The following is a 57,671-nucleotide window of genomic DNA, read 5'->3' on the forward strand; positions in this document are numbered from 1 at the left end:
AGTGAGTGGCTTCTGGCATATCTGCAAGCTCTTCTGGCGTCACTTCTTTTTCTGTCACGTCAGCAAGCTCAATAAGATAATCAACAACTTTGTTTTCCAGAATAGGTCCACGAAGGCTTTCAACAGCCTGCGGATTCTTCGTAAAGAACTCGAAGACCATCTGCTCTTGCCCAGGATAACGACGTGCTTCCTGCTGCATAGCATTCATCAGCTCTTCACGAGAGACCTGGATCTCCTGCTTACGGCCGATTTCCGCCAAAAGCAGTCCCAGCTTAACACGACGCTCAGCGATTTGGCGATAGTCAGCACGCAGCGTTTCTTCGTCCTTAGCAGCATCGCTTTCATCAAGACGACCAGCTTTACGCTCTTCTTCAATACGCGCCCAAATCTGCTCAAACTCAGCATCAACCATGCTAGCTGGAGCGTCAAAGTCCACTTTTTCAGAAAGAGCGTCCAGAAGCTCGCGCTTAATACGCATACGGGACATCTGGTTATATTCGCCTTCAGCCTGCTCCGTAATGATCTTACGAACCTGATCAATGCTCTCTAAACCAAGGGTTTTAGCAAGCTCATCATCGACGGCGGGATCTTCAGCTTTTTTCAGTGCCTTCGCCTTCACGTCGAAGGTGGCTTCCTTACCAGCTAGCTCAGCAGCCTGATAATCTTCTGGGAAGGTCACTGTAATCGTGCGCTCTTCGCCAGCTTTCATGCCATCCATCTGCTCAGAGAATCCTGGGATAAAGCCTTCCCCAGCAATCTCCACATTGACATCGTCAGCAGCGCCACCTTCAAATGGCGTTCCATCAATTTTACCGACGAAATCAACACATAGGACATCGCCCTTACCTGCTGGACGGTCTTCTTCGATCGTCGTGAAGGTGCGGTTACGACGTACAACGTCACCGAGAGCTTTTTCAACAACATCATCACCGACCTTGCTAACCAAACGTGTTAGCTTCAAGCCAGACATGTCAGGAACGGCGATCTCTGGAAGGATTTCCATCTCAAGGGTGAACTCAAGATCTTTCCCTGAATCAGGGCCGTTCACGAGATCAACCTTAGGCTGTCCTGCTGGGCGGATATTCTGCTCTTCAAGAAGCTTAGTAACGCTTTCTTGAACCAGCTTCTCCATCACCTCACCCTGAACGGCCTGGCCATGACGCTGCTTCACAACACTTGCTGGAACCTTACCAGGACGGAAGCCTGGAAGGCGGATATCGCGTGCAACTTCTTTTAGACGAGCGTCACAACGAGCCTGCAGGTCAGAAGACGGGACAACAACAGTGAAGGAGCGCTTAAGACCTTCGTTAAGCGTGGGCGTAACCTGCATGAGCCAGGCGATCCTCTCGGTCGGATAGTTAGTGATTCATATCTTACAGGAGATCGCCTTGGTACGGGCGGAGGGACTTGAACCCCCACGGCTTGCGCCACTAGAACCTAAATCTAGCGTGTCTACCAGTTCCACCACGCCCGCATAAACCCAGACGACTTTATATCTCCTTCGGGATGACCTCTGTGCCGGTCATGCCTCGGTGAAAGGGGATTTAGCGCATGACGGCTCACTCGGCAAGAGGGTTTGGAGCGACAAAAGCGGGATTTTTACTTTTAATGTGATTTCATCACCTATTTATCGACAATTTTTGGGATTTTTCTGCCGCGTGACGTGCTTTTCCAAGAAATGTGATGAGATCTTCTGCAACAATCCATCCTCCCTTTGCCTGAGCCGCTTGCCGCCCCGCTTCACCGTGAATCCAAACAGCAGCGCAACTGGCCTCCCATGCAGGCATTCCCGACGCACATAAAGCAGCGATAATTCCACTCAACACATCACCCGATCCTGCCGTTGCTAATGCCGGGGTCGCGTGCCGATTGATCGCTGTCCGTCCATCTGGTGCGGCAATCACGGTATCCGCCCCTTTCAAGACAATCACACTCCCCGTTTCCTTAGATGCCTGCTGTGCTGCCTCCAGTCGGGAGGTTCTCACCGGGCCAAACACCCGCACGAACTCTCCTAGATGAGGGGTCATCACCTTCACGCCACGCAGCTTTTCAGGCAGCCCATCTGCCCATGCCAACGCGCCGGCATCTGCGATGACATGACATTGCGCTTCCAATAGAGTTGGAAGAACGCTTTCCACCTCCTTAAACGTTAAGCCCGGGCCACACACCCAAACGCGCCGCCGCTGGTCTTTCACACTGTCATACGGTGTTTTCTGATCCACAACGCAACCAGGCAATACCGTACGATATAACGCAGCCCCTTCCTCCGATGAGGACACACAAACCAAGCCAGCTCCGGTATGACGTGCGCTATCACTCGCAAAGCGAGCAGCCCCCGGCATGTGCGCGCCGCCATAGAGACTCACAACCCCTCGTGTATATTTATGATCCTGCTCATATTGCAGTGGAAGCGGCCATAATGAGGGGGTATTTTCCCAATAGCGCGCTTTAAGCCCTGAAAATGCCTCCTCTGGCATCCCAATATCCACACACACAACCTGGCCGCATCTTCCCGTAGCAGGCTCCAGCAGATGTCCAGGTCGTTTCCTCACCAAGGCAACGGTTAATAGCGCCTGCGGAACCTCCCCCCAGCATGCTCCAGTCACCCCATCAACGCCTGAAGGCACATCAATCGCCACACACCGAGGCACATGCTGGAAAAAATGCACAACATCTTCCGGCAATGGACGCGATAGCCCTGCTCCAAACACCGCATCTACTACCAACTCTGCCCGCATAGCCTCTGCGGCCTCAAAAGCAACGATCGGCCCCGTCCACTCTTGCGCAGCACGAGCGGCTAAACTGCCATGCTGCGGCTTTTTCCAAGGCGCTACTGAAACGGGCCAGCCCCATCCCTGCAGATACCGCGCGACCACATAGCCGTCACCGCCGTTATTTCCTGGGCCACACGCCACCAACACACGGCATGACTTAAAATGCTGACGAATAAGACGCGCAACCATAGCGCCCGCATTTTCCATCAAAAACTCCAAAGATGACGACATATGCGCATCCATTTGCAGCGTCTCATGTGGGGTTAATAACGCGTTCGTTTCAAAAGACATGCGTTCAGAGTGAGACATAAAGCGATCTTCCCTCTATAATTGCTTGCAACAATAACATAACTCATTGAGGAGCCCATGCTCATTTCTATTGTCTGGAGCCTTGTTCTGGCCCTGCACCTTCTCTGCATGGCCTATTGGGTTGGTGGCGCTTTTTACTGCCTCCAACTACGCCGTGCGACACGTTTGTTAGAACCAGCCCAGGCCACCACGGTTCTGCTACAATCCTATAGCCGCTATTTGCGTGCGTTATGGCACGTTGTGCCTCTTGCCTTCATTACGGGAATCGCCCTCTTTGTACGTGCAGGCGGTCACCTCCCATGGCCTTATCACCTGATGTCCTTCTGTGGCGTTATGATGGCTATCGCCTTCCTCACCATGTTCTTTGGCCCATTAAAGACAGCGCGTCGTGCGATCCGCCCTCAGCCACAAACCTTCGTTTCGTTGCACCGCCGCACAGCCATTATGCTGTTTTGGGGCATTATCGCCGTACTTTCAGGCTCTTTCGGGCATGGATTCTAAATAAAAAACACAACCTTCTGCGTTATTATGCCAATCCTTTAGAAGACATCTCTTGCCTTCTGGGGGAATTGGCGATAACGGAGACAGTATGGCTAGTAGGGTACCCTGAGAGTATCCTGATTAAATATGGCCATGATCCCAGTCTGTCTGGATTTTTCTAGATTGATAGAACCTTTACATTAGTGTTTCGAGAGTCATTTGAGCACCAAGACACCTTCCAGTTCGTCAGCCTCCTCTACCGGCACCCCTTCCCGTACGCGCAAGACTCCTTCCCGCGCAAAGACTGTGCGTAAGCGCACAAACAAGACCGAGGAAGCGGTCACTGACGACTCGGCACTGGAGGCAGGCACGGCCAAAGCTCCCCGCAAGACACCGACACGTCGTCGTAATGTCAAAGCGGAAACACCCTCTGAGGCTGTAAGCACAGAGGCAGAGGGCGAATCTGCGCCTAAGAAGAAAACAACAACACGCAAAAAAAGCACAACAAAAGCGGCAGAGAGCGCTGCCTCAAAGAAGACGACACGCACGCGGCGTACCAAAAACACAGAGGCGGATGCTCAGGCCAATGATGCCGATTCTCCTCAAACATCTAAACAAATGGACAAAGCACCGCCTAAGCCAAGAGGCCGTCCTAGAAAAACGGCCGCTAAAGACATAACGAATGTTGAGACCGTAGAAGCGTCAGCTGAGGAAGCTCCTAAGCCACGCCGTCGCACAACGACACGTAAGAAAGCTGCTGAAAAAGCGGAAGACACACGGCCTCTTACGACACCGACAGCTGACGAAGCGCACACGGACGCCCCGCAAGACGATGAACCTCCTCAAAAACCGGCTCGACGGAAGCGGACGACACGTGCCTCTTCTAGGAAAAAGGCCAATCAGCCAGAACAAGCCGTAGAGGATACTTCCTCCGACGCTGAAGAGGCTGCTCCTGTAGCCCAAGCCCCTTCGCCAAAAGACGAAAAGACCCCTCTCTTTTCAGACCTTGCTCTTTCAGCCCCGTTGCTGCGCGCTGTAGAGGAAATGGGCTATACGCACCCTACGCCTATTCAAGCGCAAGCAATTCCGGACATTCTTGCAGGCCATGATGTTCTGGGCGTTGCTCAGACAGGGACAGGAAAGACGGCCTCGTTTACCCTTCCCCTTCTGGAAAAGCTCTCAAAATCGCGCGCCCGCGCCCGCATGCCACGTTCGCTCATTTTAGAGCCTACACGTGAGCTGGCTCTTCAAGTTGCTGAAAACTTCGAGCGCTACGGCAAACATTTGCGCCTTACCCATGCCCTCCTCATTGGCGGAGGGAACATGAATGAGCAGCGTGAGCTTCTTAACCGTGGGGTTGATGTGCTCATCGCGACGCCAGGACGTTTGCTTGATCTGTTTAACCGTGGCGGCTTACTGCTTACAAAAACAGATATGCTTGTTATTGATGAAGCCGACCGTATGCTTGATATGGGTTTTATTCCCGACATTGAGCGTATTGTTAGCTTACTGCCACAACGCCGCCAGACACTCTTTTTCTCTGCAACTATGGCACCAGAAATTCGTCGTCTGACGGAAGCCTTCTTGTCATCGCCGCGTGAAATTACCATCGCACGTCAATCATCTGTCGCCAGCACCATTATTGAACGCGTCTTCTTGGTTGAGAAGAGCGACAAACAAAAAGCACTACGTACGTTAATACGCACAGAAGATGTGCAAAATGCGATCATTTTCTGTAACCGCAAGCGCGACGTTGATACCCTAAACGCCTATCTCTCACGGAAGGGCTTTGCTGTTGGTCATTTGCATGGTGACCTCACACAATCTCTACGCTTTGAAACGCTGGAACGTTTCCGTTCCGGCGAACTGAAGCTTCTTGTATGCTCTGATATTGCAGCGCGCGGCATTGATATCGGCGGGCTATCGCATGTCTTTAACTATGACCTTCCGTTTAATGCAGAAGATTATGTGCACCGAATTGGTCGCACGGGTCGCGCAGGCAAGGAAGGGCATGCTTTTACGCTCGTAACCCCATCCGAGGATGAAAACCTGCTTGATGCGGTCGAGGCCCTCACCAAGAAGAAGATCAAACATGGGATGATTGAAGGTTTCCCTGTCCTTGATTGGTCTCAAAATTTCAAGGATTTCGCGTCAGACACCGCTTCAGCGAAAAAGAAATCCTCTCACGAATCACACCCCAAGCAGCGCAAAAACAAAGCGCCTCGCGATGATGTGCGCCCTTCCCGGGCTCGTGGGAAAGGTGCTTCTCCTAAAGGGCTTCTGCCACCTGTCCCAGAAAAAGGCGGTGTCCAAGAAGGGTTTGGCGAGTATGTGCCGGCCTTTATGCATATCGCTTGCCGCCCTACACCGCGTAACAACGATTAATGATCGCTACCTCTTCTCAGCAGCATCTCCAGATTGAACAGCTTGGTCATTCTGGGGACGGTCTTCTCCGTCACGAAGGGCAGGTTTTCTATATTCCAGGCACCCTTCCTGGAGAGACGGTGCATGTCCGCTTTAACGGCTCGCAATGTGATCTTTTGGCACGTGAGAGCGATTCGTCCGACCGCGTTACGCCCGTATGCGCCCTTGCGGAACCATGCGGAGGCTGCACACTACAGCACATGGCGCTTCCGGCCTTATTAGACTGGAAGATGTCACGCGTACGAAACGCGCTTCAAGCGGCAGGATACGACTCCTTACCCACACCAACATCTTTCCAGACACCGTCCCATTCCCGTCAACGCCTTGATGCCGCGTTGCAACGGGTCGATGGCGGTGTAGTGCTCGGGCTACATCAGCGCGGGGGCGATCCGGTCGATATGACGGAATGCGCCCTTATTCATCCACGTTTAATGGCTCTTCTGACACCATTGCGAGAGGTTTTATCAGGTCTAGGCGCCCTAACAGGGCGCGGAGGGATCGCGATCAACCTTCTTGAGAGCGGCCCAGATATAACGCTTGAAACACCGTCTCCCCTCTCGAGTTCAGACCGCCGTAAGTTAGCGGACTTTGCCCGTGCTCACGCCATCCCGCGCATTACGTGGCGTGCCGCTCCCGGTAAAGAGATGGAAACGGTTGTGCAATGGGGGCCTGTTTTCCACTCCTTTGCTGGCGTTAAGGTCGCCCCTCCTCCCGCAACCTTTTTACAGGCCACACGTGAAGCCGAACAAAGCATTGTGGATGCTGTGCTTCGTGCCCTTCCCTCTCTCAACCGTAAAGATCGCCTTGTCGAGCTTTACGCCGGTTGTGGGACACTTACCTTCCCGTTAGCCCAAAAAGGGCACGTTAAAGCCTACGAAGGCAGTGCTGAGGCGATAGCGGCTTTACGCAAAGCCACTCACGGGACGCGTGCAGAGGGAGACGTGCGTGACCTCAACCGTCAACCGCTACTCCCCCATGATTTGAAAAACGCACGTGTTGTCATCCTTGACCCACCTTATAGTGGAGCAGGAAAACAGCTTGCGCCTTTAGCGCGTTCTGACGTGAAAGATATTGTATATATCAGCTGCAACCCAGCAGCACTCACCAAAGATCTTGCACCGTTACACGAGGCTGGTTTTCAGCTTATCGACTGGCACGTTGTCGATCAGTTCTTATGGTCGAGCGATGTTGAAACGGTTATTACGCTCTCGCGTGATGCAAAGCGTCTTAAAAAGATCGAAAAAAAGCGGAGAGGCTAACCCCCTCCGCTTTTTAGCTCCCAATGCGATTTAGATGTGGAAGCTTTCTCCACAGCCACACCGGCCTTTTTCATTCGGATTAGTAAAAGTAAAGCCCGATTCGAGGTCTTTCACCTCGTAATCCATAACCGTTCCTATCAAAAAGAGAGTGGCCTTCTGGTCAACCAACAGAGTGAGATCATGATCCTGCACATGCTCATCTCCTTTTTGCGGCTGATCGACAAAATCCATCTCGTAAGAAAGCCCCGAACAGCCTCGCCTACCCACGCTGATACGGAGAGTTTTTCCCTGTTGCGCTCCAGCATACAGAGCACGCAGACGCTCTGCCGCCCGCTCTGTCATACTCAGCAAAGGTGGCAACGCTTTCTTTGGGGATGTTTCAGTCATCTCTGTTTCCCCTTTCTCCGTTAGAACATATTGAGCGCTAAACGCGCATTATCACTCATACGGCTCATATCCCACGGTGGATCCCATACAACATCCACCTTCACCTTCTTAACCGTTGCGACCGACAGCACCGCATAACGAATCATCTGAGGAAGCTCTTGGGCACTGGGGCAATTCGGCGCCGTAAGCGACATTTCAATATGCACGCGACCATCATCATGAAGGTCAATCGCGTAGATCAAACCCAGCTCGTACACATTGACGGGAATTTCCGGATCATACACCGTCTCAATCGCCGCGATGACCTCTTCCTGTGTTGGCGGAGCGTCAACGGGCGGGGGTACAAGCTGCTCATACCCATCAGGAAAAGGCTCGGGCACACCGGTTTTTTGGGTATCACGCTCATCTTCTAAAGATGAGCCATTACCATTGTCATGAACATTGGAATTCGTCATCTTTCCCTCACGTGAGTAGTCCGTGTGCACGTTCAAGCCCTTCTACGAGTGCATCAATCTCGCTCAGACTTGTATATAAACCAAAACTCGCACGCGTTGTGGCATGCAATCCTAAACGCGTTAATAGCGGTTCTGCGCAATGTTGCCCAGCCCGTACAGCAATTCCTTGCTTGTCCAACAGCACAGCTAGGTCATGTGGATGAGCACCCTCCATCACAAATGAGAGCACTCCCCCTCTTTTAGCTGGGTTACCCAGAATACGCATGCCTTTAAGAGAAGACAGACGCTCCGTCCCATAAGCCAGCAGCTCTTTTTCATGAGCCTCTATCTGAGAATGGCCAATTTCTTCCACGAAGCGAAGTGCCGCTCCCAAACCGATCACTTCCAAAATAGGCGGCGTTCCTGCTTCAAAACGGTGCGGTACATCAGCCCAACTCACCGCATCAAATGAAACAGAACGGATCATCTCGCCTCCCCCCATAAAAGGTGGAAGCTCTTCAAGCAGAGCGGCACGTCCCCATACAGCACCAACACCGGTTGGCCCGTAAAGCTTGTGCCCCGTAAAGACGATAAAGTCTGCACCAATCTCCTGCACATCAAGCTTTTGATGCACAATGGACTGTGAGGCATCAAAGATGATCTTTGCCCCGTAATGATGCGCGCGCTCCGCTAGATGCTTCGCCGGTGTGATCGTCCCCAACACATTGGACATGTGAGTGATAGACACCAACGCCACTTTTCCATCAGACAAAAGCGCTTCATAAGCATCTAGGTCGAGATCACCGTCATCTTTAATTGGAACAATCCGCAGCTCAACCCCTGTTCTCTCACGCAACATCAGCCAAGGCACAATATTAGCGTGATGCTCCAGCTCTGAAAGAATAATCGCTTGCCCCGGTTTAACGCGCTCACCCAATGTATGGGCTAAAAAGTTAAAGCCTTCAGTGCTGTTTTTCGTGAAAAAAACTTCCTGTGCATTGGGGGCATTAATAAAACGCGCAACGTCCTGACGCACCGCTTCATAGGCTACTGTTGTCCGTTCACTCATCGCATGAAGGCCACGATGAATGTTCGCATAACAATGGCGTGCCGCTTCACTCATCGCATCTATAACAGCGTTGGGCTTCTGTGCAGAAGCCGCACTATCAAGATACACAAGCGGACGCCCATGCACCTTTTCAGATAAAATAGGGAAGCAAGCACGCACATTATTATTCATGACCAGGGAAGCTCCTTAACAGATAGGTTTGCAGGCCCTCATCATCCAGCATTTCTACAGCTTCTCGTAAGAAGGCATTAATCAGCAAGATGCGTGCTTGCTCTTCTGGAATACCGCGAGAACGCAAGTAGAACAGCTGCTCTTCATCAAGCGCACCAACCGTAGCACCGTGGCTGCATTTGACATCATCAGCATAAATCTCAAGCTCAGGCTTGCTGTTAATCTGCGCTTTTTCAGAAAGAAGAAGCGCCTGATTCATCTGATAACCGTCCGTCTTCTGCGCGATTTGGTCGACCAGAATCTTCCCCTGGAAGACACCCTGTGCCGCATCAGACAGAACGCTCCGCACCGTTTGGCGTGACGTACAGTCAGGAGCTGCATGATGAATAAGAGACGTCAAATCATTCAGCCGCGCTCCATCGACGAGCTGAACAGCATTCACTGTACTGTTAGCATGCGGGCCTTGTAAGGTGCTGACCACCTCATGACGGGCTAATGCTCCCCCCTGATTGAGGGTAAAGCTGTTATAATTCCCGTGCTCTTCACTATGAGCAGACACGATACCAAGATGGAACGCTTCCTTGCTTTCCGCCTGCCGCTTCACATGCCGGAAATGGGCTCCCTTGGCACAGCGTACGTCAAAGAGCGGATTCGCAAGGTAACGTCCCTCACCTCCCTGCACATCAAGCAATGTCAGAGAAGCCCCCTCTTCCAGCACAATGCTGTGATGAAGATGCACGGAGACATCTTGTCCATCACAAACACTCGCCAGCACAACCAAACCGCCATCAACACCAGCCGGCACACGCAGATGCAGCCCATCTTGACGAAGCGCACCATTGAGCTGTGCGGAGAAGCGGCCTTTCAGCGCTGCATCCTCAGAAGGTACATGTCCATCAAGCTTCTCCCGCATCACCGACGCAGGAAGTTTGGTATAATCGGTATCTTCATACCCATTACCAAAAACCACGCAACCATCTGCTTCAGGCAAGGCTAAAGGCTTGAGCAAGGCCGTCAATCGCGCTGAAGAAAGCCGTTCTGGCGTGCGCCAAGCCACCCCATTTAAGGGCTGAAGAGACGTATAATGCCAAGCTTCTACACGGCGTGTGGGTAGCTCTTGCGTACCCAACAACGCCGCCCGTGTTCCGGCCCGTTCTGTAAAGGCCGTCCACGCTTTCTGTGTCGTTTCACTCACGCTGCTGCCTCAAGAAACTGCTTATAGCCGTCTTTTTCCAGCTGTTTAGCCACTTCCGGCCCACCGCTATGGATGATCCGCCCATTTGCCATCACGTGCACACGGTCAGGCACGATATAGTCCAGCAAACGCTGATGATGGGTAATCACCAAGGAAGAGAAGTCTGGACTGCGCAGAGAATTGACCCCATCTGCGACAATGCGCAGTGCGTCAATATCAAGCCCGCTATCTGTCTCATCCAAGATCGCTAAGGATGGCTTCAACAGACGCATCTGCAAGACCTCATTGCGTTTCTTTTCACCGCCTGAGAACCCGACATTGACCGCACGCTTCAGCATCTCTGAAGACATGGACAAGCGTGCTGTCTCTTCACGCGTTAGCTTTAAGAAAGCAACGGCGTCCAGCTCCTCTTCCCCACGAGCCCGGCGAACGGCATTCACCGCTGTGCGCAAAAAGTTCGCGTTATTGACACCAGGAAGCTCAACCGGCGCCTGAAAGGCTAGAAAAATACCCAGCGCTGCACGCTCTTCTGGCTCCAGCTCAAGGAGGTTCTGTCCCTTAAAGGAGACATCACCAGCGGTCACCTCATAGTCCTCACGCCCAGCGAGGGTGTAAGAAAGTGTCGATTTCCCAGAGCCATTCGGCCCCATAATGGCGTGAACTTCCCCTTTCGGAACGGAGAGATCAACACCTTTGAGAATTTCCTTTTCTGTGCCATCCGCATCAATCTGCGCTTTTAGGCCCTTGATCGTTAGAAAATCGCTCATTGTTTTAACCCACACTTCCTTCAAGGCTAATCTGAAGTAATTTTTGCGCTTCGACGGCAAACTCCATCGGGAGCTCTTTCAACACTTCTCGGCAGAAGCCATTCACAATTAAACCGACCGCTTCCTCTTCCGAAAATCCACGTGATCGGCAATAAAAGAGCTGGTCTTCAGAGATTTTCGAGGTTGTCGCTTCATGCTCAACCCGCGCTGTCATATTCCGGCTTTCAATATAGGGCACTGTATGCGCGCCACATTGATCCCCAATGAGCAAACTATCGCACTGCGTAAAGTTTCGCCCATTACGTGCCTTTGGTTGCATCCGCACAAGGCCGCGATACGTGCTATCAGACTTTCCAGCTGAAATCGTCTTCGCTATAATCGTTGACCGCGTATCAGGCGCCAGATGGATCATCTTCGTCCCAGTATCAGCCTGCTGATGACGGTTCGTCACGGCAACGGAGTAGAACTCCCCAACAGAGCCTTTTCCAGCCAAAATGCAGGATGGGTATTTCCACGTAATCGCAGACCCAGTTTCAACCTGCGTCCAAGAAATACGAGCTCGGTCACCTTTGCAGATGCCACGCTTGGTCACGAAGTTATAGATACCGCCCTTCCCCTCATCATCACCGGGGTACCAGTTCTGGACGGTTGAATATTTGATGGACGCATCCTCCATCGCCACAAGCTCCACCACGGCAGCATGAAGCTGATTTTCATCGCGTTGAGGTGCTGTGCATCCTTCAAGATAGGACACAGTAGCGCGGTCTTCAGCAATAATCAGCGTACGTTCAAACTGCCCCGTATTACGCGCATTAATGCGGAAATAGGTGGAAAGCTCCATCGGGCACCGCACGCCCTTAGGAACATAGACAAAGGAACCATCGGTAAAGACAGCTGAGTTCAATGCCGTGAAGAAATTATCATTCTGCGGAACCACTGTTCCGAGATAACGCTGCACGAGTTCGGGATGCTCGCGGATTGCTTCCGAAATCGGGCAGAAAATCACGCCTGCTTCAGCGAGTTTTTCACGGAATGTCGTCGCGACAGACACGCTATCAAACACCGCATCCACGGCAACAGGAGCGCGCGCTTCATCCGCACCTTCTACGCCTGCAAGCAATTCCTGCTCATGCAAAGGGATACCAAGCTTTTCGTAAGTCCTTAAAAGCTCAGGATCAACCTCATCAAGGCTTTTGGGGCCGGGCTTCTTCTTCGGCTGTGCGAAATAATGTGCGTCCTGATAGTCAATGTCAGGATAGTTGACCTTAGACCAACGCGGCTCTTCCATTTTCTCCCACGAGCGAAACGCCTTTAAACGCCATTGCAGCATCCATTCAGGCTCTTCCTTGCGAGCAGAAATGAGACGAACGATATCTTCGTTCAGCCCTTTCGGCGCGATGTCCATCTCAACATCTGTCTCAAAGCCCCACTCATAGCCTGAGTTTGCAAGCTTTTCGACAGTTTCACGGGTTTCCGATACAGCCGGCATAGTTTCCCCCTCTTAGCCAGAAACCACGATCTCTTCGGGTCTGGTTTGTTCTTTGTCTGCCGAACAGGTTGCCATTTTCTTACACGGCCCTGGCGCTGCCATATCCGCTAAGGTGATACTCTCTAACGCTTGGCAGATGGCTTGATTGACCATGTCCCACTGTCCAGATAATCCGCACGTGTCTCCGTGTCCGCATTCGCGTCCATCACAGCATGCTGTCACGGCGATTGGGCCATCAACACTTCGGATGACACGCGCAACGGAAATATCAGCAAGCGTTTCCGCTAAACGATACCCTCCCCGAGCCCCACGGTAGGACACGACAAGTTTCCCTGCAGCAAGTCCTTTGAGAATTTTTGCTACGGTTGGCTCAGGCACGCCTGTTTCTTGGGCAAGCGTTGTTGCTGTTGCAAGCTCCCCTCTTTGCCCTAAACGGACGAGGATAACCGTTGCGTAATCCGCTAACTTGGACAGTCTTAACACGATAGAAAACCCAGAACCTGTGAAAACGTATTTCAGACCTATACAGTCCACATTAATTCGAGATGGCCCATATGGTTGCTTAGGTCAAGGTATTTGTAAAAATTTATCCGCTAAAAAGCTCTATCGTCATAAAATATAACAGAATGTTAATGGGCTGTCTTCTTCATTCTTATAGTCTCGCCACCAGACCAAGAACAGCCTCTAATAGTCCTCCTACTAGAAACCCTACAACGGTTCCATTGATACGAATATAAGCAAGGTCTTTGCCTACTCCACGCTCCAAACGTGCTGCTAAACTGGGGCCATCCCATTTTTCCATCACGCGCGCGATCAAAGCTGCGACCTCTTGGCGAATGCCCGCAATCATATGCACAGCACTTCTGCTCACAATATGATTTATTTTCGCTGAAAACTCTTTATCCTCGCTCAGCATATCAACCACATGGTCAAGCAAAGCCTGAGAGACTTGGGCACTCCATCCATCAGATCGTTGGCTATCGTCCTCTGTCACTATACGTAAACGCCGCCAAAGACTTCCCCACCATTCCTTAACAGCATCATGCCCAAGGAAGTCTGAAATATGTTCCATGATTCGTGTAAGCTGAGCTGGATCCTTCTCTAGCTGATCAATTTTCTCATTAACCCATGTGGTAAAACCATGTCGGACGTCAGAATCCATCGGATCGACACGCTCTAATTCCACCTTCAGCGCATTAAGCGCTTGAGACGCTACACGCCCCCCGATCGCCCAACCAACAAAACGTCCGCCCTGCTCTCTCACCCGCTCTTCTACAAAACGATGGAACTCAGGCTCATGTTGAACGACCAACTCTTTAAACTGAGAAAGGAAAAAAGAAAAAACCTCTTGATGAACATCAACATTCACCATCGCCCGCAAAACCCGTGCGACAAGCGGTGCAACGTCACGCCCATGAAGCAAGACAGGCAAAAGACGCCCTGCCAAGGCCGATCCACGTCCATCTTCCAAACGCTCCAAAAGGCCGGGAGCAATCCGCCGCATATTATCAACAACAGCATCGCGTGTTGTTGGGTTTTGGAGCGTTTTAACAAGAGCTTTTGAACAATCAAAACGTTCCAGCAACGCTGTTAAATCATGCTCTGTAAAAAAATGCTCCGCTACAAAGCGCCCCATAGCTTGGCCGAGCTGCTTCTTCCGACGCGGTAAAATCGCCGTATGAGGGATCGGCAATCCCATAGGGTGCCGAAAAAGTGCCGTAACAGCGAACCAATCAGCTAACCCTCCAACAACACCCGCACGCGCTCCTGCCTGTATCATATCCAATACGACACTATGAGCATAAAGACGCTCCCAAATAGGCAAGCTACTTCCAACAGCAAGCCCTCCCATCCCGACTAAAAGCACCGTCGCTACTGTGCCTGGTCGTGACAACTTACTTTGTTCCGCGGCGTGTGCTTCCGACATCCTTTGTCCTTTTATGCTCTTTTTCTTTTATAACATGCTCTTGAATGCACAGGAATGGTTGCTTTCAATGGGGGATCGTGGAACATTCTACTCCTATTTCCTGTCTTGAAAAACAACGAGATCAATCCCCATGACTGACCGCGCCGCCCTCTCTGATGGTGCTCCCTCTGAGCTGATTGATGCGTTAAGTGCTGGTTTGGCCGATACGCATCATGATCTGCCTGACATGATTACGTCGCTTGCTGACCAAAGCAGCTCGGATAAGGGTATTGATACTCTTGAAAAAATAGTCCGTCAGCTGCGTGATCGTAACTTTGGAACCCGCGCGGATGCGTTGCGCCGTTATATCGGGCTGGACAGCCACCCTGCCCCGCACGAACGGCTTACCCAAGTGGCTCAAACCTTGGTTGCTCGGGCGGACTCTCCTGAAAGCCTTAATACGGCAGGAATCGCAGCCGTTTTTACGGCCCACCCGACCTTTGCACTCGCTAATGAGGTCTACACACTTCTTGCTGAACGTGCGGAAAACCCCGAGCGCCATATTCCCGAGCTCGCCACCCATCGTCGTGCAGCACCCCCCACATTGGATGAAGAGCAAAGCCTCGCCCTCGCGGCGATCCAACGTGGTCGCGATGCGCTAGACGACCTCGCTTTAGAAATTTTCCGTGCAGCCCGTAAACGCTGGCCTGACGCTAAAAGTTTCACACCATCCCCGCTGCTGCTCGCAAGCTGGGTTGGTTTTGACACCGATGGCCGTAACGATATTGGCTGGTGGGATACCATCCGTATTCGTATAGGCCTTAAGCTCGCCCAGCTACAGCGCCTTTCAGATGGGCTAGCACGGCTTGGTCTCTCATCATCTACCCTGGGGCAGCGCGTCTCAGATGCGATCATCGCTACGAGCGAACAACGCGATGCCTGCCCGCGTTCACAGCCTGGCAGGCAGCCTGACCCTGAAGCGATCGCTACTTTCGCCCGTCAACTTATTGCACGCGAAGAGGCTGCGCTCCTCACGGCTAACGCATTACAGCCCCTCTTTGACGAGACCGCAGCTGAGTTAAGCCCGGAAAAAGCCGAACAGCTTGATGTCATCCGCACAGGTTTTATGACCCATGGGCTTGGTCTGTCCCATATCCACACACGCCTTAATGCGGCACAAATCTACAATGTGGCTCGCACACGTTTAGGCCTAACAGACGACCCGACCCTACCGTTCCACCGCCAAGCGCTTCTGTCGCATATTGATGCCGCGATGGATAACCTGACACCGCTCGCGGTTGATTTTGGTGCTCTTTTAGTCGAGCCCAGCGCAGCTGCACGTCTGATGATGACGATGGCGCAAATTCTGAAACATATTGATTCAGATACGCCAATCCGCTTCCTTATTGCCGAGACTGAAAGCGGCTATACCCTCCTCGCTACGCTGTGGTTGGCGCGCCTCTTTGGTATTAAAGACCATCAAATTGAGATTTCTCCCCTTTTTGAGACTGAAACGGCGCTCGAAAATGGAGAAATGATCCTTGAGGAAGCCTTCCGTTCCCCTCATTGGCGTCAGTATCTTCGTGCGAATGGCCGTTTATCCCTTCAGTTCGGCTATTCTGACTCCGGTCGTTATGTGGGACAAATTGCGGCGGCAAACTTGGTTGAGCGCTTGCGGATGCGCACCCTCGCGCAAATGAAAGAACACGGGCTGGACGATGTCGCTCTCACCATGTTCGATACACATGGGGAAAGCATTGGCCGTGGCGCCCATCCTTTCAGTCTCAAAGAGCGGCTGGACTATTTCTCCCCTCCTCATACGCGCCAAGCGCTGCGCGATGCGGGAATTCAGTATCGTGTTGAAGCGGCTTTCCAGGGTGGTGATGGCTATACGCTCTTTGGCACGGCAGCTCTAGCGACTTCAACCATCGCCTCTCTTGCAGAATGCTCCGCTTCTCAGCACGAGCCGATCAGCCCAGCAGAGCGTGATGACCCTCTCTATGACCGGCCTGACTTTGCGATGGACTTTTTCTCCACTCTCGCAATGAAAATGGGCGATCTGGTCAATGACCCGGGTTACACAGCATTACTCAGTGCTTTTGGCCCGGCCCTTATTGATAAGACAGGCTCTCGTCCATCGGCCCGTCAGTCTGACACCGCAACGGTTAATCGAATCACCCATCCAAGCCAAATCCGCGCTATTCCTAATAACGCGATTTTGCAACAACTTGGTTGGTGGGCCAATATTCTGCATGGCTTAGGAGGAGCTGCCCAACGTCATCCAAAGACCTTTGCACAATTCCGCGAAAAGTCACCGCGCTTCCGTCAGTTGATGGACTTCGCGCATCAAGCTCTTGCCCATTCAGACATTGATGTGCTGCGCGCAACGATCCATCAGCTTGATCCTGGAACATGGCTCAATCGTGCTGCGGATTGTCAGGATGCTGACCAACGGGCACATCTCCTCGCCATTGCAGAGGACTTAGAAGAACTTGAGTTCTGGAAGAGTGTTCCCGCTATGTTCCGTCGCATTCAACGTGAGCATATCGCTCTGCGTAGTGCATGGCCGGATGCGCCGACAATGGAAGGCGATGAAAAACTCCTTCACGTCATTCGTTTTGCCCTGATGGAACGTATCTGGCGCCTTGCCACCTATATTCCTTACTTCGGCCCTCGTGGGACCGTCACACGCGAAGCCATCACGACGTTGATCCTCTGCCTCGACGTGCCGCGCGCTCTTCGTCTCCTTGATGATTTATTCCCTATTAATGCACCAAGTATCGCTAATCTCGACTTCGGAGAACCGGGCGGTGCTGGGGTTGCTCAGGGCTTTGCTCGTGAGCATGAACAGATTTTCCGTCCACTCCAACGCAACTTTGATCTCCTCCGCGAAGTCGGTATTGCCATTATGCACGCCAACCGCGTTTTTGGGTGAAAACAACATTTTCCTTCCCATTGTTTCGAATGGGAAGGAAAATACCATAGCTCTTAAAAAGGCCGCCTCCACCATAGGAGCGCGGCCTTTTTGAAGAATATTTATAGTTCCTATGAACGTATTAGTCTGTCCATTTACCTAAACGTGCCTGACGGATCGTCACACCAGGCTTGAACATTTTCCGCCAAATCTTCGGCACGGCAATCCGTTGCGACACGTAAATTCCCGTATGACCGGAGGCAAGATACGCAATGATACAGCCTACTGCGTAGTAGATCACATTCGCACCACCAAACATCTCCACGGCCATAAAAGTACAAGCAATTGGCGTATTCGCAGCTCCAGCGAACACAGCAACGAAGCCAACCCCCGCCAACAAATCAACCGGAACACCTAAAAGAGGTGCAAGAGCATTCCCCAGACCTGACCCGATAAAAAAGAGCGGCGTGACCTCACCGCCTTTAAACCCGCATGACAAAGCAATGACCGTAAAAATAAGCTTTAAGAGCCAGCTCCACGCATAATGATGAGCACCAAAGAAATTTAGGATCGATGCACCGCCTGCTTCTGGGGCAACCATACCTAAACCAAGATAATCACGCGTACCCAAAGCCCAGACCAACATAATCGTGACAACACCACCAATTGCTGGACGCAACCAGCTTTGTGGGCAAAACTTCTTCACAATTGGGGAAAGGTACTGAACCCCTTCTGAAAAAGCCCGGCTCGCAAACCCAAAAGCAATAGCAGCGACACCCACTTTCACCAATAACAGAGCATTAACATGGAAAATGCGCCCATCAGCCCCTGTCAAACCATGAAAACCCATAGAATAGGCGGGATGATGAATACCCCATTGGTAACACACCCAGTCTGCCACAACAGAACAAATCGTTGCAGGCAATAAGGCGCTACAATCAAGACGCCCCAAAGTCAAAACTTCCAGTCCAAAGACAGCGCCAGCAATGGGCGTTCCAAAAACAGACCCAAACCCAGCAGCAATCCCCGCTGTGAGCAAAATGCGCGTATCGCGCTTATCCAAGCTGAACCAACGTGCGACCGCGCTCGCTAGGCTTCCCCCCATTTGAACGGCGGTTCCCTCTCGCCCAACCGAGGCTCCGAAGAGATGACTAATGATCGTTCCCAAAAAGACCAGCGGCGCCATACGCAAAGGCACACCGGCATCCGGCTCATGAATCTCATCAATAATGAGATTATTCCCCCCATCAGAGCGACCGCCCCAAAGGTAATAGGCCAACCCAACCGCGACCCCAGCGACGGGCAAAGCATAGAGAATAGCTGGATGGGTAAAGCGATACTGGGTCACAACCTCCAAAAGCCATAGGAACAGAGCACAAAAACTCCCTATCACCACAGCAAGCGGCAAGACCAAAAAACTCCAACGCACCAGTTGAAGAAACAACGAAAACATCTCTTTAAATGTTATTGATGGCATCAACAGACTCCCTTACCGATCACACCACGCATAATCTTACGTGCGTATGTCATATTGGCAGGAATCATCAGCCTTTCCCGGTTTCCCCGAGTGGCAGTTCGACCTTCATAAAAGTCAGGTGGCAATCCATCACCTATCTGCCATAGGAAAGACACGAAAAGGATATTTCTGTCAAGTATCTATCCCACCAACAAAAAACCCCCGCCTAAAAGCGAGGGTTTCTTGATCACATACGCTGTGAAAAGATTAGCGGCGGTCTGCCATAATCTCTTCCGCCACATTACGTGGCACTGGGTCGTAGTGATGGAACTGCATGGTGAAGGATGCACGCCCCTTCGTCGCAGAACGCAGATGAGAAATGTAACCGAACATTTCCTTCAGCGGCACCTGAGAACGAATAAGAACGGTAGATCCCATCACTTCCTGATTCTGGATGATACCGCGGCGACGGTTAAGGTCACCCACCACATCACCAACGTGATCGTTCGGTGTGGTAATTTCCACATCCATGATCGGTTCCAGAATAACTGGAGCAGCTTTCTTCATCCCTTCGCGGAAGCATGCCTTAGCAGCAATTTCGAAGGCGAGAGCAGAAGAGTCAACATCATGGTATTTACCGTCTTCCAGCGTGAACTTGAAGTCCACTGTCTCGAAGCCAGCCATCACACCGGTAGATGCCTGATTACGGATGCCCTTCTCAACAGCTGGGATGTATTCTTTAGGAACAGCACCACCAACAATCTTGTTTTCAAAAATGATCTGATCTTTTTCCTCTGAAGGTTCGAACTTAATCTTCACCTCAGCGAACTGACCGGAACCACCAGACTGCTTCTTATGAGTGTATGTCTCGGTATGAGCCTGCGTGATGGTCTCACGATAGGCCACCTGTGGAGCACCAATGTTTGCATCCACGTTATATTCACGACGCAGACGGTCAACAATAATGTCCAGATGTAGCTCACCCATCCCAGAAAGAATGGTCTGACCTGTCTCATGATCCGTGCGCAGCTGCAGAGAAGGATCTTCCGCCGTCAGCTTTTGCAGAGCCAGTGTCATCTTCTCAACAGCAGCCTTGGTGCGTGGCTCCACTGAGATGTCGATCACAGGCACTGGGAACTGCATACGCTCCAAGATCACCGGATCAGCCGGATCAGCCAGTGTATCACCTGTTGCCGTGTCTTTCAGACCCACGAAAGCAGCAATATCACCAGCACCGACAGACTTCACTTCTTGGCGCTTGTCAGCGTGCATCTGGAACATACGTCCAACACGCTCTTTCTTACCATTCGTCGTGTTCAGCACGGTATCACCCGTGTTCAACACACCACGATAGACGCGGACGAAGGTCAGTGTGCCGTATTTGTCAGAGATGATCTTAAAGGCAAGACCTGCAAACTTCCCTTCTGGCTCAACCGGAATGATTGGCAGGAAGTCTTCATCCACCTCTTCATCTTCAGGCGGTGCAATACGAATACCTTCAACTTCATCAGGAGCTGGTAGGTAGTCAATCACGGCGTCAAGAAGTGGCTGCACACCCTTGTTCTTAAAGGCCGTACCACACATGACAGGACGGAACTCACCAGAAATCGTGCCCTTCTTAATCGCACGCTTCAGGGTTGAGAGAGGCACTTCACCCTTCTCGAAATACTCTTCCATCGCTTCATTATCAGCAGCAAGAGCCGTATCAAGAAGATTTTGGTGTGCTTCCTCAGCTTTTTCCTTCAGGTCAGCTGGGATTTCTTCGTAATGGAAGTTCGCCCCGAGCTCGTCACCTTCCCAGACAATGGCGCGCATCTCAACGAGATCAACCACACCAACCATCTTATCTTCAGCACCAATTGGCAGCTGAAGCGGAATAGCGACGATATCCAGCTTCTCTTTCAACGTGCTGAACGCATAGTAGAAGTCAGCGCCTACACGGTCGAGCTTGTTGATGAAGATGATGCGCGGAACATTATAACGATCCGCCAAACGCCAGTTCGTTTCGGACTGAGGCTGAACACCTGCCACACCTTCAATCACGAAGATAGCACCATCAAGCACGCGCAGGGAGCGATTAACTTCAATGTTAAAGTCAATATGGCCTGGGGTGTCGATGATGTTGATGCGGTTGTCGTTCCACTCACAGGTCACGGCAGCGGAGGTAATCGTAATACCGCGCTCACGCTCCTGAGCCATATAGTCGGTCGTGGTGTTACCGTCATGCACTTCACCAATGCGGTGAGACATACCGGTATAATACAACATACGCTCAGTCGTCGTGGTTTTACCCGCATCAATATGCGCTGTAATACCAATGTTGCGAATCTTTGAGAGAGCGGACTTCGCGCTCTGGACGCTATCGTCGGTCACGGAAAACCTCCAAAATGCAAGGAAAGGTGTTCCAGTCTAACTGAAACACCTCATCAAACCCTGTTTTTCCTTAGGGTTCTATCTCTTTCTGGCAGGGTTCCCCCAGAAGAAGACGGCCCTGTGTTACGAGGGCCTCACCCGGCCTCAACCTTGTTGAGCAGCCTTACGTTCCTGCACCCGAAGAATGCGACGCTTGATCACCAAAGCTTCCGGAGGAAGCTTACGGTTTGGTGTCCCTAACAGGAACGAATCAAGCCCACCATTATGCTCAACCGTGCGAATGCCATTGGTCGTCAAACGCATACGAATTGGTGCTCCGAGAATATCGGAAAGCAGAGTGGTTTCCTGCAAATTAGGCAGAAAACGACGACGGGTTTTGTTGTGGGCGTGGCTGACGTTGTTGCCCGTCAGCACCCCTTTGCCCGTGACATGGCAACGGCGAGACATAGAACTTCCTCGATGCTGTGATACGTAGGGCTGCAAGACCCCGACGTGTTCCGTAAATAAGGTGGGCTTATGGCTGACGCGAATGGAAACGTCAAGCCTTTCTGCCCTTTTCATCTGGCAGAACAACAGCCCGCCCCCCCTCTAAACCGGAAACACCTAGGATGGAACCCCTCTCCCGCCTTATGACCAACAATTCCTGCTTCTTTTCGTAATATTTTCCATGTACAGCGCTATGAGGAAGAAAATAATGTGAAACACACCATGATAAGCCCCTCCTATGGAAACATCTGCTGTCTCAAACGTCATCTACTCAAAGATACCTTACAGGAGACGTTCTTTCCTAAAAAAAGGCCTCTTAGGTGCTGCGTTAGTCTCTTCTTCACGTCATCACGCTTGCGCAGCACTCCTTCCTTCACAGCTAGCCCCACTCTGGCCGCCAGTTGCTTTCAGCAATGAGAACAGCCTTCACCCATGGCATCTCTCAAAAAATGGCGCCCTCTCTGCCATAAGAGCACCAGCCTTGAACGTATTCCACCCAGCACAGGCAAATGGAACTGTCATATTGATTGCCGCTGGGGGAGGGTACCAGCGTATCGGTATCGCCCATGAAGCCCTTCCTGCTGTCCGTTGGCTCACATCACTGGGCATCACCGCCTGTGTCCTCATTTACCGCCTACCACGTGAGAGCTGCCCTCACGCCCCCTCAGTCCCTTTTGAGGACGCACAGCGTGCTGTTCATCTCATTCGCACCAATCAGATAGGCTGCAACTTTACACCTTCCATAGTCGGCGCTCTTGGCTTCTCCGCAGGAGGGCACCTTCTCGGCATACAAGGACTTCACCCCGACCTAAACGGCTCACCCACCCCTTCTACTCACCAGATTCTTAAAGACCAGCTTGATATAATGATGCTTCTATATCCTGTAGTCAGTTTTGAGCCGCCTTTCCGCACAACAAGAGCCAGCCTTAATCTCATCGGCCCTCATCCAACAGAAACGGAGCGCCGGCGTTGGTCACTCCCCTCTTATTGCCATCCCAATGCGCCACCTCTCTTCATCGCCCACGCATACGATGACCCTATTGTAGAACCACAACAAGCTGCACTTTTAGAAAGGCATTATATCGCAAACCAATGTCCCGTAGAGCGACATCTCTTCTCCATCGGCGGGCATGGTTTTGCTCTTGGCTTGCCTCAGACCCCACCCCACGCATGGCCTCACTTAGCGGAACAATGGATGAAGAAAAACAATGCTCTTTAGCCTCTCACAAATGAGTGAGAGCAGCCTTTTACACAATGCTCTGCTCAGAAACAGGGTGGATTTACGCAGAGCAGCACGCCACTATACACAGCATTAGAAATTATGTTGTCGCTATTAACATCATGCGAGAGATTAAAAGTGCCCACCAACCTTTCTTCACCGATCCTTCCCTTTTTGCGCTGCATTGAACGTTGCCATAACGCCTCTCTCCCCCAAGGGCGCCTTCCTTTTTATTATGGAGAGACCATTATTGGCTGGCTCGACCCCCGCCTTCTTTCTGCTCTCAAAACCTCCCTTTCTCCTGACACAATCACCATTACTCCCGATCACATTTCTCTCAACAAAGGGGAATTTCTACGCGACATCAGTCGCTCTTTGGCTGAGCAACAATGCTATCGACCTTTTAATGAATGGTTTGACGTTACGATGCCGGAAGGTAAAACCATTGGGCAAGTTGACCGTGGCCTTATCCCGCTTTGTGGATTTGAGGCAGCAGGCGTCCACCTCAACGGCATTGTCAAAAAAGGTGAGCAACTTTTCTTATGGGTTGCCAAGCGCAGCAAGCATAAACGCCTTGACCCTGGAAAGCTTGATCACCTCGTAGCGGGAGGTATGAGTAGCGGCCTTACTCCCGCAGAAACTGTTGTTAAAGAGGCTGGTGAAGAAGCTGCCATCCCCTCTGAACTCGCTCGTACAGCCCACCATGTCAGCACGCTACGCTATGCGATGATCCGCCCTGAGGGACTCCGTCGTGACCGCCTTTATTGTTACGACCTATTTCTCTCAGAAGAGTTCCAACCACGTGCGGCCGATGGCGAGGTCGAAAGTTTTCACTTAATGCCTCTTCAGGAGGTCTTTCATCTTGTTCAAAAAGAAGATCAGTTTAAATTTAATGTTAACCTTGTCCTTATAGATCTCTTTATCCGCTACCATCTTTTCGCTTCTTCAGATGAAGCGATCCTCTCAGAAGCCCTTTATCATCCACATTTAAAGCCCCGTCCGTCCAAATAAGTAACATGACATCTTTATTATTTCCTTTTTCTGGTTTTATTGTCTTTCGAGAAAGGTTTTCTCCTGTAATAGAGGGTACTATCACCTAGTCATCTTTTTCACAGGCTGAGGTTAATTATTAATGACAGATAAACATCCTTCTCCTGAGAGAAGCAGTATCCGGCTGCCCACCCCTTCGGGCACCCTTCAGCGTCGCGCGCGTGGGTTTCTTGCCCTGTTCTTTATTCTTGCAGGTCTTATTACACTCCGTAATTTTATACCTGCTTTGATGTGGGGTGGCGTCTTCGCCATTGCCTTATGGCCGCTCTACTGCCGCTGTGAAAACCGCTTTGGGCGTTCTGTTTGGCTGCCCTGCATCTTTACGGCAGTCTTAGCTCTCATTTTTATGCTGCCTGTAACCTTCATTGGCTACAAAGTCGTTGATGAGCTCCAAAATGCACTCCATTGGTTTAACGATATTCTTCATTCCGGCTTAGCAGAGCCTCAATGGATTAACCATCTTCCCATCGGAGCTGCACAAGCACATAAGCTTTGGCAAGCTCACCTTGCACAGCCGCAACAAATCCAAGAACTCCTTGATTCAGTTGGGCTTAATTTCAGCAAGGGCCTGAGCATGACCCACCAAGTCGGCTCGCAAGTTGCGCCCCTAGTTCATCGGGTCATTTTGTTCTTTTTCTCATTTTTAACACTGTTCTTCCTGCTTAAAGATGGGCACAGCATTAAAGATAAATGCTTAAAAAGTTCGCACCGCCTTTTCGGCTCACAAGGAGAAACCTTAGCACGTCAGATTATTGCGTCTATTCACGGCTCTGTTTCAGGTCTTGTGCTTGTCGGACTCGGTGAGGGATTTGTTATGGGCATCGCCTATGTCCTCGCAGGAGCGCCACAGCCTATCATCTTTGGTCTTGGGACAGCTATTGCAGCTATGGTTCCCATGCTCGGCTGGATCGCCGTCACCATTGTTGTGCTGCTTATGATCGCCACAAAAAGCAGCATGCTGGCCGCAATTGCCGTCTGGATTGTCGGGGCTATTGTTCTTTTTGTTGCCGACCATTTCATTCGTCCCTTCCTTATCGGCGGAACGACGAAAGTACCCTTTTTATGGGTTCTTCTCGGCATCTTTGGTGGTGCCGAAACGTGGCATCTTCTTGGACTATTCGTCGGGCCTGCGATCATGGCCGCTTTACACTTGCTCTGGGATATTTGGACGGAAAGTCCAACGAGCAAAAACAACATTGTAAAGGAAAAATAACCGCAGGATGGTCGGGCAGGCGGGATTCGAACCCACGACCCCCAGTCCCCCAGACTGATGCGCTACCAGGCTGCGCTACTGCCCGCCCTGCGGTAAAATTGTCTTTAGCAATCTCAGCCCATCTCTGCAATGGGCTGAGGGGCAATATTTCTTCTCAGAACGACAAAACTTTTCGTATCGCTTGAACTTCTCCTAAAAGATCACGCAATCCATTTTTCAAGCGTGTGACTTCTTCCTTCCCTTGGCGTGCCTCACCCTCATAAGAAACGCCCTGCTGGACTTTTTGTTCCAAGCCATCCTTTTCTTTCTCAAGCTGCTCTAATTGCTTACGGAGGTCATTCTCCACACCACTCTCTTTTTGTGCAGCGTTAAGCGATTGACGCAACTCCTCATTATCTCTTTCTAGTTTTTGAAGCGCTACCACAGCCTCTTCTAGTTTTTCTAGATACTGCTTGTTCTCACTCTCGGCTTTATCTAAACGCCCCTGCAAGATCTCAGCCTGCCCCTTTTCAGCTTGGGCAGCATTCTCTCTTTCTTTTTTTAAGCTTTCAAACTGCTCCAAAGAGCGTTTAGCTCTCTCAAGCTCCTCTTGCAGAGTCGTCTTTTCAGTTTCTAACTCAGAAGACCGTGTCTGCTCACTTTCATATTGAAAACGAATCTTCTCAAATTCTTCCACTTTCTCACTTAAAGCAGCATGATCTTTCTCAAAAAGAGAGACTTTTTCCTGTAAACGAACCTTCTCTTCTTCAACCTCTGCTAAATGCAAGAAGAGCTCTTCATCTTGTTCTTGAGCTGTTTTGAGCTTTTTAAGCTCAGAATGCAGATTTTCATTTTCTTCCACATAGCGCTGAGCGTCACTTCGTGCTCGCTCACTCTCTTCCAACTTACGCGCCAGTTCCGACTGCTCAGCCGTTAAGGATTCAATCTGCTTACGGTAATCTTCTGAAGCCGTTTGAGATGCCTTCGCCTGCTCTAGCTCTGACGTTAAGCGTTCATGCTCTTCTTGCAAAGTTTTATAAGCATGTTGCGCCTTCTCCTGTTGCTCAACATCTTCTTGCAAACGCACATTTTCAGCTTCAACCTCTGCAAGGCGCGTCTTCGCGTGCTGATAAGCCTGCTGCTCTGCTTCGACTTCCTTAAGCTTCTGCACGAGAGCGTCATGCTCTTCTTTGAGCCGATCACGCTCTATCGTTGCGTTCTTTTCCGTCCTCATTTGTTCCTGAAGACGCGCATTTTCCTGCCCTAAAACCGTAACAGTATTAGAAAGCTCTTTCTGAAGCTCTTGTAATCTTTCCTCTGCCGTAGCAACAGCCTCACGCTCAGTCTCCGCTTGGCGGCGCAGCTGCGTGTTTTCCTCTGTTAACGCAGAAAGACGCTTTTCCCATTCATCCTGAAGAGCTTTTTGGCGCTCTCGCTCTTCTTGTGAAACCGCCTCATCTCCCGATGCTCGCTCGGGAGAGGCAACAAGTCCTTCCGCCTGCAACGCAGCCATCACCTCATGGCTCTTACAATCTTCTTTATAGAGAAGCTCTGAAATACGACGAATTAAGACAATGTCATCGGGCTGATAATAACGCTGACCATCACTCTCCCTTGTAGAGTGAAACACCGGATACAAATTCTCCCACGACCGCAAACGGTACGGCGGTACACCCAACTCCTCCGCGACAGTCGGAAGAGACAGTTTCTGCTGGGACGTGGTCATGACTATTTACCCTTGTCATCTACTCGCTATTGACAATATCGCGCAAAAGGCGTGACGGTCGGAAATAAGGAACACGTCGCGCTGAGATCAGAGCCTCTTGGCCCGTCAAAGGATTACGCCCTATTCGGGTCGTTTTCTCACGGACGCCAAAAGTACCAAAACCGCTCAGCTTCAAGCCTTCTCCTTGTTCCAGCGTCTGAGCAAAAAGCTCAAGCATCTGCTCAAGGAAAGCCATAGCCTCCTGACGAGAAAAGTCATTCTTTTTCTGCAGAAGGTCGACAAGGTCTGCGCGCGTAATCGTATCCATATAATACGGGTATCACGCTAACCATGACAGTCAAGTTCACAACGCAGTGAAGAGAACGTAACGCCCCTATTTTATAGACGGATAAGAGCTGAACCCCATGTCAGCCCGCCACCAAGAGCTTCCATTAAAATAAGGTCATTTTCTTTAATGCGCCCATCTTTAACAGCTTCATTCAGCGCCAAGGGGATAGAAGCCGCGGACGTATTGGCATGACGATCAACGGTCACGACGACTCGTTCAGGCGGGAGGGCAAGACGTTTTGCCATCCCATCAATAATCCGTAGGTTTGCCTGATGAGGAACAAGCCATTGGACATCGTTTCCGTTAAGTCCCTGCTCTTCCAAAGCTTCATCTACGGCAGCTGCTAAATGCACGATAGCGTGGCGAAAAACTTCACGGCCATTCATCTTAAGCGCAACGTCACCCGTTGCGCAGCCGACAGCACCATTAACGTAAAGTAGGTCTCCAAGCCGTCCATCCGCATGTAAGTGCGTGGATAGGATTCCCTCTCCATCACGTGCACCAGCTTCTAACACAACAGCGCCAGCGCCATCCCCAAACAGCACGCACGTTGAACGGTCTGTCCAATCAAGCAGGCGAGAGAAAACCTCAACGCCGATGACAATGATGCGCTTTGCTTGGCCAGAGCGTATCATCGCATCAGCCGTTGCAATAGCATAAATGAAGCCAGAGCACGCTGCGCTCACATCAAAACCAAAACCGCGCTCCATGCCTAATGCGGCTTGTACGCGCACAGCAACGGAAGGAAACACTTGGTCAGGTGTAGAGGTCGCCACGATAATTGCATCAATATCTGATGCCTCAACGGCAGCATGACCTAATGCAGCCTGAGCAGCCTCTGTTGCAAGAGAGACGGCATTCTCATCACCCGAAGCAATATGTCGTTGTCCGATCCCAGTGCGGGTGCGAATCCACTCATCTGACGTATCAAGACGCTCTGCGAGGTCATTATTTGTAACAACCTGTTGAGGCAATGCCCCACCAACCCCGGTGAGACGGCTTCTAAAAGCAAGCTGAGGCATAATTGAATCGGACGGCATAGCGTTTGTCACTCTGATCCTTTTGTCCCAACGGCAGGTTGCAACATTCCGAGTTGTTCCAATCGATGACGAATTTTTGCATTGAGATCATTGGCCACAGCATCAACAGCGACGTCAACCGCTGAAGCAAATCCTTCAGCATCAGCACCACCATGTGATTTCACAACGACGCCGTTCAAGCCAACGAAAACAGCACCATTGTAGCGGCGTGGATCAATCCATTCACGCATACGCTCTAGGCCCGGCTTTACGAGCAAATAGCCAAGCTTTGTTACAAAATTTGTTTGGAAGACATTTTTTAGAAGACCAAAAGCGAGCTTTAACGCCCCTTCTCCTGTCTTCAAGGCAACATTTCCGGTGAAACCATCCGTCACAACAACATCTGTGCGTCCACCAGTAATGTCATGACCTTCAACGAAGCCTACAAAACGGTCACTCAGCACACTATCACGCAATTTCTCAGCGGCCTGGCGGAGACGTTCGTCCCCTTTAAGTTCCTCTGCGCCAACATTGAGCAATCCGATTGTCGGGCTTTCTAAGCTCAACGCTGCCTGCGCAAAAGCTTCACCCATAATCGCAAACTCAACGAGATTACGCGCGTCACAAGCAATGTTAGCCCCTAAATCCAGCATCACAACATCCCCACGAGCTGAAGGCTGAACAGCCGTCATAGCGGGGCGTGAAATACCTGGAAGGACTTTAACGATAATTTTCGCGAGTGCTAACATAGCGCCGCTATTGCCAGCAGACACCACACCACACGCCTCACCAGACGCGACAGCTTCCATACAGAGCCGCATTGATGAATGCCTTACCCGCAGTGCGGCTGTCGGCTTCATATCCATCGGAATAGAATCAGGAGTGTGGCGTATCGTGCAAATACTGGCCGCTTTAGGGAAACGTTTCAGCCCCTCTTTCAGGACAGCTTCATCTCCCACCAAAAGCATACGGCTTTCGGGATGCCGAATAGCCGCTATCTCTAGCCCTGCCAACACAATATCTGGGGCATTATCTCCCCCCATGGCATCAACTGCCAAGGTGTACGGAAGGGGAAATGTCTCTCCCGCCTCGCTGACACCATCCCCTGTCTCAACGACAGACGCTTCTGTCATGAATGCGGCCCCCAGATCTTCACAGAGCTTAGAATACAAATCGTTTAAAACACGACCACCCCGGGAAACTCCCGAGGTGTGGCGCAAAAAATATTTTAAGCGCGAACAGCTGTTTTAAGAGCTCTACCTTCAGTGCTCACAACTTCACGCCCATCGTAATGACCGCAATGGCTGCATACGTGGTGGGGACGCTTCACCTCACCGCAATTAGCGCATTCAGCATGCGCTTCAACACGGAGAGCGTCGTGACTGCGGCGCATGCCACGACGGGACGGCGTAGTCTTTCTCTTAGGGACGGCCATGGTTTTCTGCCTCTTACTGGTTTGGCGTAACCGGCCCGTAACTCTTGCACGATGCAACAGCACGAGCATGGAAACTTTTCTACACGTCAGCACCGCCGATAGACACGGTGTTCAAGCGGGGGGCTCTAGCAGACGCGACAAGAATTCGCAAGCGACTAGACACCTCTGACCCATTTTGTTCGCGCTACAATATCAAAAAAGATGCCCTTATTCTACTCTTAACGCTTCTTTTCTTTTAATTTTTCTAAAACAGAAAAAGGATTCGGCTTTTCTTCTTTTTCAATCACCTCTTCCTCTCCTTCCTCAGGTGTCACCTCTACAAAGCTCTCCAGCCCACTCCCCTTGCGGCGTGGATATGGGTCAAGACACAGGGCTAATTGCTCAGCGAGAGCTTCACCTAAATCAATCGCTCGCCCATCATAAGGAACATCATCGGCTTCCTCTGCAAGCAAAGCTTCTATATCAATATCTTCATCACTAGGCATGTCTTCTTGTGGGAGGAAACGGAGAGAAAAGCGCTCATGCACCTCTTCATCTATGGGCTCGCCTGTAATAACACATGCCTGTGTCGCTTTAGCCCTTATCTCTCCTTCTGCTCTGACATGTTTTTCTTCCCCACGAGAGAGGCTAAATTGCCCGTCTAATTGCTCCAACCCTAACAGTCCAAAACGATGGCAGAGTTTTTCACGTGCCTGAGAAGGGGCAGAAACATTCACTCGCAGGTCATGCCCAATTTTCCCCAACGGAATGCGGTGTGAAAATTCAGGCCTGACAATAGAGGAATGCTGTTCTGAAGAAAAAGAAGAACTATCTTTAGGTGTCATGTCTTTGCTAACCTTACAACTTCAGGCAAAAGAAACGTGCGCCTTGTCTGCGATACTCATCGTTATGGTGCAATGAAAAAGATTGACAGCGAGACTTCTCTGAGGCACCGGAAAACTGTCGGCATGCCCTCATAATACCATCAGGACACCACGCCATCCATGACTAGTGCATTTTCTGTTCTTCGCCCACAACGTCGTCTTCACGTTCTTCGCCACTTGCGTCGCGCTGGTTTGTCACGCCGGAGCTGGGCTGGAATACTTGCTGGAAGTGCTCTGCTCCTGTCTGGATGTGCACCCCCTATTCCCCGTGGGGCCCTCATTGATAAAGAGGATTATAGCCAGCTAACCCCGAATACGAGCACGCAATCTGACGCTCTTAGCACGCTGGGATCTCCAACAACCCATGCGACATTTAATGACAATACCTGGATTTATGTTTCCATGACGAAGGACTTGGTGCCTCTCAGCCATCCGGCCGTGGACAAGCAACAAGTTCTCGTTTTGAACTTTGATAATAGAGGTGTGCTGAGGAAAATGTCTATTCTAGGCCGCCGCGATGCGATTCCTGTCCGCATGGTAAACGATAAAACACCAACTCCGGGCACGCAGATTTCTGTTATCCAAGAACTGTTAGGCAATGTCGGCCGTTACAACCCTATGAGCAGCATGGGCAGCACATTCGGTGGCGGTATGGGCGGCGGCGGCATGGGTGGCCCTATGAGTGGTCAGGGCACCGGCCAAGGTGGCGTAGGCAACACGATGCAATAATGGAATCCCTCACAAGAACAGGCAGCGCAGAAAACCGCAAAGCATTGTCATAAGCTCTGCGCCTCCCCTGCCTGTTGATGAGGGCTTTTCTCATCTTCCACAGACATTAATGCCGCCAACACGGACCTAAACCCTTCAACCTGTGATCCATCTACATGACGATAGGACTGTGTCATAACCGCCCGCACAGAAGCAAAAAGACGCGATTCAACATCTCGTCCCTTAGCGGTTAGCCGAATAGGTTTCCGGCGTCGGTCTTGCTTATCGTTCACTTGTTCCAGTAAATTTTGCGCCTTGAGTTCCCCCAAAGCACGGCCAAGCGATTGCTTGGTTATCCCCAGCCGTTTCAGCAAAATACTTGGTGTAATATCCGTATAGGAACCCACAAAAAAAAGAATACGGTGATGCGCACGCCCCAAGCCATATTCCGCCAAAACCGGCTCGCATGCCTCTGTTAAAACGCGCCATGCGAGCATAAAAGCTTCAAATGTTTGGCGCATCGGTGCTTCTCGCAAATAAAGATGCGCTTCTGCTGCAGATGTGCCTTTTGAGAAATGCAGTGCCATGTCATTTCCTCCCCTTTTCTCTATCTTTAACACTAAAGAAGGCACGAATAGAGAGTATTGTCTCTCTATCAAGAGTGTGGTAGTCCGACCGACACCGACAACTCGGATTTCTTCCTTGCAACAAGGCGGGTTCGCTCGTATTGTCTCGCAAAGAAAACAGACCCCTAAAGGAGATGACGATACCGTGCAGGTTCTCGTTCGTGACAACAATGTTGACCAGGCGCTCAAAGCGCTCAAGAAAAAGATGCAACGTGAAGGCGTTTTCCGTGAGATGAAGCTCCGCCGTCACTTTGAAAAGCCTTCTGAGCGCCGTGCGCGCGAAGTAGCTGAGGCTGTTCGCCGCGCTCGTAAGATGGAGCGTAAGCGCCTGGAGCGTGAAGGCTTCTAAAAAATGCCTCCCGCTATTACGGATGAGAGAGCCGCCGTAGAGGCGGCTTTTTCGTATCTTATGTGCGTATAAAAAAGAGTCTCAAGGTAGCAAAGCTCCCGTTACATGCTCGCTGTATTGCACATGATACCCTCTCACCCGCGCACCGCGCTGCGTAGAGCGGATGACTATATCTTTCCCTGAGAAAACATAGCCTACATCCCTGACAATAAGCACATGATCCATCGTTCGACGTGAAAGCCCTCCAAGGTAAGACCAACGGACATCTTGCCCGATAATGATGGTACGCTCAGGATGATAATAAGCCATAATGGACGCTAAAGCATAATCCTCGAACACAAGCGCTTGTGCTCCTTGTTCCTGTGCTCTCTTTTCTAAATAATCGGCTAAACGGTTCCATCCTGCTGTTTGCCTCAATATCGGATTCCAATGTGCTGCGAGGGGCAATGGCTCCCATAATGCCTGGAACGTAACCGCTACACACAAAAACGCACTGCTCACCACGGCGCTTTTCCAATAACGCCCTGCACCCCCCCCTACCAAAGCAAGAGCTGGGTAGAGCACGCTCGGCCAATTCGCCTGCACACGATCACCACACGCATGGGCGATGAAAATCAATCCTCCAGGGATAAGGCACCATAAAAGCACACTCACTTGCTTGCTCTGCCAAAGCCGCCATAGACCTATACAAATACACAGAAAAACAAGCGGCGTTGCCAATCCTATTTGCCCGGCTAACAGCTCGCCTAAAAAGTCTAAGGCACGCGCTGGATGCCACACACCAGCGCGCCCACCCTGCTTGGCAAAACTGGCCCAATGATGAGTCGCGTTCCACCACAGAACTGGCATTACCATAAGCCCTGCAGTGCCTGCGCTCACCCAAGGGCCTAAGCGACACCAAAGCCGTCTGGAGCTACACAGAACAAAGCCTGCAATACCTAAAGCAAGAAACAGCGCCGTATATTTTGAATCTCCCGCCAAACCAAGGCAGCCTCCTACAAGCCCCCACCAAAAAAGCTGCCGATTACCTTGAGACGCATAAAGAGCATGACTCAAAGCCCATAATGTTAATGCGCTAAAGAACATTAAGGGGGTGTCAGGCGTCATGCTCGCCATCCCAACACCAAAGAGAAGTGTGACATTGAGCAAGCAGGCCGCCCGCAAACCAGCTTGAGGCTTCTGTGGCCACAAACACCGCCCCGCAGAAATCAATGCAAGCGAAGCCCCTGCTGACGCAAAAACGCCGACTATCCGCACGCCCATGACTGAAGGACCAAGCAGGTCAGTGCCTAGACGAATCCACCATGCGACCATGAAGGGATGGTCTAGATAACTTGCTTGAAGGTGGCGCGACCATACCCAATAATAAGCTTCATCAGGTGTAAGAGGTAAAAGCCCTGCCAATAGAGCCCTCAGAGCTACAGAAGCCCCAATGACGCACCAGAGTGTAGGCTCTGTTCTAACAGAACGGATGACGCTCATTTCCCTTAGAGGGGAACACCCGCACGATCACAGCTTGTTCGGATCGTTTGAAATGTTTGTACGCGCACCACATGGGGAACTTCGATCAAATCGCGCGTTAGACGGTTTTGATGACCCGCATCACGGGCCATCACCCGTAAGAGGAAGTCTTCCCCTCCTCGAATCATATGGCACTCACGTGTTTCAGGCCATTGAGCAACATGGGTCTCGAACCCTTCTAACACACTGCTCTTCTGACTATCCAAACCAACCAACACGTAAAAACTAATCGACCATCCAAGCGTAACCGCAGCTATATTGGCATGATATCCCTGAATAATGCCCAGCTCCTCCAGCCTACGTACACGCCGCAGGCAAGGAGGGGCAGAAATCCCCACCCTTCGGGCCAGTTCCACGTTCGTCATACGGCCATTTTGCTGCAGCTCAGCAAGAATTCGATGGTCTATGACATCTAGATCAACTGCTTTCATGAGATAAGGTGGAACTTTCACAATAATCGAGATGGACGATAGGACGAGGGACAACTCCCCTGCTATCTTATACGACCCTACGCAACGTGTGCAAAGACCTCCTTGCACTTCGCCAAGAATAACGCCATGTGTCCTGTTAACGCTGCTTTTCTTGATTGCGCACGTTGTCTCTATAACGCCTCGTTAGATGGAAGCACATCTTATCTTATGTCCGACACTCATGTGACCGATATGCTCATCGTTGGTGCTGGCCCTGCAGGGTATACAGCTGCCATTTATGCCGCCCGCGCAGGCTTAACACCTCTTATCGTAACAGGGATGCAACCAGGCGGCCAGCTTACCATCACCGATGAAATTGAAAACTTTCCCGGCTTTGCAAATCCCGTTCAAGGCCCGTGGCTTATGGAACAAATGCGCCTTCAAGCAGAACATGTAGGCACACGCTTCCAGTTTGATATTATCACGGAAGCATCCTTGAAAAACGGCCCCCAAGAAGATGGTTATTTTCATCTTGCTGGCGATTCAGGAGACCAATTCCGCGCTCGCACTGTTGTGATTGCAACAGGCGCACAGGCTAAGTGGCTTAATATTCCATCGGAAAAACGACTCCAAGGGGGCGGCGTGTCAGCCTGCGCGACCTGTGATGGCTTTTTCTACCGTGGCAAAGAAGTCGCTGTGATTGGCGGTGGTAATACGGCCGTTGAGGAAGCCCTCTATCTCACGCATCACGCAAGCAAAGTACATCTCATCCATCGCCGTGACAGCCTAAGAGCGGAGCGTATTTTACAAAAACGCTTAAGCGCACACCCTAAAATTACTGTCCATTGGAATCGTGAAGTTCAAGAAATCCTCGGTGAAGGGACGCCAGAAGTCGTTGTAGGATTGGATCTCCGTGATCCTCGTGATCATGCCGTTAAAGAAAGGCTCGCTGTGGACGGTGTCTTTGTTGCTATTGGCCACAGCCCCAGCATTGGGCCGTTCCGCCATGAAGTTGAATGTGATGATGGGGGCTATATCATAACCCAGCCCGGTACGGCTCAAACCTCTGTGCCTGGAGTCTTCGCTGCAGGAGATATCCAAGACAAAATTTATCGGCAAGCCGTGACCGCTGCCGGAACAGGATGCATGGCCGCTTTGGAAGCAGAACGTTACATTGAAGAGCAAAAACATGCTGGATAAATGAGATAAAAATACATAACTCTCGCTTTGGCCCTTGACCCTTCACGTCATTTCGGAGACTTTCTCCAAAATTTACTAAATATTATGTGGCGTGCGGGGTTTACCAATGAACAAAACGGATCATGACCATTCCGAAGGGCCATACGGGAATCAAAAGATGGACTGGGACAAGCTCCGCATCTTCCACACAGTTGCTGAGGCCGGTTCATTCACCCACGCTGGGGATCGCCTTAATCTAAGCCAATCAGCTGTTTCTCGACAGATTTCCGCCTTAGAAGAGGTTCTTGGCGTCCCTCTCTTCCACCGCCATGCGCGCGGGCTCATCCTGACTGAACAGGGTGAAGTCCTCCACCATACGGCGAAGGAAGTCTTTTCTAAGCTTGCGCTAACGCAGGCATTTTTGAGTGAAAACCGCGAAAAAGCCGCTGGTAAAATTACCGTAACAACGACAACGGGTCTCGGCCTATCATGGCTCTCTCCTCGGCTACACCGCTTCATGGAGCAGCACCCTAATGTAGAGGTATGTCTTCTGTTGGAGGATTCAGACCTTGATTTGAGCATGCGCGAAGCGGACGTGGCTATCCGGCTGCATCCCCCAACACAACCAGACCTCATCCAGCGACATCTCGCAAGCTTTCATATGCCTATTTACGCTAGCCGTGAATATCTGGAGCAGCATGGAACGCCACGCTCTCTTAAGGAGCTTGCTCAGCATAAACTCATCGGTTTTGCAGGCTGGCACCTTCCCTTACCCAATATCAATTGGCTGATGACACGCCTCGTTAAGGAAAAAATCTTTCCTCAGCCCAAAGTAAGCCTTGCCATTAATAATGTGGCGGCTATTGGCAAAGCGATCGCCGCAGGGAATGGAATTGGAACATTGCCGTTTTATACGGCTTCAGCCCATCCAAACCTCGTACGAATCCTGCCGGACATACATAGCCCTCTTGCTGAGGCCTTCTTTGTCTATCCTGAAGAGCTACGCAGCTCCAAAAGGATCTCCGTTTTCCGTGATTTCTTGTTAGAAGAACTCAGTGCTGCACGCACAGGGAAAGATAGCCCTACCCACAGTGCGGATCCTTTCCATGCTTCGCATGATTAACGCGTTCGCGTAATTCCTTCCCAGCACGGAAATACGGCACTTTCTTCTCTCGCACCGCAACGGTTTCACCCGTACGGGGGTTACGCCCCGTATGGGCTGTATGCTGTCTTGTACCAAAGCTGCCAAGGCCACGCAGTTCTACACGTCGCCCTTCTGCTAAACCTTGTGTCATATGATCAAAGACATGGTGCACGGCCGCATCGACATCCTGCAACTCACGCTCTGGAAAATGCTTGCTTAATAGAGCAACAAACTCAGACCGCGTCATGAGTCTTTCCCCTCACTTCTTTTCTACTCTCTTCAGAGTTACAGTCGGGGGATGAGACGTCAAGAAAATAAATATTTTTATCACTAAGAGGGAATATTAGAAAAACATGCCCTCTTAATGAAATTATATTTTAAGACTTCTTATTTTTTCCTTTAGAAGCGCCTGCACCGCGACGCTCATCTGAAGTAGAGCCAATATTACGCCCCAAACCAATATTACGTGCCAAAGCAGAACGACGTTCAGCATAGCTCGGAGCCACTAATGGGTAATCAGAGGGGAGACCCCATTTCTCACGGTACTGGTCAGGAGTTAGATCATAATTGCTCTTCAGATGGCGCTTGAGCATCTTGAGCTTTTTGCCATCTTCAAGACAGACGATATAATCTGGGAAGATTGACTTTTTTATAGGCACCGCTGGCTGTTGCCGCGCTGCCATATTTGCAGCCTTTTTCCCCTGAGCATCCTGCCCCGCAAGTGCCGTATACACACTACGTATCAAGTCAGGCAGGGCCTCAGGCTCTACCAAAGAACTAGAGAGTTTGGCGATCGTAATCTCCGCCGTTAACTTGAGAAGGAGTTCTTTCTCCTTCTTCTCTTCAAGATCTGTTTGATCTGTCATAGAATAGCCTTCTAATATCTTAAGATTAACTCTTACAGTAGGGATATAGTGCCGCAACACTCCAATGTGCAACCTCACATGCCCTTATAATATTCTATTTATCTTTTTCACTAAGGCTCATACAATATGGAACATGTCGAACTAATAACTGAAAGCGATTTTATAGGATGGCGCGCATGGGCCCGGTCCTTACTTCATCAATATATTGCTTCTGAGAGTATTTACTGGGATGACATTCCAACCGGATCAGAAAAAGCCCCTGCTTTAACACGTAAACTCCCTGAATCTCCGTCCCCTTTACGTCTTCCCCGCCCCGTACAGGATCTCATTCCAGCTGTCATTGCCTCAGGCCATCCCGAGCGCTTTTCGTTGCTCTACCGATTATTAGAGCATATACGCGGCGGTTGCCCCTCCTTTACCGACACAACATTATGGAAAGATCTTGTTGCACTCGCCCATGAAACACGCCGTGCCGCAATAGCCCTTCGTCAAATTCTGCCACCTTCATGCAGCGACAACATAAAAATATGCCGGATTCACGTATCTCCTTCACTCCTTGACAGCCAGGCACCCGCTTTAATCTCCCTACGTGCAGCTCCATGGCTTATCCACACAGAGGGACGCCTTTTACTCTATGAAAACGGTCAGCTTTTTTTCAGCACCGCAGCGATAGAAGCCGAGTGCCTCGCTGACGACGCACAACTCCTTACCCATGCGCGCTCCACGGCACAGCCTGTTTATAAGAGTGCCTATTGGAAGGCCATTTTCCCTCTGACAATTACACCCACACCCTCTTTTATTGAAAAAGCCCCTTCCCTTGAAACATTACGGGCCTATTCTGTTGATTGTGCCCTATGCCCCTTATGCCGACCCGCTCTGCGAACAGTTTTTGGCGAAGGGAACCCTGACGCTAAAATTCTTTTTGTTGGGGAACAACCAGGAGACCAAGAAGACCGCCGTGGTCGTCCCTTTGTCGGCCCCGCAGGACAGCTTTTTGACCGGGCTCTCCAAGAAGCTGGCGGGGAACGCTCCCGCTATTGGATCAGCAACGCCGTCAAACATTTTAATTTTATTCAACGTGGTGACCGACGAATTCACCAAAAACCCGAATCCCAGCATATTCAAGCCTGTTCGCCGTGGATTACTGCTGAACGACGTCTTCTACACCACCATGTTACAGTCATGCTGGGCGTTACCGGTGCCTCAGCCCTATTAGGGCGACCTGTAAAAGTCACTCGTGAACGCTCTCGTCTTTTTACGTTGCCAGACGGTACAACAGGCCTTGTCACCGTTCACCCTTCATCACTTCTTCGACAGCCCGATGAACAAAAACGCCAAGGAGACTATATAAAATTTGTAAATGATTTAAGGTTAGCTCTTTCTGCTCTCTGACGATTGTTTTAAAAAGGTAACCTCGCGGCGCTTATGAGGAAAAGTGATCCATCCCTCCAATCAACGTCGTCCTCTGCCGCACGGACGATTCCTTCCAAAAAGCCATTCCTCTCGTGGATTTACGCGCCATCTCCCGCGGGCTTTATCTTTGCCTTACGCACAACGCTTGCCGCTTGCCTTGCTTTAGGCCTTGCCTTCCTCATGGAGCTCGATAGCCCTGCTTGGGCAGCTATGACGGTGTGGTCTGTTGCTCAACTTACACGCGGGGAAAGTCTTTCCAAAGCCCGTTGGCGTATTATTGGCACACTTATTGGGGCCTGCGCTGCTTTGGTATTCATGGGCATTTCCCCCCAAGCCCCTTGGCTCTTTTTCCCTCTCATCGCACTATGGATTGGCGTTTGCAGTGGCCTCGCAACGTTTGTAAGTAACTTCCGCTCCTACGCACTCGTCCTCGCAGGCTATACATGCTCCATCGTCTGTATGGATGCGGCACCGGACGGCAATAATGTTTTCACCTATGCGGTTTCCCGAAGCAGTTACATCGTTTTAGGCGTGCTATGTGAGACCTTCGTCGCATTTCTTTTTTCTTTTAATTTAGAACGCCTCGCTCATTTACAGGTTCGCACAAAACTACAAGCTGCTCTTACGCTTATCTCTCAAACATTAAGCAATATTTTAGGCCAAGAGCGCGGGGCTCTCACAGCCGCCCGCAAACAATTCGGAACCATTCTACAGATGAATGACCAAATTGAATTTGCTGAAATGGAAATGGGTGCTCATGGCCATGAAGGGGATCATGCACGTGCAGCTCTGGCTGCTGTCTCCACGCTGCTATCACGTGGTTTTGGCCTCGCCACGCGCTTGCAACTTCTCTCTCATCAGCATCAAGATTTTGAAACCATTTCTGAGGAAATCTTAGTTTTCTTAAAAGCTTTTCCAGAACGCCTCGCAAGAGAAAGCGAAGTTCCCGATCTTCTAGCTGACCTTCAACATATACGCGATATTTGCCGCCAATATGCCGCTCCCCACCGCCTTGTCACCTATAAAAAAATAGATAATCACTCTCAGCTAAACAGCCCTGAAGTTGATCTTCTCACAGCCAATGACGACGCTATCTTTTCACGCTCTGAACTTGATGAGCGCATTCTCTTCATTTCTTTGGGTGAGCTTCTTGGGGATTTAGAACAAGCTGTTTCAGAATATCACGCCAGCACACATAGTGTGCGTGGAGATCATTTCCAATTTCAACGCCATGCCCATCGTGACACCAAGCTTGCTATTTATAATGGTATTCGTGGCGCTCTAGCCGTGCTTGTTACGTCGCTAATCTACGAAGTCACGGCTTGGCCCCAAGGACTTCATTTTATCGGTCTAACATCCTTAATATGCGGTCTTTACGCTACGCGTGAGAATCCCGTCTTGGGCACAACAAACTTCCTCAAAGGCACAGTAGCGGCTTGGTGCGTCGCGTGGATTTTAGTCATTGTTCTCATGCCAATGGTTAAAACCTACGAACCCTTGATGCTCATTATCGGCGGAGCGATGATGCTCGGCGGTTTAGCAAAAGCCAACCCCTCCACCGCCGGTGCTGCCTCCGCCTATGGTTTGCTTATGCCTTCCATGCTGGGCCTGCAAAACCACCATGTTATGGATGAAATGGCCTTTTATAATGACAATCTGGCCACTGTTTTGGCGGCTGTTGTCAGCGTATCTGTGTTCCGTAGTATTCTTCCTTTTAACAGCCAAGATGAACGCTTCCGGTTACGGCGCGCTATGTTGAGAGAACTACGTGTCCTCGCCCACCCTAATCATACTCCCAATATCAGCGCATGGGTTGGCCATAGTACGGACCGCTTTGCACGTTTAGTCCGTCATACAGGCCCTACCGAAACACCTTTGATCGAGGCCTGTATTCAAGGAACATTGGCGACCCTCACTCTCGGCCTCAATATTATTCGCCTCCGTGCTCTCATGAACCGCGAATATCTTCCCGAAAGTGCACGCCGCCCCGTAGCCCTTGTCCTGCATTATATTGAGCATTCAACGAAGCGCCATGAACGAGCCGCCCGTGTAGCGCGCGCGGCCATTCGTCGGCTACGCGCGCTTGATGCACAAGACGAGACCCATGACACCATCACACACCTAGAGATCACTCGTGCGCTCGCCTACCTTGTTGTGATTGCATATACACTTCACATGAACCGCAACTTCCTTGATGAAAGCAAACCTTTCATGGGGGAAGAACCTGTAAGTGCGACAACAAATCCATTGCCACAACCTCAACCGATATAAGCCGATAGAGTAGGAAAGCCCTGCCTCACGTAATGCTCTCCTGCTCCTGTCGGAAGGGCAGAATGGCGTATTTCAACTCTGTCAATGCACTCTTGAAGCCAAACCGAACACCATTAAAGGCTCACACATCGCGTTCTTGAAAACTTATAACAGAAAGGGAAAATGTGGGGAGTAGTAATATGGCGGAGAGGGTGGGATTCGAACCCACGGTACGCCGAAACGCACAACGGTTTTCGAGACCGCCCCAATCGACCACTCTGGCACCTCTCCATCAATTATCATCAGCTTTGGATATATTAAGGTCGAACCAAAAACTGACAGCCGGCTTATGGCCTTATTTTTCTTTCATTGCAAGAGGGGAACCTACAGCTTTTCTTCAAAAAAGCTCATCCTGCTGGGCTAAATTGCCTTCTTTAGTGCTTTCTAGTTGACGAGACCTGCACAAACCCTGTAGTGAATGCCCGTTCTTTCCGTATTTTCTTCCCTATGAGGAAATATAGAAAGGGGCCAATGACAAAAAGCGAGCGGGCCCTTGCTTGAAAGCAGGCGCCAAGGCTTCGGTAACGTAAAAGAGAGTTTTGCATGTTTGCAGTCATCCGCACGGGCGGAAAACAGTACCGCGTCGCAAAAGACGCCATCCTGAAGGTCGAGAAACTGGAAGCGGAAGCAGGAAGCACCGTGACCTTCTCTGACATCCTTATGGTTGGTGGTGATAAGGGCGTGGAAATTGGCGCACCAACCGTTAAAGGGGCTTCTGTCACTGCTGAGGTTGTTGCACAAGACCGTAACCCGAAGGTCATTATCTTCAAGAAGCGTCGCCGTCAGAACAGCCGTCGCAAAAATGGCCACCGTCAGCCTGTGACGGTGCTGCGTGTTACCGGGATCAGCGCTTCCTAATCTGATTGACCTTTTAAGGAGACACAAACCATGGCACAAAAAAAAGCAGGCGGCTCCAGCCGTAATGGACGCGACAGTGAAGGCCGTCGTCTTGGTGTGAAGAAATTCGGTGGCGAAAGCGTCATCGCAGGCAACATCATCATCCGTCAGCGTGGCACGAAAGTTTGCCCTGGCGAGAATGTAGGCATGGGCCGTGACCATACCCTCTTCTCCCTCGTTGATGGTCGCGTTCGCTTCCAGCGCCGCACAAACGGCAAAGTTCACGTTTCCGTCGCTTTGGCAGAAGCTGCTGAATAAAAACCTTTTTCTCTGCCGTTGGTAGATGATAGGTAAGAAAAAGGGCCGGCTCCTTGCGGGGTTCGGCCCTTTTTCTTGTTAAAACACCTCTTTCTTGTCGCGAAAATACGTTATGAAGTTTCTTGATCAGGCTAAAATTTACGTTCGTTCTGGCGATGGTGGCGACGGTGTTGTCGCCTTCCGTCGTGAAAAATATATTGAGTTCGGAGGCCCCGATGGTGGTGATGGCGGCCGTGGTGGTCACATCTATTTCCGCGCTGTAAGCAATCTGAATACACTGATTGACTTTCGTTACACACAGCATTTCCGTGCCCGAAAGGGCGGAAACGGCGCTGGGTCTAATCGAACCGGTGCCGGTGCTGATGACATCATTATTGATGTTCCTATTGGGACACAAATCATTGCCGATGACCGTGAAACACTTTTAGCAGACCTCAATGAGGACGGGAAAACCGTTCTTCTATGCCAAGGTGGCAATGGCGGGCTTGGCAATGCCCATTATAAAAGCAGCACCAACCGTGCCCCTCGCCGCGCCGATTCTGGCTATCCCGGGGAAGAACGTTGGATCTGGTTACGCCTAAAACTCATTGCAGACGTTGGGCTTGTCGGTCTTCCTAATGCAGGAAAGTCTACCCTCCTCTCCGTCGCCTCACGGGCGCGTCCTAAGATTGCAGATTATCCCTTCACCACCCTTCATCCGCAACTTGGTGTTGTGCGGCTTAATGCCGTGGATGAATTCGTGATTGCTGACATTCCTGGGCTCATTGAAGGCGCTAGTGAAGGTACAGGGCTGGGCGATCGCTTTTTAGGTCATGTAGAGCGCTGCGCACTTCTCATCCATCTTGTTGATGGCACAGATGAAAACCTCGCAGAGAACTGGAAGCTGATCCGTCGCGAGCTTCACGCTTATAATGACACCCTCGCCGCTAAACCCGAGGTTCTCGTCATGAATAAATGTGACGCGCTCTTGCCTGAAGAGATCGAAGAACGAAAAGCCGCCCTAGCCCAAGTCTCTGGGCAAGACGTGCATCTCTTATCGGGTGTTAGCCGAGAAGGGCTACCTGAGCTTTTACGCTTTGTTCAAGACCGCGTAACACTTGCGCGTCAACAGGAAAAATAGGATGACACTCTTCGCAGAGAAACAGCGCCTCGTCCTAAAGATAGGCAGCGCTCTACTGGTAGATCCAGATACTGGAGTCCTCCGTCAAGATTGGCTTAATAGCCTCTGCGAAGATATCCATACCTTCCACCAGCATGACTATGAGATCATCGTGGTTTCCTCCGGTGCTGTTGCTCTTGCGCGGCACCAAACCAACTACATGCACCAGCGCTTAAAACTCGGCGAGAAGCAAGCTCTCGCAAGTATTGGGCAGGTCGGCATTGCCAATGCCTGGCAACAGGCCTTAGCCCAACGGGGTTTGATGGCAGCACAGGTTCTACTGACACCAGACGATACTGAAGACCGCAAACGTCATCTTAATGCCCGTAGGACAATTGATACGATCCTTAGTCTCGGAGCTGTCCCAGTCATTAACGAGAATGACACGCTCTCGACAGAAGAACTTCGCTTTGGAGACAATGACCGTCTCGCAGCACGCATTGCCCAAATGCTAAATGCCAAAACTCTTATTCTCTTTTCTGATATTGATGGTCTTTATAGCGCTGACCCACGCACAAACCCCGAAGCGAAACACATCTCTATTGTAGAGCATATCACCGATGATATTATGGCAGCAGGCGGTGATGCCCCTTCTGCCTTTTCCTCTGGAGGAATGCGCACAAAATTACAAGCTGCTCAAATCGCCACACGTGCAGATTGTGACATGATCATTACTAAAGGGGAACGTTTTCATCCCCTCTCTGCCCTGCAAAACGGCGCCTTACATACGCGCTTTCTTGCGCAACCTGATTGCGGCTCTGCACGGAAACGTTGGATTGCCAGCACACTCCGCCCAGAAGGCAGTGTGAGCCTTGATAAGGGCGCTGTAGATGCTCTCCAGCATGGTGCCTCTGTACTTTCTGCAGGCGTTACTCATATTGAAGGGCACTTCGACGACGGCGCTGTCGTCGCTCTCACCCTTAGTAATGGAGAGACCATCGGCTATGGGGTGATTGATTACAATGACGAACAATCACGCGCGATGCTTGGTCATCGCTCAACAGAGAGCGATGACCAAGACACCCAACAACGTCATAGCGTTATGATCCACCGCAATAATTTAGCGCTGGAAACACCTATGAAGTCCAAATAAGGGATAAAGTGCGTACACCTTGTGCTCCGCGGATCAAAACACCTTGAATATCTGCCGTTGCTGATGGACCACTCATCAACACACCATAAAAGGCCGTTTTGAACTCAGAACGCTCTTGATACGCCGTATGCATATTCGCCGTAAGCTCCTCACGTGAGAGAAGCACAACTAAATGCTGCGCAAGATGCACATCGGCTAAATGATCAAAAAGCTCTACCTCACTCAGGAAGATAGACCCCATTTCAGCAATGCCAAATGGGGATCTTACCACCATGACATCAACCTCATTGGACTGCTCATGAGTTTTTAGGTCCGTAATTTTCAACGTCCCTTCAACCTCTGGCACAGCGCTACAGATTGACGTCGTGTTTGGGAAACGGGCACGCACCACGTCTTCAATAGTTTGGCCAGCCTTTTGTGGAAGAACCTCGCCCCCCATAAGCTGTAAGCTCTTTTCAAAGCGCTCAATAGATTTATCTAAATCCCCCAAGACCTTTACTGGGGGCAACTCATAGTCGTCTTCTCGTGGAATACGGTTCCGACGCAGCTTATCTAAAATAGTATCACGCGAACTCATAGCTTCCTCCGTCATGCTGACTCATGCTCCTTCTTGGTCGATGTCTTCAGACGGTTCTTGCGATACCAACTGTTGAAGGTCTCTTTGACAGGATGAGGAAGTTCGCGATGTTTTCCCCATGGGTTCAGATAATTATAGAGAACAAAGCGCGGCATTGTTTTAAGCGCAATCTCTGTTCCTTCAATAGACACGCGATAAAGGCGCGGCTGTGCCAAAAGACGCCCGGCCATTTTCATGATTTCACGCTTTACAAACGGAATGTCATGCTTCTCAGCAAGCACTCGCCGCCAGTCGTAAATTTGCTCATGAATATTGATCTCAACCGGGCAAACATTTGAACAACTGCCATTCATCGTGGAGGCAAAAGGCAACGTGCTGAATTTTTTAGCATTAAAGGTGGGATCAATAATGGCACCAATCGGCCCTGAATACACAGACCCATAAGACTGACCACCCGACCGGCGATAGACTGGACACGTATTCATGCACGCACCACAGCGAATGCATTTTAATGATGACCAGAATTGCGGCATTGCAAGACGGTCTGAACGCCCATTATCTACCAAGATGACATGCATCTCACCGCCCTTACGGGGGCCACGGAAATGCGTCGTATATTGCGTAATTGGGGAACCTAAAGCACTGCGTGACAAAAGACGTACAAACACGCCAAGGTCTTCTACACGCGGAACTAAACGTTCAATCCCTAATGTCGCAATATGCACATTGGGAAGATTAGCACTCAAATCCGCATTGCCCTCATTGGTGCAAACGACAAACCCACCAGTCTCTGCAACAATGAAGTTACCACCAGTCATTCCCGTATCACCACTGAGCAGAACAGGCCGTGCAGCCTCGCGTTGTGCTTCTGCCAGTTTATGCGGATCTGTAATATTAGGATCCGTACCGTAATACTTAGCGAATATTTTTGCGACATCGCCAGTCAATTTCTGCACAGCAGGCACAACCACATGGCTCGGCAACTGATGATCAAGTTGCTGAATGCGTTCACCAAGGTCCGTCTCTGTCACCGTAATCCCGCGCGGTTCAAGATACTCTCGCATCTCGCACTCATCGGTGATCATCGATTTACTTTTGATGAGAGACTTCGCACCGTGCTTGCCCATAATCTCAGCAACGATACGGTTATGTTCTGCTCCATCCCGTGCCCAATGAACATGAATGCCATTACGACGCGCGTTTTCTTCAAACTGCTCCAGATATGTCGGAAGATTTGCTAACGTATGCTCTTTAATACGAGACGCTCTATCACGCAGCTCCTGCCATTCCGGCATCCCATGCATTTGCTGGTCACGCTTTTGGCGCATATCCCACAAACGCTCATCATGGAAAAGGCGATGCGGATCATCTTCCAGAAATTCAGCAGCCGCTTGAGCATGTTTTACAGGTTTATTACTCATGCCCGGGCTCCATTCAAAATCTCAGCAATATGAATAAATTTAATGGGAACACCATTACGCTCAGCACAGCCCTGCTGATGCATCATGCATGACGTATCAGCAGAAACGATATATTCTGCTCCTGCATTATGGTGATCCGTCACCTTATCCAGCCCCATCCGTGAAGAAACAGCTTCTTCTGTCACCGAGTATGTCCCACCAAACCCACAGCATTCATCTGGACGTTTCGGCTTAGCGAACTCAATTCCCTTCACAGCAGAGAGAAGATCCATCGGTTTGGAGAAAAACGGCTCATTACGTTCAGACATACTCGCCGTGCGTAATGCGCGCAAAGTCCCACAACTATTATGAAGCCCAACTTTGTGCGGAAACTCGGCCCATGGGAACTCACGCACTTTCAAAATATCATGAATGAACTCCACGAGTTCATACGTATTTTGACGAATATGTTTGACGGCGTCAGTCTGCTCAATGGCGTCGAAATTATCCCGAATGTGATGTACACAGCTACCAGATGGCGCGACAATTACATCATATTTAGAAAAATTCCGAACGAAGAGCTCTTCCGTTTCACGGGCATCTTTATTACACCCCGAATTAGCCATTGGCTGGCCGCAACATGTTTGATCCATTGGGTACTCGGCCTCTTGCCCAAGCTTCTCCAACAGTTCAAGCGTCGCGATCCCTGTCTTTGGATAAAACGCATCTATGTAACACGGAATAAAAAGTCCTATTTTCATCATCCACCACATATCAAATAAAAACAAATCGTTACATCTTCATAGGTACAAACATCCCCAGCTCTACGTCATCGTAAAGTCCTCACTTCCATTATTTAATTGCTGGGATAAGCCCAATGGGGAGAAGGCCAGAGATACCTCTCCCCACGGATTTTAGTAGCCCTTAGGCTGAAGCGGCCGTTTCACCGCGTAACTCTGCTAATGGTGCCATCAGGTTGGCATTATCAGCATAATCAACCGGAATCTCGATAACGACCGGCCCTTGTGTTTCCATACCTTCACGCAAAGCAGCATGGAGGCTTTCCACACTATTCACCTTGAGCCCCTTCGCCCCACAGGAACGTGCAAAAGCTGCAAAGTCGATCGGGCCAAAAGCAACAGCCGCATCACGACCATATTTCTTCTGCTCTTGGATGCGCACCATGTTGAAGTGATGGTCAACCCACACAAGATGGATCAAATTGCTCTTCAGACGGACGGCTGTTTCCAGATCCATTGAAGACATCATGAAGCCACCGTCCCCAGAAACAGAAATAACCTTCTGGGATGGGTTCACCAAGCTTGCAGCCATACCCCATGGCAGACCGACACCCATTGTCTGCTGACCATTGCTGATGAGAATCTGACGCGCGCGGAACGCATGCAGATAACGTGCCAGCCAGATATGGAAAGACCCCATATCGAAGCACAAGGTCACGTCTTGATCCACAAATGGCTGAAGTGACTTCACCACTTCCAACGGATGCAACATGCCCTGACACGTGCTGCGTGCATTCGCAAAGGCAGCCTTTTGCGTTGAGCGATAAGCTTCTAGAATTCTCGTCAACTCAGCAGCAGGGTTCAGCGCACCGACTTCCTCTGTCAGTTCAGAAACTGTGTCCGAGATCCCACCAACTAGCTCAACAGATGGATTGAAGGCATTGTCCAGCAATGCAGGGATCACATCAATATTGATAAGCGGACGATCCTTCTTGAGGTTCCACAGCTGTGGATCATACTCAATAGGGTTATATCCAATGGTCACCACCAAATCAGCTTCATGCAGAAGATGGTCACCATGCTGGTTACGGAACAGGCCAATACGCCCACCGAACTGAGGAAGAAGATCGCGAGAGATTGCTCCTGCTGCCTGATAGCACCCTACGACAGCGACGCCAGTTTTCTTAACAAACTCGCATACAGCCGCGGCATTTTCGGGTGTGCTCGCCATCATTCCTAGCAGAACGACAGGCTTCTTAGCAGCTTTCAACGCACGCGCTGCTTCCTTGATCACATCTTTAGGAGCAGGACCGTTTTTAGGCGTATCACGACCCGCCAAGACAGCTTGATCGGCTGGCAGACCAAGAACATCCATCGGCGTGCTCACAAAAGCCCCACCAGGACGGCCACCTTCAGCTGCACGGAATGCATTAGCGATAATTTCTGATGTCGCAGCCGGCCCACCGATTTCAGCACTATATTTCGTGACCGGACGCAGCATGCTCACTGTATCCATGCTCTGATGGGTCAGCTTCACGAGGTCAGCACGTCCAACAGCGCCACCAATAGCAAGCATTGGATCAGCTTCTGATGTTGCTGTTGCGAGACCTGTCGTCAGGTTGGAAACCCCTGGCCCGGATGTCGCAATAGCCACGCCAGCCTTACCGGTGATACGCCCTAGTCCGCCTGCAATAAAAGCAGCGTTCTGCTCATGACGCGTTACAACCGTCTCAATAGATGAATCTTCTAACGCCTCAAAAAGACGGTCAATCTTCGCCCCTGGAATACCAAAAACGTGCTTAACACCATGTGCTTCTAGATTGCGAACGATCAGTTCCGCGGCACAAGGGGTTTCCCCCTCTGCTTTTTTCTGGGTCATGTTTTAAATCCTGCAAAGCGACCTGCGAAATTCCCCAAAGGTGCCGCAGGCCAGAAAACGCGATTAAACGAAAGAGATTAGCCTCAACCGCCTTCAGCTGTATGAATAGCTTCGCTCAAACCAGCTGGAAGGAGATCAGCCTCTGCAAACTCTTTGTGCCGCGGCAGTGCAATCTCTAGGTCAGAGATACGAGCCACCTCCAGCTTGCCACGTAGCACGCGGTAGTCTGTGACATGGCCACCATGCTTGCGGTCATCACTCAGCACATGCAGATGATACCCAGCAACATTAATACCCTGCATGTAAGGTGGGGTCCGGAACCCTAGCATCATACCGCTGATATTATTCATCGTGAAGGTAGGCTGTTTGGCCACAACCTCAAGCATCCCTGGATAAGGACGGCACTGACAGAACACTGTGCGCGTATCGACCTTCTCAAACTCACCCGTAAAGCGAACAGCACCAAATAAATTTGGGTTATCAAGCATCTTATTCACCAGCGCTTCGAACTCTGCTTTGCCTAGCGGCTGGTCAATTGTAATGGTTTGCTCGGGTTCAAAATGAGTAACACAGGCAAAAGGTGTTTTAAGATCACTTGGTACATCTGAGGCAATTCCCTCAGAGCGGAATTGACGCACCTCACGACCTGTGACGATCATCTCGCCATCAAGCGCATTAAAGGTGCCCAGACCGAAATCACCGTGTTCCAGCAATTCGTCCATGGTCATCTCACCATCATAAACAGCATCAAGCAATGCTGCCATGGTCGAGGTCTGGAAAAGACGGTTAGGCCGTATTGCCGATGAAGCGTCTTTACCTGAACGTTGAGTCATATGGCCCCCTGTTACGTTTAACGAGGAACACATTAGAACCACAAAGGATTAACTGCAAATATATACTTACGGCTAGGGGTATATATCCTATATATGGATTATGGATATACGTCACTTTCGCTATTTCGTCGCCGTCGCTGAGACGGGAAGCATCACACGCGCAGCTGAGCGGCTCGGCATTGAACAACCACCGCTGAGCCAGCAACTTAAACGGCTAGAGGCAACCTTGGGCGTCTCTCTTTTCCGCCGCCAAACCCGCGGAGTAACCCTCACAGAAGAAGGGCAAGCGCTTCTCCCTCATGCTCGGCTGATTCTCGACCTCCGTCAGCAATTTATCGCACAGGCCCACGGACTTGCTCGCGGGGAGAAAGGCCATCTGCGCATTGGTCTTGCCGGCGCCGTTCCTCTCCTACCAGCGATGCCCTTCGCAATCCGCCATTTCCGCAGCATTGCTCCAGATGTCACGTTATCGCTAGAAGAAAGCAACACACCCGCTTTATGTGAAGCTCTGCGTGCTCATCGTATCGACATTGCTATTTTACGCCCACCTGTGAGCGACCCAGATAACGTACAAGTGATCCCGCTCCTTGATGAACCAACGCTTATAGCCCTTCCAAAAGGGCACCGCTTCACCCACAGTGCACGACTTCACCTGCAACAGCTCGCCAATGAACCTCTTATCATTTTTCCGCGAGAACTCGGGCCTGGCTTTTATGATGCTATCCTTGCCGCCTATCAAAATGCCGGCATTACGCCACCTCTTGGTCAGCAAGCACCACAAATTGCCGGCACCATCCCCCTTGTTGCGGCGGGTTTAGGGATTTCCGTCGTACCTCAGTCCCTTCACCAACTGCACACTGGTGGTGTTACCTTCCATAAGATTGACGAACCCGCCCCCTACGCAACCATTGCGATCGGATTGCGGCGCGAAACGACCTCACCTTTGGTCGAACTTTTCAGCCAAACACTTCAGCATATTTTCAAGGAAGGCGTTCCCGCTTAGCCCTAATGTTCATAAAAAAAGCGGCACAAACGCATGTGCCGCTTCTATCACCCCATTCTTGAATGAAGGAGAGCTTACATACCTAACGCGCGACGATAAATATCGAGAAGGGTCTCCTGCTCTTCTACCTCGGCAGGCTCTTGCTTGCGCAATTTAATAATTTGCTTAACGACCTTTACGTCAAAACCCGCTGATTTTGCTTCTGCAAAAATATCACGGATATCGCTGCCAAGCGCCTTACGCTCTTCTTCAAGACGTTCCACACGTTCAATAATGGAGCGCAACCGATCTGCAGCAATCCCCCCTGTTGCGCTTCCTTCTGGTCCGTTACCGATATCCATGAGCTTTTCTCCGCATGCTACCTTCAATCCTATCGCGCGGCTTATCCTGCGCAAGAGAAATGGTCAATGTTTGATTGTCCCTCATGGGCTGTATTGCGCCCTTTATCATGCTAAATAGGCGAAGGGTCTCCAACCTGTTTTTGATCCTTCCTTACATCTCTTAGAATGTCAGGTTCCACCTTGACATATGACCCAACAGGACGGAACTAAGAGGAACCATAAGGAACCGCTTTTCAAAGCACACTTGCGTGCCTGCATTCCTCAAAAGCGTCTAGATAAGAAAGGCTCTTCCACCCATGTCTGATTCTCAACAGACTGCCCCATTTGATTACATCATCTTTGGCGCCACAGGCGACCTCATGATGCGTAAGCTTATTCCCGCCCTTTATAACCAGCTTCGCGTTGGTCATGTTCCTGAAGAAGCACGTATTATCGGTTCAGCCCGCTCTAAACTTGATAATGAGGAATACCGGCAGCGTGCGCGCGAAGCCCTCAATCGCTTCCTCCCCGACGCCCATAAAGATGCTGATCTCATTGAGCGTTTTCTAAAAAAGATTCAGTACATCGCGATTGATAGTACGAAATATGAGAGCAACTGGGGTGGCCTAAAAGAGATTCTTGCTCAATCTCCGGATGACCGTATCCGCGTTTTCTATTACTCAACCGCTCCACAGCTTTTTGAAGCCATCAGTGAAAATCTTCACGCCCATGGCCTCATTACCAAGCAGTCCCGCGTTGTGCTTGAGAAGCCTATTGGCACAAATAGTGAAACAGCTCGTGCTATTAATGACGGTGTCAGCCGCTTCTTTGAAGAAGGGCAAATTTTCCGCATCGACCATTATTTAGGCAAAGAAACGGTGCAGGATATTATCGCACTGCGTTTTGCCAACCCGCTTCTCCAAGCTGTTTGGTCTGGCGAGTATATTAAGAGCATTCAGATCACCGCAGCAGAGACAGTCGGCGTAGAAGGGCGTGCCGCTTATTACGATACGTCTGGCGCTTTGCGTGACATGATCCAAAACCACCTCCTGCAGGTTCTCAGCCTTTGCGCCATGGAAGCGCCTTCTTCGCTGGAAGCCGATGCCATCCGTGACGCAAAAGTGAACGTCCTTAAAGCGCTACGCCCCATCCCAGAGGAGGCTGTCAGCGCAGAAACTGTGCGTGCTCAATACGTGCAAGGCACGCTCAATGGCGAAAAAGTGCCAGGCTATCTCGAAGAGCTGGGCGAAGAAAGTCACACAGAGACCTACGCGGCTATGCGTGCGTATGTAGATACACCTCGTTGGAAAAACACACCCTTCTATATCCGTACAGCCAAACGCTCTGCCCATAAGCTCAGTGAAGTCGTTGTGACGTTTAAAGAAGGTACATCCAAACTCTTCGGCGGAACGCCGGGCGCTGATCGGCTTGTCATTCGTTTGCAGCCTAATGAAGGGTTTGGCCTGTCCATCAATGTTAAAAATCCTTCTGCTGCAGGCTTTGGCTTACAGCGCACCGCTTTAGATGGTCGCTTTGCCCCTGCTGACGGTTCGCTTATCCCCGATTCCTACGAGCGCCTAATGCTTGATGCCGTACGCGGCTATCCAGCCCTCTTCATCCGTCGTGATGAGGTTGAAGCCGCATGGGCTTGGGTAGAGCCAACACTCAATGCTTGGGCTGCTGATAAGGCTCCGATGGAGCATTATGCTGCGGGCACCTACGGCCCAGAGCAAGCACGTCAATTCACTGCTCAAACCGGTGATCAGTGGCATGAAGATATGGCGGATTAACGCTCGATCTAAAACGTGCAGCTCTTAAAGATACTTTGAGGGCTGCACGTCATGCCCTTTATTCGCGCTATGCTTTGTAAGGATCTGTTTTACTTGACTGAACAACGCCCTTCTCGCTTTGCTTTTTTAAAGCAACTTCGTAAACCACGTTCATTAAAACAGCACCTCATCCGGCGCTTAATTGTCGTTGTGCCCGTTTTCCTTTTGATGGTCGTCATCACCCGGAGCGGCTGGCTTGATAATGCTTATGATCGTTTTACTTTCGGCAAAATGAGCTGGTACGATAATACGGCCCTTGTCGAACATCTACGTACGGTCATCACCAACCAAGGGCTAACATCACTTCCACGCAATTGTCTGGTTTTTATTGTGAATGGTGACGCGTCAGTCAATACACCTCATATGGAAGTCCTCGGCCGACAGGGCCATGGGTGCCCAGGCGATAAACCCGCAGCCGATATGCTCTTTTCTTTACGAATTGATCGCGCTCAGCACTCTATTTTGACAGATGCTGGTTCTCCTGGAAGCTTCCATCCTCTTACCCCTTAAAAAATCGCACGATATTTCCTCTTCTCAGGGTTGACCTTCTTTGCGTTCCAACGCAGTTTACGCGCGCTAGACGGCTGGGCGGTCGCTATGGAAGCAGTCATGCTTCTATAGAGGAAAGTCCGGGCTCCACAGGATAACGGTGCCGGTTAACGGCCGGCGGGGGAAACCCTAGGGAAAGTGCCACAGAAACAATACCGTCTGCCAAGCCTCACAAGGCTGCAGATAAGGGTGAAACGGTGCGGTAAGAGCGCACCGCGGGGCTGGCAACAGAACCGGTCATGGTAAACCCCACCGGGAGCAAGACCGAATAGGAACGGCAAGTCTTTACTGACTAAGGGTGTCCGGCCCTGCTGTTCGGGTTGGTTGCGAGAGGCGGGCTGCAAAGTCTGTCCCAGAGGAATGATCGCCTATCTCTTTAACAAGAGTGGACAGAACCCGGCTTATAGGCCGTCTAGCTTTATTTCTTCATATGAAGAAATAATAAAGAAACGTATTACACAGCACTTACTCTTATTGTTCTCTTGTCTCTTTTTTTAAATCTATTCGGTACATATTCTCTTATTTGCAGCAATGAGCGATATATTTCGTCTTAGTTACGAAAATCCTTGTTTTTGGTTACATGTATAGATTTTGTTCACTATGCAGTAACCAATCGCCCTTTTCTGCCATTCTCTACGATAATGCTTTGACGTCCCATAAAATCCCATGCTATCCCATATCTATACGGTAAAGTTCAGTAATCCTTGGACGAGCACAATTTTGCTCACCCCTGATGAGACGGGAGGCATTTCAAATTATGACTATGTTTCTCGGCACTCATCCGAGCCGCATTGACAGCAAGGGACGCCTCTCAATTCCCGCACCCTTTCGTGCTGTCTTGAAGCAAAAAAATGCTGGAGAAGATGCAAGCGTTATCTTACGCCCTTCGCATTTACATGCCTGCGTTGAAGGATGGACAGCTGATACTTTCTCAACATTGTCTGAATCCCTTATGGAGCATGACCCTTTTTCTAGCGAGTTTGAGGATCTCTCCGTCAGTCTTTACGCTGATGCATACCCGGTTAATTGCGATCCAGAAGGGCGGATTAGCCTTCCTAAAAGCTTGAAACAACATGCTTCGTTAGCTGGTGCCATTGTGTTTATGGGATTAGGGCGGATTTTTCAAATTTGGTCGCCTGAAGCCGCTGAAAAGCGGCGTCAGGATGCTCGCAAGCGTTCTAAAAAGATCGGGCAGCTTTCCCCCTCCCACCCTCAAAAAGAAGCCCGCGGATGAGTGACACTCAGCATATGACCTCCACACAGCCTTCCTCTCAAGGTCATTTCCCTGTCATGCTACCGGAAGTTCTGGAGAGTTTGCAGCTCCGTGATAGCGCTACCTATCTTGACGGAACATTTGGTGGTGGTGGCTATAGCCGCGCTATGCTTGATGCCAAAGACTGTATTGTTCACGCCATTGACCGTGATCCAGATGCAATTTCGCGCGGGCAGCCTCTCGTAGACGCGGCACAAGGCCGCCTCCATCTTCACAGAGGGGCTTTTAGCGCTATGGAGCAGCTTGTCGGTTCGGTCGCTCCCTTTGACGGTATCGTGTTGGATCTTGGGGTGTCCTCCTTCCAGCTGGACCAAGGCGAGCGGGGGTTTTCCTTCCGCCATGATGGGCTTCTTGACATGCGCATGAGCGCAGAAGGCCCCAGTGCGGCTGATCTCGTCAATAATGAGACAGAGCAAAAGATCGCTGATATTCTCTATTATTATGGAGAAGAGCGTCGCTCTCGTCGTATTGCCCGCGCCATTGTCAATGAGCGCACACGCAACCCTATTGAAACGACGGGACATCTCGCAGAGCTTATCCGTAGTTCTATCCCGCGTGAACGGCCTAACTTTGACCCAGCAACCCGCAGCTTCCAAGCCCTGCGCATTGCCGTCAATGATGAGCTTGGAGAGCTTGAGCGCGTCCTCATGGCAGCCCCTAACCTGCTCGCTCCGGGCGGTGTTTTCGTCGTCGTGACCTTCCATTCATTGGAAGACCGCATGGTAAAGCGCGCTATGGCGCGTTTAAGCGGCCGTACAAGCGGCCCCTCACGCCATGCTCCAGCCTCGCTTCACCAGAAGCAGCGCGCCCCATTTGAACTCCTTCACACCCGTCCCTTGTCCCCAAGTAAAGACGAGCTCCGCCTTAATACGCGCTCGCGAAGTGCTCGTTTGCGTGCCCTGCGCCGGCTTTCTTCTTCTGGAGAGGTTTCATGATCCGTCCTGCTACCTTATTCTGCGCACTCATTGCTGCTGGCGCTGGGCTTTTCCTTTACGCAAAGAAGCACGATACGCTCGTCCTTGATCAGCACATCACTCAAACTGTGCAAGAGACGCGCCGTGTCCAAGGGCAGACAGCCATGTTGCGCACGCAATGGGCTCTGCTCAATCAACCCGATCGCCTCAGCACTTTGTCAAAGCGGATCCTTCCCCACCTCCGTATGGTTGAGCCTGCACAGTTTGTCAGGCAAGCAAAGCTCGCTGAACGCTTGCCTGCTATTAGCCATAAGGACGTTGTTGCAGCCACACCCAACCATACAGACGTAGCACGGCCCACCTTGGCAGCCCTGCGCCCGGCGCCTGATATGCCTGTTACTTCTGTCAACGCGCCTATACATTCTGAGCGTCACCACCACACAACTCATGCCGATACGATTTCCGCGCCTGCCCATGGCTCTTCCCATGCAGCACGTAGTAATTCTTCGCTTGAACGCAAATTAGCATTGCTTAATGCGGAGGATCAGACCTCTATGCCGCATCGCCATCATCACAGCGACCATGGAGCTACATCGGACAAAGACGGACATACTCACACGTCTCGTGCATCCTCTTCTGACACATTGGCGGAAACCGTTGCATGGCACCCTCAATCGACCCATCACAGCTCTTCCCCTCATCGGGAGAGCTCCCATGCGACTTCCTCGTCAGACGTTCTGCCCCCTCCTGTTCCATTCTCGAATTAGCGACGACTTGTCGTCATAGTCTCTCTCTAACACCAGCGTTAGAGAGCACCCGCTGACCACCTTGCAGAATGCAGCACGATGCCGGAAAAAGAGCCCTCTCCATCGGCAAAGAAGCCGACGAATGACCAGCCCGATACCCCGTCAGGGCAGCAACATACCAAAGGCTCTAAACTATTTTCCAAAGTGGGCGCAGCACGGCGTTTTCTCTCTCTCCGTTATTGGAATGAACGCCGCCAGAAGGTCAGCTGGATAGAGCGTTGTCAAAACCGCCTTGTCTATGTTGGGATGGGCTTTCTAGTTCTTTACGGTGCCGTAACGCTTAAAGCGCTCATGGCGACCGTCCTCGCTCCTATGGCTCCTCTGCCCGGCCAAATTGCATCCACCTTACCGGAAATCCCGAAGCCAGACCCTCAAGCCCTCATGAGTGGCGGTTTCGAACTTCCCAATATACGACGTGCCACGGTTACAGACCGTAACGGGCAAGCATTGGCAATTTCTCTTCCTGTTGTGCAAGTCTATGCCAACCCGATGGAAATTATCAGTCCAGAAGAAGCAGTCGCCAAACTTCATCACGTTCTCCCTGATATTGATCAAAAAGATCTCATCAAACGCCTTAAGAAAAAGAAGCAGTTCGTTTACCTTGCGCATAACCTCTCTCCGACCCAAGAACTAGCGATTAATAATCTTGGTATTCCCGGGATTTATTTTGAAACAGGAGAGCGTCGTCATTACCCGCTAGGGCGTATCGCCGCCCAGATTATGGGTGGTGTTGATCTTGATAATCACGGAATTGCAGGAGTTGAACGTTATTTTGATAAACGACTAAGCTCCGACCGCACCCCTCTTCGCCTTTCCATTGATGCCCGTGTTCAAGCAGCTGTGCGTGATGAGCTGGATGAGGCCAAACGTAAATTCCAAGCCATCGGCGC

The 57,671-nt window shown here is 50.7% G+C and carries 54 protein-coding genes, 3 tRNA genes, 1 other RNA gene and 1 riboswitch (2 of these 59 running past the window's edge); of the genes, 25 read left to right on the forward strand and 33 right to left on the reverse strand.

What is annotated here, in order from left to right; all coding sequences use genetic code 11:
• The 3 genes from tig to F457_RS0102940 all read right to left on the reverse strand — a co-directional run.
• A protein-coding gene (gene tig / locus F457_RS0102930; RefSeq protein WP_018979639.1) for a trigger factor crosses the window boundary here: on the reverse strand, positions 1-1,330 show its 5' portion. 2 nt of this gene lie to the left of the window's left edge; only the first 1,330 of its 1,332 coding nucleotides appear in the window; it begins with the start codon at positions 1,328-1,330; only part of the stop codon is in view: it crosses the left edge, with 1 base visible at position 1.
• Between the two features lie 59 nt (positions 1,331-1,389).
• Positions 1,390-1,474 (reverse strand) — tRNA-Leu (locus F457_RS0102935).
• A gap of 145 nt (positions 1,475-1,619) precedes the next feature.
• Complete coding sequence (locus F457_RS0102940) at positions 1,620-3,083, reverse strand: bifunctional ADP-dependent NAD(P)H-hydrate dehydratase/NAD(P)H-hydrate epimerase (RefSeq protein ID WP_018979640.1); 1,464 nt, start codon at positions 3,081-3,083, stop codon at positions 1,620-1,622.
• A gap of 57 nt (positions 3,084-3,140) precedes the next feature.
• Between F457_RS0102940 and F457_RS0102945 the strand changes: the two genes are divergently transcribed.
• The 3 genes from F457_RS0102945 (at position 3,141) to F457_RS0102955 (ending at position 7,246) form a co-directional block, all read left to right on the forward strand.
• The gene (locus tag F457_RS0102945; protein WP_018979641.1) at positions 3,141-3,584 is read left to right on the forward strand and encodes a hypothetical protein; all 444 of its coding nucleotides are present in this window, start codon (positions 3,141-3,143) and stop codon (positions 3,582-3,584) included.
• 597 nt (positions 3,585-4,181) lie between these two features.
• Positions 4,182-5,948 (forward strand): DEAD/DEAH box helicase, encoded by a 1,767-nt coding sequence (locus F457_RS0102950; RefSeq protein ID WP_083912695.1) that lies wholly within the window; start codon positions 4,182-4,184, stop codon positions 5,946-5,948.
• Entirely contained in the window at positions 5,948-7,246 is a 1,299-nt protein-coding gene (locus F457_RS0102955) for a class I SAM-dependent RNA methyltransferase (RefSeq protein WP_018979643.1), read from the forward strand. Before F457_RS0102950 ends, F457_RS0102955 begins: the two co-directional genes overlap by 1 nt.
• Before the next feature lie 30 nt (positions 7,247-7,276).
• On the opposite strand, the gene F457_RS0102960 is transcribed toward F457_RS0102955, so the two are convergent.
• The 8 genes from F457_RS0102960 to F457_RS0102995 all read right to left on the reverse strand — a co-directional run bounded on the left by F457_RS0102960 (position 7,277) and on the right by F457_RS0102995 (position 14,685).
• On the reverse strand, positions 7,277-7,633 hold the full coding sequence (locus tag F457_RS0102960; protein WP_018979644.1) for a HesB/IscA family protein: 357 nt from the start codon (positions 7,631-7,633) through the stop codon (positions 7,277-7,279).
• Between the two features lie 20 nt (positions 7,634-7,653).
• Positions 7,654-8,088: an SUF system Fe-S cluster assembly protein gene (locus F457_RS11995; RefSeq protein WP_018979645.1), complete on the reverse strand. Its 435-nt coding sequence runs from the start codon at positions 8,086-8,088 to the stop codon at positions 7,654-7,656.
• Positions 8,089-8,095: 7 nt separating this feature from the next.
• Positions 8,096-9,307, reverse strand: a complete 1,212-nt coding sequence (locus tag F457_RS0102970) for a cysteine desulfurase (protein WP_018979646.1) — start codon at positions 9,305-9,307, stop codon at positions 8,096-8,098.
• On the reverse strand, positions 9,300-10,502 hold the full coding sequence (gene sufD / locus F457_RS0102975; protein WP_018979647.1) for a Fe-S cluster assembly protein SufD: 1,203 nt from the start codon (positions 10,500-10,502) through the stop codon (positions 9,300-9,302). Before sufD ends, F457_RS0102970 begins: the two co-directional genes overlap by 8 nt.
• Positions 10,499-11,269 carry a Fe-S cluster assembly ATPase SufC gene (gene sufC, locus F457_RS0102980; RefSeq protein WP_018979648.1) on the reverse strand — a complete coding sequence of 257 codons (771 nt, stop codon included), beginning with the start codon at positions 11,267-11,269 and terminating at the stop codon, positions 10,499-10,501. Before sufC ends, sufD begins: the two co-directional genes overlap by 4 nt.
• 4 nt (positions 11,270-11,273) lie before the next feature.
• On the reverse strand, positions 11,274-12,758 hold the full coding sequence (sufB, locus tag F457_RS0102985) for a Fe-S cluster assembly protein SufB (RefSeq protein WP_018979649.1): 1,485 nt from the start codon (positions 12,756-12,758) through the stop codon (positions 11,274-11,276).
• A gap of 12 nt (positions 12,759-12,770) precedes the next feature.
• On the reverse strand, positions 12,771-13,241 hold the full coding sequence (locus F457_RS12000; protein WP_083912696.1) for an SUF system Fe-S cluster assembly regulator: 471 nt from the start codon (positions 13,239-13,241) through the stop codon (positions 12,771-12,773).
• Positions 13,242-13,410: 169 nt separating this feature from the next.
• Positions 13,411-14,685, reverse strand: coding sequence for a DUF445 domain-containing protein (locus F457_RS0102995; RefSeq protein WP_018979651.1), 1,275 nt, complete (start codon positions 14,683-14,685; stop codon positions 13,411-13,413).
• Between the two features lie 130 nt (positions 14,686-14,815).
• On the opposite strand from F457_RS0102995, the gene F457_RS0103000 reads away from it, so the two are divergent.
• Positions 14,816-17,599, forward strand: a complete 2,784-nt coding sequence (locus tag F457_RS0103000) for a phosphoenolpyruvate carboxylase (protein WP_018979652.1) — start codon at positions 14,816-14,818, stop codon at positions 17,597-17,599.
• Between the two features lie 121 nt (positions 17,600-17,720).
• On the opposite strand, the gene F457_RS0103005 is transcribed toward F457_RS0103000, so the two are convergent.
• The 3 genes from F457_RS0103005 to rpmB all read right to left on the reverse strand — a co-directional run bounded on the left by F457_RS0103005 (position 17,721) and on the right by rpmB (position 21,854).
• On the reverse strand, positions 17,721-19,055 hold the full coding sequence (locus F457_RS0103005; protein WP_018979653.1) for a voltage-gated chloride channel family protein: 1,335 nt from the start codon (positions 19,053-19,055) through the stop codon (positions 17,721-17,723).
• 51 nt (positions 19,056-19,106) lie between these two features.
• Positions 19,107-19,198, reverse strand: a riboswitch (Fluoride riboswitch).
• 103 nt (positions 19,199-19,301) lie between these two features.
• Positions 19,302-21,407, reverse strand: coding sequence for an elongation factor G (gene fusA / locus F457_RS0103010; protein WP_018979654.1), 2,106 nt, complete (start codon positions 21,405-21,407; stop codon positions 19,302-19,304).
• Between the two features lie 144 nt (positions 21,408-21,551).
• Complete coding sequence (gene rpmB, locus F457_RS0103015; RefSeq protein ID WP_018979655.1) at positions 21,552-21,854, reverse strand: 50S ribosomal protein L28; 303 nt, start codon at positions 21,852-21,854, stop codon at positions 21,552-21,554.
• Between the two features lie 520 nt (positions 21,855-22,374).
• Between rpmB and F457_RS12005 the strand changes: the two genes are divergently transcribed.
• The 3 genes from F457_RS12005 to F457_RS0103030 all read left to right on the forward strand — a co-directional run bounded on the left by F457_RS12005 (position 22,375) and on the right by F457_RS0103030 (position 25,375).
• Positions 22,375-23,112, forward strand: coding sequence for an alpha/beta hydrolase (locus F457_RS12005; RefSeq protein WP_156809325.1), 738 nt, complete (start codon positions 22,375-22,377; stop codon positions 23,110-23,112).
• Positions 23,113-23,250: 138 nt separating this feature from the next.
• Entirely contained in the window at positions 23,251-24,123 is an 873-nt protein-coding gene (locus F457_RS13710) for an NUDIX hydrolase (protein ID WP_018979657.1), read from the forward strand.
• Positions 24,124-24,244: 121 nt separating this feature from the next.
• Entirely contained in the window at positions 24,245-25,375 is a 1,131-nt protein-coding gene (locus F457_RS0103030; protein WP_018979658.1) for an AI-2E family transporter, read from the forward strand.
• A gap of 8 nt (positions 25,376-25,383) precedes the next feature.
• Here the strand turns inward: F457_RS0103030 and F457_RS0103035 are convergent.
• The 7 genes from F457_RS0103035 to F457_RS0103060 all read right to left on the reverse strand — a co-directional run bounded on the left by F457_RS0103035 (position 25,384) and on the right by F457_RS0103060 (position 30,686).
• Positions 25,384-25,460: transfer RNA gene (locus tag F457_RS0103035), tRNA-Pro, on the reverse strand.
• 69 nt (positions 25,461-25,529) lie between these two features.
• Positions 25,530-27,080: a MerR family transcriptional regulator gene (locus F457_RS0103040; protein ID WP_083912692.1), complete on the reverse strand. Its 1,551-nt coding sequence runs from the start codon at positions 27,078-27,080 to the stop codon at positions 25,530-25,532.
• A gap of 19 nt (positions 27,081-27,099) precedes the next feature.
• The gene (locus F457_RS0103045) at positions 27,100-27,387 is read right to left on the reverse strand and encodes an integration host factor subunit alpha (RefSeq protein WP_018979660.1); all 288 of its coding nucleotides are present in this window, start codon (positions 27,385-27,387) and stop codon (positions 27,100-27,102) included.
• A 71-nt stretch (positions 27,388-27,458) separates the two neighbouring features.
• Positions 27,459-28,448: a beta-ketoacyl-ACP synthase III gene (locus F457_RS0103050; RefSeq protein ID WP_373316362.1), complete on the reverse strand. Its 990-nt coding sequence runs from the start codon at positions 28,446-28,448 to the stop codon at positions 27,459-27,461.
• An 8-nt stretch (positions 28,449-28,456) separates the two neighbouring features.
• Positions 28,457-29,560 carry a phosphate acyltransferase PlsX gene (plsX, locus tag F457_RS0103055; RefSeq protein ID WP_018979662.1) on the reverse strand — a complete coding sequence of 368 codons (1,104 nt, stop codon included), beginning with the start codon at positions 29,558-29,560 and terminating at the stop codon, positions 28,457-28,459.
• A 95-nt stretch (positions 29,561-29,655) separates the two neighbouring features.
• Complete coding sequence (rpmF, locus tag F457_RS13490; protein WP_083912693.1) at positions 29,656-29,862, reverse strand: 50S ribosomal protein L32; 207 nt, start codon at positions 29,860-29,862, stop codon at positions 29,656-29,658.
• Between the two features lie 218 nt (positions 29,863-30,080).
• Positions 30,081-30,686 carry a DUF177 domain-containing protein gene (locus F457_RS0103060; RefSeq protein ID WP_018979663.1) on the reverse strand — a complete coding sequence of 202 codons (606 nt, stop codon included), beginning with the start codon at positions 30,684-30,686 and terminating at the stop codon, positions 30,081-30,083.
• A gap of 159 nt (positions 30,687-30,845) precedes the next feature.
• Between F457_RS0103060 and F457_RS0103065 the strand changes: the two genes are divergently transcribed.
• Positions 30,846-31,454, forward strand: a complete 609-nt coding sequence (locus F457_RS0103065) for an outer membrane protein assembly factor BamE (RefSeq protein WP_018979664.1) — start codon at positions 30,846-30,848, stop codon at positions 31,452-31,454.
• Between the two features lie 47 nt (positions 31,455-31,501).
• Here F457_RS0103065 and F457_RS0103070 read toward each other — a convergent pair whose 3' ends face one another.
• Complete coding sequence (locus F457_RS0103070) at positions 31,502-32,020, reverse strand: MarR family winged helix-turn-helix transcriptional regulator (RefSeq protein WP_018979665.1); 519 nt, start codon at positions 32,018-32,020, stop codon at positions 31,502-31,504.
• A 184-nt stretch (positions 32,021-32,204) separates the two neighbouring features.
• Here F457_RS0103070 and rpsU point away from each other — a divergent pair, with 184 nt between their 5' ends.
• Positions 32,205-32,408, forward strand: a complete 204-nt coding sequence (rpsU, locus tag F457_RS0103075) for a 30S ribosomal protein S21 (RefSeq protein WP_026294133.1) — start codon at positions 32,205-32,207, stop codon at positions 32,406-32,408.
• Between the two features lie 81 nt (positions 32,409-32,489).
• Here rpsU and F457_RS0103080 read toward each other — a convergent pair whose 3' ends face one another.
• On the reverse strand, positions 32,490-33,890 hold the full coding sequence (locus tag F457_RS0103080; protein WP_018979667.1) for an ArnT family glycosyltransferase: 1,401 nt from the start codon (positions 33,888-33,890) through the stop codon (positions 32,490-32,492).
• 5 nt (positions 33,891-33,895) lie between these two features.
• Positions 33,896-34,360, reverse strand: a complete 465-nt coding sequence (locus F457_RS0103085; protein ID WP_018979668.1) for an Lrp/AsnC family transcriptional regulator — start codon at positions 34,358-34,360, stop codon at positions 33,896-33,898.
• Between the two features lie 207 nt (positions 34,361-34,567).
• Here F457_RS0103085 and trxB point away from each other — a divergent pair, with 207 nt between their 5' ends.
• Both trxB and F457_RS12015 read left to right on the forward strand, forming a co-directional pair.
• The gene (gene trxB / locus F457_RS0103090; protein ID WP_026294135.1) at positions 34,568-35,539 is read left to right on the forward strand and encodes a thioredoxin-disulfide reductase; all 972 of its coding nucleotides are present in this window, start codon (positions 34,568-34,570) and stop codon (positions 35,537-35,539) included.
• A 157-nt stretch (positions 35,540-35,696) separates the two neighbouring features.
• Positions 35,697-36,641 carry a LysR family transcriptional regulator gene (locus F457_RS12015; protein WP_051081283.1) on the forward strand — a complete coding sequence of 315 codons (945 nt, stop codon included), beginning with the start codon at positions 35,697-35,699 and terminating at the stop codon, positions 36,639-36,641.
• On the opposite strand, the gene F457_RS0103100 is transcribed toward F457_RS12015, so the two are convergent.
• Together F457_RS0103100 and F457_RS0103105 are read right to left on the reverse strand one after the other, a co-directional pair.
• A complete protein-coding gene (locus F457_RS0103100; RefSeq protein ID WP_018979671.1) occupies positions 36,601-36,909 on the reverse strand; it encodes an integration host factor subunit beta in 309 nt (102 codons plus the stop codon). The genes F457_RS12015 and F457_RS0103100 overlap by 41 nt on opposite strands.
• 130 nt (positions 36,910-37,039) lie before the next feature.
• Positions 37,040-37,528, reverse strand: a complete 489-nt coding sequence (locus F457_RS0103105) for a MucR family transcriptional regulator (RefSeq protein ID WP_018979672.1) — start codon at positions 37,526-37,528, stop codon at positions 37,040-37,042.
• 126 nt (positions 37,529-37,654) lie between these two features.
• Here F457_RS0103105 and F457_RS0103110 point away from each other — a divergent pair, with 126 nt between their 5' ends.
• Both F457_RS0103110 and F457_RS12020 read left to right on the forward strand, forming a co-directional pair.
• Positions 37,655-38,920 carry a UdgX family uracil-DNA binding protein gene (locus F457_RS0103110; RefSeq protein ID WP_018979673.1) on the forward strand — a complete coding sequence of 422 codons (1,266 nt, stop codon included), beginning with the start codon at positions 37,655-37,657 and terminating at the stop codon, positions 38,918-38,920.
• A gap of 33 nt (positions 38,921-38,953) precedes the next feature.
• Entirely contained in the window at positions 38,954-41,212 is a 2,259-nt protein-coding gene (locus F457_RS12020; RefSeq protein WP_018979674.1) for an FUSC family protein, read from the forward strand.
• 180 nt (positions 41,213-41,392) lie between these two features.
• Here F457_RS12020 and F457_RS0103120 read toward each other — a convergent pair.
• A tRNA-Ser gene (locus F457_RS0103120) sits at positions 41,393-41,482 on the reverse strand.
• A 312-nt stretch (positions 41,483-41,794) separates the two neighbouring features.
• On the opposite strand from F457_RS0103120, the gene rplU reads away from it, so the two are divergent.
• The 4 genes from rplU to proB all read left to right on the forward strand — a co-directional run bounded on the left by rplU (position 41,795) and on the right by proB (position 44,658).
• The gene (gene rplU, locus F457_RS0103125; RefSeq protein WP_018979675.1) at positions 41,795-42,109 is read left to right on the forward strand and encodes a 50S ribosomal protein L21; all 315 of its coding nucleotides are present in this window, start codon (positions 41,795-41,797) and stop codon (positions 42,107-42,109) included.
• Positions 42,110-42,139: 30 nt separating this feature from the next.
• On the forward strand, positions 42,140-42,406 hold the full coding sequence (gene rpmA / locus F457_RS0103130) for a 50S ribosomal protein L27 (RefSeq protein WP_018979676.1): 267 nt from the start codon (positions 42,140-42,142) through the stop codon (positions 42,404-42,406).
• Between the two features lie 112 nt (positions 42,407-42,518).
• Positions 42,519-43,526 (forward strand): GTPase ObgE, encoded by a 1,008-nt coding sequence (obgE, locus tag F457_RS0103135; RefSeq protein ID WP_018979677.1) that lies wholly within the window; start codon positions 42,519-42,521, stop codon positions 43,524-43,526.
• A gap of 1 nt (position 43,527) precedes the next feature.
• Positions 43,528-44,658 (forward strand): glutamate 5-kinase, encoded by a 1,131-nt coding sequence (proB, locus tag F457_RS0103140; RefSeq protein ID WP_018979678.1) that lies wholly within the window; start codon positions 43,528-43,530, stop codon positions 44,656-44,658.
• On the opposite strand, the gene F457_RS0103145 is transcribed toward proB, so the two are convergent.
• The 5 genes from F457_RS0103145 to budA form a co-directional block, all read right to left on the reverse strand.
• On the reverse strand, positions 44,642-45,235 hold the full coding sequence (locus F457_RS0103145) for a LutC/YkgG family protein (protein ID WP_026294136.1): 594 nt from the start codon (positions 45,233-45,235) through the stop codon (positions 44,642-44,644). The two genes, proB and F457_RS0103145, sit on opposite strands and share 17 nt — an antisense overlap.
• Before the next feature lie 11 nt (positions 45,236-45,246).
• Positions 45,247-46,656, reverse strand: coding sequence for a lactate utilization protein B (locus F457_RS0103150; protein ID WP_018979680.1), 1,410 nt, complete (start codon positions 46,654-46,656; stop codon positions 45,247-45,249).
• Positions 46,653-47,396, reverse strand: a complete 744-nt coding sequence (locus F457_RS0103155; RefSeq protein ID WP_026294137.1) for a (Fe-S)-binding protein — start codon at positions 47,394-47,396, stop codon at positions 46,653-46,655. The genes F457_RS0103150 and F457_RS0103155 overlap by 4 nt, the downstream gene beginning before the upstream one ends.
• 163 nt (positions 47,397-47,559) lie before the next feature.
• Positions 47,560-49,254, reverse strand: a complete 1,695-nt coding sequence (gene alsS, locus F457_RS0103160; RefSeq protein ID WP_018979682.1) for an acetolactate synthase AlsS — start codon at positions 49,252-49,254, stop codon at positions 47,560-47,562.
• Between the two features lie 83 nt (positions 49,255-49,337).
• The gene (budA, locus tag F457_RS0103165) at positions 49,338-50,087 is read right to left on the reverse strand and encodes an acetolactate decarboxylase (RefSeq protein WP_018979683.1); all 750 of its coding nucleotides are present in this window, start codon (positions 50,085-50,087) and stop codon (positions 49,338-49,340) included.
• A gap of 100 nt (positions 50,088-50,187) precedes the next feature.
• On the opposite strand from budA, the gene F457_RS12025 reads away from it, so the two are divergent.
• Positions 50,188-51,090, forward strand: coding sequence for a LysR family transcriptional regulator (locus tag F457_RS12025; RefSeq protein WP_018979684.1), 903 nt, complete (start codon positions 50,188-50,190; stop codon positions 51,088-51,090).
• Positions 51,091-51,164: 74 nt separating this feature from the next.
• Here F457_RS12025 and F457_RS0103175 read toward each other — a convergent pair whose 3' ends face one another.
• Complete coding sequence (locus F457_RS0103175) at positions 51,165-51,431, reverse strand: DUF2312 domain-containing protein (RefSeq protein ID WP_018979685.1); 267 nt, start codon at positions 51,429-51,431, stop codon at positions 51,165-51,167.
• A gap of 296 nt (positions 51,432-51,727) precedes the next feature.
• Here F457_RS0103175 and zwf point away from each other — a divergent pair, with 296 nt between their 5' ends.
• The 7 genes from zwf to F457_RS0103205 all read left to right on the forward strand — a co-directional run.
• Positions 51,728-53,200: a glucose-6-phosphate dehydrogenase gene (gene zwf / locus F457_RS0103180; RefSeq protein ID WP_018979686.1), complete on the forward strand. Its 1,473-nt coding sequence runs from the start codon at positions 51,728-51,730 to the stop codon at positions 53,198-53,200.
• 93 nt (positions 53,201-53,293) lie between these two features.
• Entirely contained in the window at positions 53,294-53,749 is a 456-nt protein-coding gene (locus F457_RS0103185; RefSeq protein WP_026294138.1) for a hypothetical protein, read from the forward strand.
• Positions 53,750-53,815: 66 nt separating this feature from the next.
• Positions 53,816-54,208: RNase P RNA component class A (gene rnpB, locus F457_RS13215), an RNA gene on the forward strand.
• Positions 54,209-54,545: 337 nt separating this feature from the next.
• Positions 54,546-55,022, forward strand: a complete 477-nt coding sequence (mraZ, locus tag F457_RS0103190; protein ID WP_026294139.1) for a division/cell wall cluster transcriptional repressor MraZ — start codon at positions 54,546-54,548, stop codon at positions 55,020-55,022.
• The gene (gene rsmH, locus F457_RS0103195; protein WP_018979689.1) at positions 55,019-55,996 is read left to right on the forward strand and encodes a 16S rRNA (cytosine(1402)-N(4))-methyltransferase RsmH; all 978 of its coding nucleotides are present in this window, start codon (positions 55,019-55,021) and stop codon (positions 55,994-55,996) included. The genes mraZ and rsmH overlap by 4 nt, the downstream gene beginning before the upstream one ends.
• Positions 55,993-56,742, forward strand: a complete 750-nt coding sequence (gene ftsL / locus F457_RS13210; RefSeq protein WP_018979690.1) for a cell division protein FtsL — start codon at positions 55,993-55,995, stop codon at positions 56,740-56,742. The genes rsmH and ftsL overlap by 4 nt, the downstream gene beginning before the upstream one ends.
• Positions 56,743-56,820: 78 nt before the next feature.
• A protein-coding gene (locus tag F457_RS0103205; RefSeq protein ID WP_018979691.1) for a peptidoglycan D,D-transpeptidase FtsI family protein crosses the window boundary here: on the forward strand, positions 56,821-57,671 show its 5' end (the start). It continues 1,129 nt past the right edge of the window; 851 of the gene's 1,980 nt are visible here — the first part of the coding sequence; its start codon is at positions 56,821-56,823; its stop codon lies beyond the right edge, outside the window.

Source organism: Saccharibacter floricola DSM 15669 (assembly GCF_000378165.1).
GTDB lineage: Bacteria > Pseudomonadota > Alphaproteobacteria > Acetobacterales > Acetobacteraceae > Saccharibacter > Saccharibacter floricola.

Excerpts from the sequence above, each read along its gene's own strand:
- F457_RS0102940 (WP_018979640.1), bottom strand. The coding sequence starts at position 3,083 with ATGTCTCACTCTGAACGCATGTCTTTTGAAACGAACGCGTTATTAACC.
- F457_RS0102945 (WP_018979641.1), top strand. The coding sequence starts at position 3,141 with ATGCTCATTTCTATTGTCTGGAGCCTTGTTCTGGCCCTGCACCTTCTC.
- F457_RS0102950 (WP_083912695.1), top strand. The coding sequence starts at position 4,182 with ATGGACAAAGCACCGCCTAAGCCAAGAGGCCGTCCTAGAAAAACGGCC.
- F457_RS0102955 (WP_018979643.1), top strand. The coding sequence starts at position 5,948 with ATGATCGCTACCTCTTCTCAGCAGCATCTCCAGATTGAACAGCTTGGT.
- F457_RS0102960 (WP_018979644.1), bottom strand. The coding sequence starts at position 7,633 with ATGACTGAAACATCCCCAAAGAAAGCGTTGCCACCTTTGCTGAGTATG.
- F457_RS11995 (WP_018979645.1), bottom strand. The coding sequence starts at position 8,088 with ATGACGAATTCCAATGTTCATGACAATGGTAATGGCTCATCTTTAGAA.
- F457_RS0102970 (WP_018979646.1), bottom strand. The coding sequence starts at position 9,307 with ATGAATAATAATGTGCGTGCTTGCTTCCCTATTTTATCTGAAAAGGTG.
- sufC (WP_018979648.1), bottom strand. The coding sequence starts at position 11,269 with ATGAGCGATTTTCTAACGATCAAGGGCCTAAAAGCGCAGATTGATGCG.
- sufB (WP_018979649.1), bottom strand. The coding sequence starts at position 12,758 with ATGCCGGCTGTATCGGAAACCCGTGAAACTGTCGAAAAGCTTGCAAAC.
- F457_RS0102995 (WP_018979651.1), bottom strand. The coding sequence starts at position 14,685 with ATGTCGGAAGCACACGCCGCGGAACAAAGTAAGTTGTCACGACCAGGC.
- F457_RS0103000 (WP_018979652.1), top strand. The coding sequence starts at position 14,816 with ATGACTGACCGCGCCGCCCTCTCTGATGGTGCTCCCTCTGAGCTGATT.
- F457_RS0103005 (WP_018979653.1), bottom strand. The coding sequence starts at position 19,055 with ATGCCATCAATAACATTTAAAGAGATGTTTTCGTTGTTTCTTCAACTG.
- rpmB (WP_018979655.1), bottom strand. The coding sequence starts at position 21,854 with ATGTCTCGCCGTTGCCATGTCACGGGCAAAGGGGTGCTGACGGGCAAC.
- F457_RS0103030 (WP_018979658.1), top strand. The coding sequence starts at position 24,245 with ATGACAGATAAACATCCTTCTCCTGAGAGAAGCAGTATCCGGCTGCCC.
- F457_RS0103040 (WP_083912692.1), bottom strand. The coding sequence starts at position 27,080 with ATGACCACGTCCCAGCAGAAACTGTCTCTTCCGACTGTCGCGGAGGAG.
- F457_RS0103045 (WP_018979660.1), bottom strand. The coding sequence starts at position 27,387 with ATGGATACGATTACGCGCGCAGACCTTGTCGACCTTCTGCAGAAAAAG.
- F457_RS0103050 (WP_373316362.1), bottom strand. The coding sequence starts at position 28,448 with ATGCCGTCCGATTCAATTATGCCTCAGCTTGCTTTTAGAAGCCGTCTC.
- plsX (WP_018979662.1), bottom strand. The coding sequence starts at position 29,560 with ATGACAGAAGCGTCTGTCGTTGAGACAGGGGATGGTGTCAGCGAGGCG.
- rpmF (WP_083912693.1), bottom strand. The coding sequence starts at position 29,862 with ATGGCCGTCCCTAAGAGAAAGACTACGCCGTCCCGTCGTGGCATGCGC.
- F457_RS0103060 (WP_018979663.1), bottom strand. The coding sequence starts at position 30,686 with ATGACACCTAAAGATAGTTCTTCTTTTTCTTCAGAACAGCATTCCTCT.
- F457_RS0103065 (WP_018979664.1), top strand. The coding sequence starts at position 30,846 with ATGACTAGTGCATTTTCTGTTCTTCGCCCACAACGTCGTCTTCACGTT.
- F457_RS0103070 (WP_018979665.1), bottom strand. The coding sequence starts at position 32,020 with ATGGCACTGCATTTCTCAAAAGGCACATCTGCAGCAGAAGCGCATCTT.
- F457_RS0103080 (WP_018979667.1), bottom strand. The coding sequence starts at position 33,890 with ATGAGCGTCATCCGTTCTGTTAGAACAGAGCCTACACTCTGGTGCGTC.
- F457_RS0103085 (WP_018979668.1), bottom strand. The coding sequence starts at position 34,360 with ATGAAAGCAGTTGATCTAGATGTCATAGACCATCGAATTCTTGCTGAG.
- trxB (WP_026294135.1), top strand. The coding sequence starts at position 34,568 with ATGTCCGACACTCATGTGACCGATATGCTCATCGTTGGTGCTGGCCCT.
- F457_RS12015 (WP_051081283.1), top strand. The coding sequence starts at position 35,697 with ATGGACTGGGACAAGCTCCGCATCTTCCACACAGTTGCTGAGGCCGGT.
- F457_RS0103100 (WP_018979671.1), bottom strand. The coding sequence starts at position 36,909 with ATGACGCGGTCTGAGTTTGTTGCTCTATTAAGCAAGCATTTTCCAGAG.
- F457_RS0103105 (WP_018979672.1), bottom strand. The coding sequence starts at position 37,528 with ATGACAGATCAAACAGATCTTGAAGAGAAGAAGGAGAAAGAACTCCTT.
- F457_RS0103110 (WP_018979673.1), top strand. The coding sequence starts at position 37,655 with ATGGAACATGTCGAACTAATAACTGAAAGCGATTTTATAGGATGGCGC.
- F457_RS12020 (WP_018979674.1), top strand. The coding sequence starts at position 38,954 with ATGAGGAAAAGTGATCCATCCCTCCAATCAACGTCGTCCTCTGCCGCA.
- rplU (WP_018979675.1), top strand. The coding sequence starts at position 41,795 with ATGTTTGCAGTCATCCGCACGGGCGGAAAACAGTACCGCGTCGCAAAA.
- rpmA (WP_018979676.1), top strand. The coding sequence starts at position 42,140 with ATGGCACAAAAAAAAGCAGGCGGCTCCAGCCGTAATGGACGCGACAGT.
- obgE (WP_018979677.1), top strand. The coding sequence starts at position 42,519 with ATGAAGTTTCTTGATCAGGCTAAAATTTACGTTCGTTCTGGCGATGGT.
- proB (WP_018979678.1), top strand. The coding sequence starts at position 43,528 with ATGACACTCTTCGCAGAGAAACAGCGCCTCGTCCTAAAGATAGGCAGC.
- F457_RS0103145 (WP_026294136.1), bottom strand. The coding sequence starts at position 45,235 with ATGAGTTCGCGTGATACTATTTTAGATAAGCTGCGTCGGAACCGTATT.
- F457_RS0103150 (WP_018979680.1), bottom strand. The coding sequence starts at position 46,656 with ATGAGTAATAAACCTGTAAAACATGCTCAAGCGGCTGCTGAATTTCTG.
- F457_RS0103155 (WP_026294137.1), bottom strand. The coding sequence starts at position 47,396 with ATGAAAATAGGACTTTTTATTCCGTGTTACATAGATGCGTTTTATCCA.
- alsS (WP_018979682.1), bottom strand. The coding sequence starts at position 49,254 with ATGACCCAGAAAAAAGCAGAGGGGGAAACCCCTTGTGCCGCGGAACTG.
- budA (WP_018979683.1), bottom strand. The coding sequence starts at position 50,087 with ATGACTCAACGTTCAGGTAAAGACGCTTCATCGGCAATACGGCCTAAC.
- F457_RS12025 (WP_018979684.1), top strand. The coding sequence starts at position 50,188 with ATGGATATACGTCACTTTCGCTATTTCGTCGCCGTCGCTGAGACGGGA.
- F457_RS0103175 (WP_018979685.1), bottom strand. The coding sequence starts at position 51,431 with ATGGATATCGGTAACGGACCAGAAGGAAGCGCAACAGGGGGGATTGCT.
- zwf (WP_018979686.1), top strand. The coding sequence starts at position 51,728 with ATGTCTGATTCTCAACAGACTGCCCCATTTGATTACATCATCTTTGGC.
- mraZ (WP_026294139.1), top strand. The coding sequence starts at position 54,546 with ATGACTATGTTTCTCGGCACTCATCCGAGCCGCATTGACAGCAAGGGA.
- rsmH (WP_018979689.1), top strand. The coding sequence starts at position 55,019 with ATGAGTGACACTCAGCATATGACCTCCACACAGCCTTCCTCTCAAGGT.
- ftsL (WP_018979690.1), top strand. The coding sequence starts at position 55,993 with ATGATCCGTCCTGCTACCTTATTCTGCGCACTCATTGCTGCTGGCGCT.